At 38.6% G+C, this 41852-nt stretch carries 37 protein-coding genes; 15 read left to right on the top strand and 22 right to left on the bottom strand.

The window, feature by feature from the left end; all coding sequences use genetic code 11:
- The 14 genes from IQ31_RS27765 to IQ31_RS24765 form a co-directional block, all read left to right on the top strand.
- Positions 1–246 (top strand): ATP-binding protein (locus IQ31_RS27765; protein ID WP_208734178.1); only part of this gene is annotated, 246 nt, incomplete at its 5' end.
- A gap of 39 nt (positions 247–285) precedes the next feature.
- Positions 286–1485 (top strand): type IV secretory system conjugative DNA transfer family protein, encoded by a 1200-nt coding sequence (locus IQ31_RS24820; RefSeq protein WP_145330865.1) that lies wholly within the window; start codon positions 286–288, stop codon positions 1483–1485.
- Between the two features lie 153 nt (positions 1486–1638).
- A complete protein-coding gene (locus IQ31_RS24815) occupies positions 1639–2040 on the top strand; it encodes a M23 family metallopeptidase (RefSeq protein WP_158638972.1) in 402 nt (133 codons plus the stop codon).
- Positions 2033–2197: a hypothetical protein gene (locus IQ31_RS27470; RefSeq protein WP_158638971.1), complete on the top strand. Its 165-nt coding sequence runs from the start codon at positions 2033–2035 to the stop codon at positions 2195–2197. Before IQ31_RS24815 ends, IQ31_RS27470 begins: the two co-directional genes overlap by 8 nt.
- The gene (locus IQ31_RS24810; protein ID WP_244294573.1) at positions 2187–3374 is read left to right on the top strand and encodes an ArdC family protein; all 1188 of its coding nucleotides are present in this window, start codon (positions 2187–2189) and stop codon (positions 3372–3374) included. Before IQ31_RS27470 ends, IQ31_RS24810 begins: the two co-directional genes overlap by 11 nt.
- On the top strand, positions 3374–4198 hold the full coding sequence (locus IQ31_RS24805) for a DUF4099 domain-containing protein (protein WP_145330858.1): 825 nt from the start codon (positions 3374–3376) through the stop codon (positions 4196–4198). Before IQ31_RS24810 ends, IQ31_RS24805 begins: the two co-directional genes overlap by 1 nt.
- Before the next feature lie 17 nt (positions 4199–4215).
- On the top strand, positions 4216–4812 hold the full coding sequence (locus IQ31_RS24800; RefSeq protein WP_145330856.1) for a hypothetical protein: 597 nt from the start codon (positions 4216–4218) through the stop codon (positions 4810–4812).
- 164 nt (positions 4813–4976) lie between these two features.
- The gene (locus tag IQ31_RS24795; protein ID WP_145330854.1) at positions 4977–5489 is read left to right on the top strand and encodes an ADP-ribosyltransferase-containing protein; all 513 of its coding nucleotides are present in this window, start codon (positions 4977–4979) and stop codon (positions 5487–5489) included.
- Between the two features lie 32 nt (positions 5490–5521).
- Entirely contained in the window at positions 5522–6136 is a 615-nt protein-coding gene (locus IQ31_RS24790; RefSeq protein WP_145330852.1) for a hypothetical protein, read from the top strand.
- A 235-nt stretch (positions 6137–6371) separates the two neighbouring features.
- Positions 6372–7433: a ComEC/Rec2 family competence protein gene (locus tag IQ31_RS24785; RefSeq protein ID WP_145330850.1), complete on the top strand. Its 1062-nt coding sequence runs from the start codon at positions 6372–6374 to the stop codon at positions 7431–7433.
- Complete coding sequence (locus IQ31_RS24780) at positions 7430–8746, top strand: ABC-three component system protein (RefSeq protein WP_145330848.1); 1317 nt, start codon at positions 7430–7432, stop codon at positions 8744–8746. The genes IQ31_RS24785 and IQ31_RS24780 overlap by 4 nt, the downstream gene beginning before the upstream one ends.
- On the top strand, positions 8724–9281 hold the full coding sequence (locus IQ31_RS24775) for an ABC-three component system middle component 1 (protein ID WP_145330846.1): 558 nt from the start codon (positions 8724–8726) through the stop codon (positions 9279–9281). Before IQ31_RS24780 ends, IQ31_RS24775 begins: the two co-directional genes overlap by 23 nt.
- Entirely contained in the window at positions 9271–12432 is a 3162-nt protein-coding gene (locus tag IQ31_RS24770; RefSeq protein ID WP_145330844.1) for a hypothetical protein, read from the top strand. The genes IQ31_RS24775 and IQ31_RS24770 overlap by 11 nt, the downstream gene beginning before the upstream one ends.
- A gap of 71 nt (positions 12433–12503) precedes the next feature.
- Positions 12504–14399, top strand: a complete 1896-nt coding sequence (locus IQ31_RS24765) for a hypothetical protein (RefSeq protein WP_145330842.1) — start codon at positions 12504–12506, stop codon at positions 14397–14399.
- A 321-nt stretch (positions 14400–14720) separates the two neighbouring features.
- On the opposite strand, the gene IQ31_RS24760 is transcribed toward IQ31_RS24765, so the two are convergent.
- The 8 genes from IQ31_RS24760 to IQ31_RS24725 form a co-directional block, all read right to left on the bottom strand.
- On the bottom strand, positions 14721–20570 hold the full coding sequence (locus tag IQ31_RS24760) for an ATP-binding protein (RefSeq protein WP_158638970.1): 5850 nt from the start codon (positions 20568–20570) through the stop codon (positions 14721–14723).
- A 339-nt stretch (positions 20571–20909) separates the two neighbouring features.
- Positions 20910–22217: a site-specific integrase gene (locus IQ31_RS24755; RefSeq protein WP_145330837.1), complete on the bottom strand. Its 1308-nt coding sequence runs from the start codon at positions 22215–22217 to the stop codon at positions 20910–20912.
- A 546-nt stretch (positions 22218–22763) separates the two neighbouring features.
- Positions 22764–24647 carry an ATP-binding protein gene (locus tag IQ31_RS24750; RefSeq protein WP_145330835.1) on the bottom strand — a complete coding sequence of 628 codons (1884 nt, stop codon included), beginning with the start codon at positions 24645–24647 and terminating at the stop codon, positions 22764–22766.
- Positions 24644–25828, bottom strand: a complete 1185-nt coding sequence (locus IQ31_RS24745; RefSeq protein WP_145330833.1) for an SIR2 family protein — start codon at positions 25826–25828, stop codon at positions 24644–24646. Before IQ31_RS24745 ends, IQ31_RS24750 begins: the two co-directional genes overlap by 4 nt.
- Positions 25829–26026: 198 nt before the next feature.
- A complete protein-coding gene (locus IQ31_RS24740) occupies positions 26027–27103 on the bottom strand; it encodes a DUF3800 domain-containing protein (protein WP_145330832.1) in 1077 nt (358 codons plus the stop codon).
- 31 nt (positions 27104–27134) lie between these two features.
- Complete coding sequence (locus IQ31_RS24735) at positions 27135–28004, bottom strand: S-4TM family putative pore-forming effector (protein ID WP_145330830.1); 870 nt, start codon at positions 28002–28004, stop codon at positions 27135–27137.
- Positions 28005–28015: 11 nt separating this feature from the next.
- Positions 28016–29020, bottom strand: a complete 1005-nt coding sequence (locus IQ31_RS24730; RefSeq protein ID WP_145330827.1) for a nucleotidyltransferase — start codon at positions 29018–29020, stop codon at positions 28016–28018.
- Between the two features lie 74 nt (positions 29021–29094).
- Entirely contained in the window at positions 29095–29373 is a 279-nt protein-coding gene (locus IQ31_RS24725) for a CRISPR-associated protein Cas2 (RefSeq protein ID WP_145330825.1), read from the bottom strand.
- 342 nt (positions 29374–29715) lie between these two features.
- On the opposite strand from IQ31_RS24725, the gene IQ31_RS24720 reads away from it, so the two are divergent.
- Complete coding sequence (locus IQ31_RS24720) at positions 29716–30309, top strand: hypothetical protein (RefSeq protein ID WP_145330823.1); 594 nt, start codon at positions 29716–29718, stop codon at positions 30307–30309.
- A 326-nt stretch (positions 30310–30635) separates the two neighbouring features.
- Here the strand turns inward: IQ31_RS24720 and IQ31_RS24715 are convergent, their stop codons facing one another.
- The 14 genes from IQ31_RS24715 to IQ31_RS24655 form a co-directional block, all read right to left on the bottom strand.
- Complete coding sequence (locus IQ31_RS24715; protein WP_145330821.1) at positions 30636–31259, bottom strand: hypothetical protein; 624 nt, start codon at positions 31257–31259, stop codon at positions 30636–30638.
- Positions 31259–32074 carry a DUF4099 domain-containing protein gene (locus IQ31_RS24710; RefSeq protein ID WP_145330819.1) on the bottom strand — a complete coding sequence of 272 codons (816 nt, stop codon included), beginning with the start codon at positions 32072–32074 and terminating at the stop codon, positions 31259–31261. The genes IQ31_RS24715 and IQ31_RS24710 overlap by 1 nt, the downstream gene beginning before the upstream one ends.
- A 28-nt stretch (positions 32075–32102) precedes the next feature.
- Positions 32103–33329 (bottom strand): ArdC family protein, encoded by a 1227-nt coding sequence (locus tag IQ31_RS24705; protein WP_244294572.1) that lies wholly within the window; start codon positions 33327–33329, stop codon positions 32103–32105.
- Entirely contained in the window at positions 33322–33477 is a 156-nt protein-coding gene (locus IQ31_RS27545; protein ID WP_157739352.1) for a hypothetical protein, read from the bottom strand. The genes IQ31_RS24705 and IQ31_RS27545 overlap by 8 nt, the downstream gene beginning before the upstream one ends.
- A gap of 1 nt (position 33478) precedes the next feature.
- Positions 33479–34003: a M23 family metallopeptidase gene (locus tag IQ31_RS24700; protein WP_145330817.1), complete on the bottom strand. Its 525-nt coding sequence runs from the start codon at positions 34001–34003 to the stop codon at positions 33479–33481.
- 53 nt (positions 34004–34056) lie between these two features.
- Positions 34057–36093: a TraM recognition domain-containing protein gene (locus IQ31_RS24695; RefSeq protein WP_145330815.1), complete on the bottom strand. Its 2037-nt coding sequence runs from the start codon at positions 36091–36093 to the stop codon at positions 34057–34059.
- Positions 36094–36128: 35 nt separating this feature from the next.
- Positions 36129–36977 carry a conjugative transposon protein TraN gene (gene traN, locus IQ31_RS24690; RefSeq protein ID WP_145330813.1) on the bottom strand — a complete coding sequence of 283 codons (849 nt, stop codon included), beginning with the start codon at positions 36975–36977 and terminating at the stop codon, positions 36129–36131.
- Between the two features lie 20 nt (positions 36978–36997).
- On the bottom strand, positions 36998–38161 hold the full coding sequence (gene traM, locus IQ31_RS24685; protein WP_145330811.1) for a conjugative transposon protein TraM: 1164 nt from the start codon (positions 38159–38161) through the stop codon (positions 36998–37000).
- A 15-nt stretch (positions 38162–38176) separates the two neighbouring features.
- Complete coding sequence (locus IQ31_RS24680) at positions 38177–38617, bottom strand: hypothetical protein (protein WP_145330809.1); 441 nt, start codon at positions 38615–38617, stop codon at positions 38177–38179.
- Positions 38595–39215, bottom strand: coding sequence for a conjugative transposon protein TraK (gene traK, locus IQ31_RS24675; RefSeq protein ID WP_145330807.1), 621 nt, complete (start codon positions 39213–39215; stop codon positions 38595–38597). The genes IQ31_RS24680 and traK overlap by 23 nt, the downstream gene beginning before the upstream one ends.
- Positions 39216–39236: 21 nt before the next feature.
- On the bottom strand, positions 39237–40379 hold the full coding sequence (locus IQ31_RS24670; RefSeq protein WP_244294571.1) for a TraJ family protein: 1143 nt from the start codon (positions 40377–40379) through the stop codon (positions 39237–39239).
- A gap of 18 nt (positions 40380–40397) precedes the next feature.
- Positions 40398–41183 carry a hypothetical protein gene (locus IQ31_RS24665; RefSeq protein ID WP_145330805.1) on the bottom strand — a complete coding sequence of 262 codons (786 nt, stop codon included), beginning with the start codon at positions 41181–41183 and terminating at the stop codon, positions 40398–40400.
- 86 nt (positions 41184–41269) lie between these two features.
- Entirely contained in the window at positions 41270–41479 is a 210-nt protein-coding gene (locus tag IQ31_RS24660) for a hypothetical protein (protein WP_208734385.1), read from the bottom strand.
- Positions 41480–41565: 86 nt separating this feature from the next.
- Positions 41566–41852 (bottom strand): integrase core domain-containing protein (locus IQ31_RS24655; RefSeq protein ID WP_145330803.1); only part of this gene is annotated, 287 nt, incomplete at its 5' end.

Genomic DNA, 41852 nt, shown 5'->3' with positions numbered 1-41852 from the left:
ATCATTACCACAAATAGGAACTTTGAAGACTGGGGGACACTTTTCGGGGACAAAGTAATCGCATCGGCGATAATAGACCGCATAGTGCACCATGCCACAATCGTCAAACTAAATGGAAACAGTTACCGTATAAAGAACCTCCTGGAACTGAACGGAATGTTTGAAGACGACCCTAAGGAAAAATCAAAAAGGGGAAGACCCAAAAAGTCAGAAGATCAAGAAAATTATGAAAATAATAATGAATAGAATAATGGTTTTTTTTGTGAAATTAGTGGGGGCATTCTGATGCGAACTAGTGGAGGCATTCTAATGCGAAGTGACACCGACGCCAATGAAACAGCAGAAGCACTTGTGGAAGCCCTAAAAAAAGGTGATAAAAGCGGTGGGAGCGATCAGTTCTTTACTCAGTCTGCTGTTAATTTTTTGACGTCCTGTATCTACTTTTTTAGTAAGTATGAGAATGGCCGTTATTCAACTTTGCCCCATGTTCTGGCATTTCTAAACCTGTCTTACGAAGATATTTTTGACACACTCTTTAGCAATGAAGAGCTTAGTTCACTTCTTTCTCCATTTCAGACAGCTTATAAAGCACGTGCATTTGAACAGCTGGAAGGTCAGGTCGGTACATTAAAAATCTTTATTAGCAGGTTGGCGACAAAAGAAACGTTCTGGGTTTTTGGAGGAAATGACTTTGAACTACAGATAAGTAGCCCCAAGCACCCCGGCATACTGATTTTGGCCAATGACCCCGCTACTCAGAGTATCAATTCCGCATGTTTATCGGTTGTTGTTAACCGAGTAACTAAGTTGGTGAATTCCAAAGGAAATCTTCCGGTAGGGATCGTCGTTGATGAAGCTCCAAGCCTATACCTATATCGTATTGAACAGGTGCTCAGTCAGGCCCGAAGTAATTTGGTCGCCACAGTATTGGGGATTCAGAGCCTACAGCAATTTCAGCAGCAGTATGGCAAAGAAACATCTGCAACAATAACCTCCGTCGTAGGAAATGTGTTATCCGGAAGTGTGCAGAACAAAGATACATTAGAGTGGCTGGAAAGAATTTTTGGAAAGGTCAAACAGCAGAGCGAAAGTCTCAGTATCGATAGAAATAAAACATCAATGTCGCTGTCGGAAAAACTGGAGCCGCTCATTCCTGCCGGTAAAATTGCAGCCCTACCAGCTGGTCAGATGGTAGGGCTGGTAGCTTCTGATGCTGTTGGGATATTTACCGGGAAGTTCAAAACTTCGGCAGTTAATTGTCGGATAAATATTGATGTGGAAGCTATTAAACTTGAAGAACAGAAGTATAGAGAATTACCCGTATTCTATGATTTTGGCGGACAGAAAGAAGAAATTTTGTTGACAAATTTCAAAAAGATCATTGGTGAAGTCAATTCAGTTGTCGATGCAGTGACCGGATTTCGTTCGATCCAGCCTATTAAGACGGAATCCCTGGAAAATAAATACAAAAAATCTGGGGAATAATTTCAGATCATCTTATCTCATTTCATTATGTATACCATTCGTTGTCCTGTATGTTCAGGCTGTCACGGGCCGATAATCTGGATACTTTTATTGTTTTTTATCTCAGTAAAAACAACTGCCCAATCCATTGATTTTAGCCTTCCTCTTGAAGAAATGAAGGTAGCATCACCCTTCGGAATTCGGATACATCCGATAAAATTAAAATCTATTCATCATAACGGCGTAGATCTGGCCGCAAGAGGTTCGCCAGTTTTTAATATACTTTCTGGTACAGTGGTAAAGGCCGGTGAGAGTCCATCTCTTGGAAAGTTTCTTGCAATCGGATCCGGTGAAATCCTTATTACCTATGCACATCTATCACGACTATTGGTTCAAAAAGATCAATATCTGCAGCCCGGTCATCTTATTGGCGTAAGTGGAAGAACGGGGATGGCAACCGGGGAGCATCTCCATCTCTCCGTTAAAATCTGGGGTCAATTTATTGACCCCATTCTTTTTATTAAAAAACTCAATGAATTCAACTTAAATCTTTTAAACCGACAAAAAAATGAATAAATCGTTTGAAAGCCTTAATCAGAAGCTTAAGATACTTAAAGAAGGGGAGGAAATCGGACTGACTCCAGAGGAGGCCGTCATATACGGAATTTCTTATGGTGACGAATTTCCTTTTGACGAGGAAAATAATGAGGAAGGAGAGCAGGATGAACAATAAGGTTAAATCATTGCACGAACAAGTTGCAGCAGCCCTCATCGAAAAACTTGAAAAAGGGACAGCTCCCTGGCAAAAGCCATGGAACTCTTCATCTACCGATTTCAACCTTCCTTATAACGCACTTACAGGTAATAGATATAAAGGGATCAATATCTTTTCACTGCTCAATGCCGGTAGGGAAGATCCGCGTTGGCTTACTTTTAAGCAGGCTGATGCAAAAGGCTGGCAGGTAAATAAGGGCGAAAAGGGCACTCTTGTCCAATTTGTCAAAACCCATGATCTTGTTCCAAAATTAGATGAAAAAGGAAATAAGGTTCTGGATGAAAACGGTAAAACCATAAAAGTTAAGACAGCGCTGGAGCGTGCTATTGTAACGGCAGCTTGGGTATTTAATGCGGAACAGATCAGTGGAATTCCAAAATTGGAAGTACAGCCACAAATAAAATCTGAGTGGGACCCTGTTGTTCGTGCAGAAGATCTAGTTCTTCTTTCGGGTGCGGTAATCAATCACAAAAAGGGTGACGAAGCCTACTATAGTCTTCGTTCTGATAGCATAACGATGCCGCTGAAGGAACAGTTTGCGACGCCTGACCGATATTATGCGACTTTATTGCACGAGCTTGGCCACTGGACTGGTCATGAGGATAGATTGAATAGATCCCTATTTAATAGGTTTGGTAGTGAAAACTATGCGAGAGAAGAACTAAGAGCTGAAATAGCTTCTATGTTAATTGGTGATGAGTTTAAAATTGGTCATGATCCTGGCCAACATGTAGCATATGTGAAAAGCTGGATTGAGATTTTAAAAAATAATCCCTTTGAAATTCATGCCGCTGCTACTGATGCTGAAAAAATATTTAATTATCTTTTGGATTTCGAACGTAAACGTGAGCTCAACCAAAATATTGAAAATAGAAATCAGCAGAAAATTGATTCTAAACTCTTTATAGGTGATATAATTTCATATAAAGACTCAGTATATAAAATAGTTGGGCAGCTAAAAAGAGGCAGATTGCAAGTTGAGGAACAAAATACAGAAACCAAATTTGTCCTATCCAAAAGCGATAAGCTCTATCAATCACTTCTCGAAGCTAAAAATGGTATGGAAGAGAAAATGCCAATTATCTCTACTTTAAAAGAAGAAGTCCAAAAGGCTTCCTATGGTTTAAAACGTTAATGAAACACAATAATCTTATGAATCAGTTTAAAGACAATGAACTCCCGTTGGGTGAACTTGAAAAACTAGGCCTTTATATTCAAGGGCGTATACTGCTATCACGAGACAATATCAATGCTTTACTGACGGGTAGAAGGACAGAAATGACAAACTTTAGGGATTTAAAATTTGATGGGCTTTCTATTCCTGAACTCGATGCTAAATTATCCCTAAAAAAGGATCAGGATGGAACTGTGAGCTTAAATGTGCACCCAATTTATAAAGTAGCAAAATCGCACGAGCTACTTGATGAAAACGAAAGCCAGAAGCTTCAAAATGGAGAGATTGACAATATCGCAAAGGATCAAGAGGTACAAAAGGGTAAGGTGAGAAAAATAATCATTGAATACGATGAACAGACAAAAGAATTTATATCATATGATCCTGAAAAAGTAAGTGTCCCGTTAAAGGTAAATTCTGAGACTCTTAATGAAGAACAAATTGATCAGTTTAAAACTGGACAGATTGTGGAATTATCCGATGGTACAAAGTTCCAGCATACAGCGCTAAATCCACAGGGAATAAGATCTGATAATAAGCGTTTGGCACTTTCCGTTCTCTTTGATGCGGGTATCTCTTATCTCGTTTATAAAGGAATTCAGGCGTTAAAAAACAGGGCTGCAAAATTTCAGAACGAAGGTTTCACAAATGGGTATAATCAGGCAGTTGCTGATATGAAACAAAAGGGAGAGTTAAAAGATTCTAATGTTACTATCCAGCAATTAATAGATAAACATACCCCTAATCAGGAATCTAGAGGCTATGGACGCTCTTCTTCTCGTTAATGAACAACGCTGATAACTTGAATCAGAAAGTAATCCGATTCTTTGAACCATTTTTTGAAAAATCCATTCATGGTATTGAGTTTAGTTATGGATGTAATACTAAGGCAAAGGAAATTTGGAAAAGTTCAGGGTTTGTGGATGAAATTCCCCAAGGTATCTGGACAGCTTACCATCAATTACCGATTTCAATAGCTCATTTATTTATAGCCTCGAATTGTACAGATACCCTATGTTTTGCACATTTTTTTCCACAATATGTGGAAAAAAAGGCGGGCGTTGCTTTCTCGTCATTTGGTTATCTGCCGAATAAAGAGAATTTTAGGGAACTTATTTGCAAGTTCCCTAATGCAAAAATTCATCTTATATTTGAAAATAGCCTGCTAGGACGCATTTTTGACTGTAAGATTGCCCTTTTAAAACATGGTATTGACTCTAAAATTTCGATCAACGGGAATTTTATTCAAATAGAATTTCATGGGCAGACTCTTGAGTTACCGATTGAGAGGTTTTCACTAAACTACTTTGAGGTGATTTCTAGTAAACGGTTTCCCATTCGGACCTATAAACCAGCCAAGGGCTTCTTGAATTTTCATAAATTATTTACGGCCATATAATAACTATGTCTATAAGCCTATAAAATCTTTGTCTGTTCATTTTCAATATCAATTAATATACTTTAAATCGTAATTCGGAGCAATGGGGACATAAGTCTAGGGGAAAATCTTGAATATAACCCACTCCAAATCTAATTACTCTTAAATCCAAAACTTAGTACGGAATGAAATCTCCGATAGAATCTAATACATTATTTTATCATATTACAGATGCTTACTTTGAGACATTCAAAGATCGCTACCGTGGAAGCAATACATTTTGGGACAATACTGTTCACGGCTTTTTCTTTTCTGAAAAAAAGGAGAATGCGCAAATGTTTGGAAATACTATTATTAAAGCAAACCTTGAGATTCTTAAAACACTTGATCTACGTCTTCAGTCAATTTTTAAAGAAGAAAGTCAGGCATCCCTTATTTGGGAGATACTTTCTGGAGAAAAACTGGACAATTGTGAGGCACTTGTGAGCTTGGATGAAGAAATCGGGATCGGTGAATTAGGCGAAATGCGTGATAGTTTAAACAATGAAATTGCTCATAAAATGATGGTTGCGGCCGGTTATGATAGTATAATTTCAGATTTTGGTGATAACCAGCCAGAATACATTGTATTTACGGCTAAGCAAATAAGAATTATTTCTATAGACAGGAGTTTCCAAGAACGGAAAATAGGACGGTAAAAATTTTTAATATTTCACTCTAAAACTATCTAATGAATATAGAACTTAAAAATGTTAAACATTTTCCATCATTAAGTCAAGAAACGGAGGCGTTTACAGCATCTTTATATATTGATGGTAAACATGCCGGATTTGCTGAAAATACGGGGCACGGTGGTTCTACTGATTATTATGGAAAGGATGCAAAAGGAAAAGTGCTTATTAAACAAGCAGAAGATTTCGCCAAATCTTTTAAAAAGCCGGATGATCGCTTTATTAATATGGCATTCGAAGAGAAAATAAATGAGCTTCTTTACGATCATTTACAGAAAAAAGAATTTGAAAAATTTAATAGAAAACTGGCTAAAATAACTGCTTATGGAATAGCGTACGGTATTCCAAATCATTCCTATTCTTATTTAACTTTTAATCATTCGATGGAAAAGTTTCTTAGTAGAAAGGAGGGGATAGAACATATCAAGAATTTGATTAAGGAAAAGATTATTCCTAAACTTGAATCAGATAAAATGATATTAAATACTAATATTCCTGAGGAACTCCTTTTGGAGTCTGGTCTAAAGAAAGGGCAGTATACCAAACCTATGACAAGTTACAAATCTCAACACGGTTTAGCTACTAAAATTGATCAAATTAAAAGTGGAAGATAGCAAGTGAAAATAGGTCGTGATATCGAAAGGGGACATTTTTTTCTATTAAAACCCGTGGTATTTTAATTCCATTTCATCATGGGCAAGGTTACAGGGACGGATTAATTAACACTAATAATCACTATCTTAATAATGCTATTTTAGAATTTTGTAAAAAAACCACTAAAATATTAAACTACATTATGAATTTTAATTAATAAATCTTTACTTAGCAAAAAGTAAATACCTATTTTTAATGAAAATTCATTTTCTTCCAGCTTTTCATGGCGATGCTATTTGGTTAAATTATAATGATAGTAACGGAATCCCTCGAAACATACTTATAGATGGTGGTCCCGCAGAAACATATAGTGAAAAAGATAAAAAAGGTAAAATTGAATTTGGTATCCTATCCGACACAATTAATTCAATCAGAGATAATGAGCAAAGAATAGATCTTTTGATATTAACTCATGTCGATGATGACCATATTAATGGTTTAATGCATTGGATAAATGACGATGTCCACGCAACATCTTTAATTGACCGAATTTGGTTTAATTCTGGTAAGCTAATTTTTGAGCATTTCAATGTTTCCGATATTATAGAAAACCATATTGCTCTATCTGTGGGAGAGTCTACCGACACATCAATTAAAGATGGCGTAACTTTTGAAAACCTTATAAAAAATAAAGGTATTTGGGAGTATAAAATTATTAAACAAGGACAGTCTATAGAGTTGCTTGATTTAAAGTTTAGAATTTTATCGCCTGATGAGGATGGCCTACGTGAATTATTGCATAAATGGGAGAAGAAAGAGCCAGAAAGTTTAACTGCCGCTTCGAAAGACTATAAAAAAACAATCACAGAACTTTTGACTTCAGATGTTTATGCCAAAGATCCATCTATTCATAATGGCAGTTCTATTGCATTTATAATTACATACAATGGCAAAGATATGTTGTTTTTGGCTGACGCGCATCCCGAAAAGATAGTCGAAGGTTTAAAGCATTTCGAATTTACTAAGGATAATCCTCTCGTATGTGAATTCGTTAAGATCAGTCATCATGGTAGTAAATACAATACAAGTTACAAGCTCTTGGAACTGATTGAATCACCAACTTATGTTATAAGTAGTAATGGATCAAAGCGATCCCCATATAAACAATGCCTTGCCAGAATAATCGATTCTAAAAAAGATTTATCTCTTTTTTTTAATTATCCTGAACTTGCTAAGGATATATTTCTTAATGAAGATTTTGAAAATTATCCAGATTTGAAAATACTTCCCGTTGATTACGAATTTAGAATTGCATGAACGATCTCTCCATTTTTACAGTAAAGGTAGAGGGAGGAAGTGGTTGCATTTTTCAACCTATGTCCGAAGACTATTCTTATGTATTGACCGCAAGACATGTTCTACTTGAAGCTGAAATGCCATACTCTATTATCCGACAAACTATTGGAGAGGATGGATCAGTGAACGAAGTAGAGCTAAAGATAATCGGAGAACCTTATTATCATCACGATCCTGACAACTTTGATGCTGCTATTATTAAAGTGGAGGCTATTAAGGATAATCCTATTGAACTTTTAAGACTTGATAATCCACTTGAAAGTTCGGGAATTTTCGTTTTGGCAGGCCATCCTGATGCTAGAGGAAAACAAATTTATTCTTATAGGGATAATAATTTAGTGCTGAAAAACAGGAAGCCGTATAATTATATAGAAGCTGAGTTGGAAAATGTTGCTACACACAAGGAAATTGTTGGGCAGTCCGGTGGCGGCATTTTTAGATATGAAGACGGACATTGGTTTTTAGCAGGTATTCAGAAAAAAATGTCGGTGCCTGATGGGAAAGAAACTTTGGGCAGGATTGATTTTATGCCGCTGTCATTCTTCGACGCTATTGTGAATACAAATAGGGAGGATCTAATTGATCTTTTGCCGTATTACCTAACGTCATTTTCTCTATTGAAAGATCAGGTCATGAAAATAGAGGGATGTTTAGTTCCTAACAATGTTGCTTACACGAGATCATTTTTGCGGGGAATAACAGAAAATATTGTTGCAAATAAGCTCACCCCCTTGTACGTTCGAGAATTCTTTAAAGATCGCTTACTAGTTGGAAAAAGACCCCGAAAAAATATACTTTTAACTAGGGATTTGTGGGTTGCTTGGCTAGAATACCTTATAATATTAAATCTTATCAAAGACAATGGAATTACAGAGGGGAATTTGGAAGAGAATTTTAATTGCTATCGGGTATTGTTTTCCAATACTAATAAAGATTGGTCAACAGAATTCAAAGAGATAACACTATCTAATTTCCATGGCTTGGCAGCAAACGGTTGTATAATCGTTAGCACGAAGACTAAGCCAGAAAAGTATACGATTCCCTCTGGAGCAATCGATGATATTATTAGAGCAAATAATGTTCATAATTCCGAAATGCAGATTGACGACGGGGTTGAACATCCATTTAAGAGCTATAAATTGGTTCATTTATATGCTTTCCAAAAGAAGTGCATTATTGATAAAGAGGACGAATATAGTCAATTTACCAATCTTACAGATGCCGAATTAATTATAAAATTGAAACAGGAATATGAAGAACTGCTCAGACCATAAAGATTTACAATCTATTCGAAATATTTATCAAGATGTTTCGATAGGTCTTTATCAAGAAACAATACCCGGTACTGTTAACGTTTTTACGCTATTTTTTGAAAATAAAGCCATTCTTTATCATGCTTGGAAAGATATCTATAGCTCAGTTGCCGCCTACTTTCAAACAGGCCTCCCAGTCGATGCTGAATTCGAACGGTGGAATATCTACCTGTTATATATATGTCGTGAAAGTGTTGATAAAGAGCTTCAATATAAGATCGAAAATGACAGGTTTGCATGCAGAAAAATTGTTTTAGGCGATTTCGCTGATGAGTTAGATGATAATTTAGTCAATAATCTTATAAGCGAGCATATTACAAATTCAGATCTTCAAATTACTGGTAATTTAGGGCTACAACCAAAGATTTTTAATAAGGACACACAATTGTCTCAATTGATGAATCGTCATAGGTTCAAAACTGCTAAAAACGTTGAGGATTTTGATATAGGAGGAATATTATCTGATCTTGAAAGGAGGTTCAAAAATGAAATTTAAAAAAGTTGAAATACAAGCTTTTAGAGCATATGATAAGGTCGAAAATGGAACATTTGATTTCACGACGAATGATACAGGTGAGATTGCAGATTTCATCTCGATTTATGCTCCAAATGGATTTGGAAAGACTTCCTTTTATGATGCTGTAGAATGGGGTTTCACAAATAATATTAATAGGTTTCTTAGGAAACATGGAAAAAATGCAGATGCTGCAAAAGCCGAAAGAACGTATAAAGCAAATTTTGGAAACAAAGATAAACAGCATATAATTCGTAATAAATACTCTAACCCGGACTTACAGGGGTTCGTTAGACTAACCACAACAATTTCTAACGATGTTATTGTTAACAACATACCAGATGTAAGATCAGGGCAGCCTGATTTTAAGTTTAAAGCTACTGACACAAAGAAAGGTACTGAGTTCTTTCAGGATGTTTTGCTATCTCAAGAATGGATTGATGCATTTTTGAAGGAGGATGACGCGGGAATTCGTTATGACAAGTTTATAACTTATTTCGGTGATAAAAAACTCGATGGATATTATAAAAACGTTGTCAATCTAATTAAAACCAACGATACAAATATCGTGGATTTAAAGGGGAAGTTGGAAGATTGTCAGCTTCAATTGAATTTGGATGTTGATATCGAAATCCTTTCCAAGATTAACTCCCACATCGATTTTTTAAAACAACATGGGTTAGATTTTCAAAATATAGGATCTGAATTTTCTGATATGGATTTCTTAGCTTTGTCAGACCTTATTTCAACAAAACTTCTTAATCTTGAATTCGAGCTGGAAAAACTGTTGCTGAATGAGAGATCTCTTGAGGATTTACTTGTAGGAACATTCGAAGAGTCTGGGGCTACCATCTATATCGAATCTATTGGAAAACTTAAACAAAGCGCTGAAGAGTTACAAAAGTTTCAGGCAACATATTTAGAATTAAAAACCGAGCAGCAGAGACAAAGCGACCTAATACAGGTTAATAAGAAATTGGATTTACTTGCCGAAACTTTAAAAGAAGCTGAAAATGTAAAAAATAATTTCACTACCTACTCCGAGATCTTAGGACAATATAATACCATAACATTAAATCTTAATTCAGAAAATGAGAAACTGATTGCAGCTGAAAATAATCGTGAAAACTCTGATCTTAAATTAAAACAATTAGATAATCGTATTAATACTATTCTAGCAGAGATTGAAAAAATGCGTCAAGTATTTGTTGATGTAACTCAAGAAGAATCTGTCAGGTTAAAACTTACTACTCTGCAATCAGAGACAAATAAAGAGTTCCAAGAAATTGAAGAAACGAACAACGGTAAAAAGACAGAAAGATCTTTATTATTGGAAGGTTTGATTGAACAAGAATTAACACAAGAGTACATAAAGGATAATAAATTTAACCTATTGCCGGATTTCCTAAAAATAAAATTTCAATCCGAAATACAACTTGCTGAATCACTTATTGTTGAGAGGGGGGAAGTTTCAAAAGATTTAGAAAAATTGAACTCGACCATAGAACAACAAAAGCAATTCAGTGAAGAGTTGCAACAGTTTATTCTGAGAGGCTCGGAACTGGTTAATAAATCACAAAGCTCGCGTTGTCCATTATGTGATACTGCTTTCGAGTCATTTGATCAACTCTCTTCGGAGATAAATAATAATAATTCGCTCAATAATGTTATGCAGCTGCTTATTGAACGACGATTAAATTCAACAAAAGAGCTGGATAAGATAAGCGGCTCTATCGTGAATGCATTACAACCACTTGTTGCAGAAGTGGAAAGACAAGTTGATGCCACTAAAAGTCAAATCAAGCTTCAAGATGAATTAATCGAAGGTTTAGAGAATAAATTAAATGAGTTAAAGGACAAATCAAAAGACAACGAAGCAAAACTTCTCGCATGGTCAGCGAAATTAAGTGGGTTGACTCCAGAAAAGTTTAATTCAAATAATCAGGCTGCAATTGATTTATTAATAAACGAATTAGCAAACCTTCATCATTTGCAAAAAGATTTTATAAAAAGTGGTATAGATGGTGATTCTGAGATTAATGATTTGAAAAATAACGTTGCGGAAAAACGGAAGTTATTGAAACAAGCCAGGGAAAATCCAAGTTACGAGATAGTTCTTTCATTTTATAAAAGGCTGTTTCCAGAAGTCGATGTTGAAGTTCAACACTTAGACGATTTCATATCTAAAATCTCTAAAGAAATAAATGATCTTTCAGGGGTAAAATCGATCATCATTAAAGCTTCTGATGAGTTCAAAAAATTAGGAATTATAAATGGTATTGATGAAGTAATTGCTGATCTAACGATCTCGGAGCATATTAATGATTCCCATCTCCGTCTTATTAAAAGATTTGAGCAGAGCGCAGAAGGATATGGGTTAAAAATTGATAGAGATATTTCTTTAGCAGATTTAGAGAAAACAATAAAAGACGAGATTTTAAAAGTCAATATGCTAGCAACTAAAAACATCGAAACTACTCAACATCTGAGACTTTTAGAGAAACTAAAAGAGAATGTCATGCCGTTTCTGACTCATCAAAGAATTCGTCATGCGGCAGATGACCTCACCAAACGAATTAAGCTTTTAAAAGATAAAGTTGGCAAAAGTCTTACAGCTGAACGTGATCGAATATCAAAATTCATACATGAACAGGTAGAGTCATTCTTTTTTGAAGATTTAATCAATGTACTTTACCGTAAGATTGATCCACATCCAGAATGTAAAAAGATCAAATTCCAATGTGATTTTTCCAATGATAAACCAAAACTTAATGTGTTTGTTACCGGAGAAAATGGTGATAATCCATTGGTTCCTAACCTATACTTTAGCACGGCACAGATGAATATATTAAGCTTAAGTATTTTTTTAGCTAAAGCCCTAAATGCTGAAAATAAAGGGCAACCTGTCAATTGCATTTTTATTGATGATCCAATCCAATCTATGGATAGTATTAACATACTTTCTGCAATCGATTTATTTAGGAGTATTGTCGTGAAATTCAAAAAACAAATTATTCTTTCTACCCATGACGAAAACTTCCATAATTTATTAAGGAAAAAAATACCAGTTGGCTTATTTAATGCTAAATATATTGAATTGGAAACTTTCGGTACTGTTAAAGCAAATACTTAAAAAATTTCTAATCGTCGTTCTGGATGATAATAACGGTGGGTCTTTTGAGCACATATTAGGTGAACTAGATTATGAAAAAGCAGTGGAATCGGGTTAAGCCGCACAATAAAAACAAATCTAAGAAAAATTCGTATTCTGAAAATTTAATGACTAAACTTAGAAATAAAGCTATAAGGCAAAATGGTAGTATGTTTTTTGACTATTATTCTATACCTTTTGCCTACTATATGTCATTGTTAAGTGAAAGAATTAAGGAAATTCAAGATTACAGGAAAGAGTTTTGGCAGGATATAGATGCCCGCATCTATAATGAAGAGCTTAGTATTGAGTATCTCAATAAATATCAATTTTTTCTTGAGAAGAAAATTGAAGGTATAATTTCGAAATACACTATTGGCTATTGGTTACATCTTTCAAGAAGGGTAGCTCCTTCATCTGGAGGGGATGATAAGAGAGCCGAAACGGTATTATATTGTTTTAATATCCTTAACGCGGCGATACAAAAATATGCTGTAAAGCAGAATAGCTACGAATTAATTATTCTTTGTGAGGAAAATATCCCTAAAATGCTTAAAGGTTTATATCTGACATCTGGATTTACTGAATATCTTCCGTTAATAAAGGGGGCGATAGGACAATTTGTACTTGCGGATTTCGACGAGGAGAATCTTTTGGAATTCATTAATTTGAAAATGTTGGTTTATGAGATTTGGTTCTCTGGGGCAAAAAAGAGAATAATATCTAAAGGAGCTAATTTAGTAGTAAACCCTAAAAATGAAGATATTATAGATGATAATCGTAGTGCAGAATTAAACTCTTTAGTTACGAATTTTGATAGGAGGCTTAGCCGTATGCAGTCTTCCGCGACTGGTACTGTATTTCAAGGTGATAGTCGGGGTACTGGAACTTTAATTATGTGTCAGGTTTTTAGCACAATGAATCCGAAATATTTCAAAGATTCGATAGCAGACTATTTAGGACTAAAAATAGTCGGAAATTTACCACCTAACTTTACCTTAGAAACATTTCCTATTCGTGCTTTTGTGAAAGCCCATCTACCTTTGAATAGCTCTTTCATAAAGCAGAATAATGTTAGCTTTGAGTATGTTGTGGGTGTTATAGCTGACTTATGTCTTTCCTATATTTCAAAGATTTTTGTCGATAAAAATCACCTAACTTATATCAATATCGTAAAGAGAGGTTATCAACTTTACAAGAAGGATGAGTATGTGTCCATGATAAAACAAAATTGGGGGCAAGTTATGGAGTATACAGGAATCGAGGCTCATTATGACAAAGATGAAATAGACAAAGCCATTTGTTTTTTAACTCTTACCGAAAATAATGCTAATGAAATTCGCCTACCCACCGCTGGTCCCTTTAAAATTATTATTCCCTGGGATAATAATGGGGCGATTTTGATAGATCATTCTATTTCAATTCAATTGCTTTACAATATTTTTCACAATATTCCCATGGCTGGTCATAACTTTAGAGGCGATACATTAGAAGAAGCACTTAAGGTTAGAAAGAGCTATTTGCCTACAAATCCCTGCAAAGGATTTGATAATTCATCTAAACAAATTGACTTTTCTATTTTGGTAGGTGATGTACTTGTAATAGCAGAATGTAAAGTGGTTGCACGTTCATTTGGAATTTTGGGAGGTGATGCTAGGGCAATTGCACATAGGACAAAAAGTGTTGTAGAAAAAGGTTTAACTGAGGTCGATGACAAAGCCGAATGGTTGATCTTACATCCAAAAGGTACAAATTATGATCTTGGAGAAACCAAATTTATTTTACCTTTGGTTGTTTCTCCATTTACTGAATTTATACACTCATTTGAGCCAAGATATTGGTTATCAGGAGACCTTCCAAGAGTTCTAAATATTACAGAATTCGAAGAGTTAATAAGCTCTGGCTTGAAAGAAGTCGGACGGGACAAAATGTTATCCATCTCAAATTAGTGCAATTTTTTGCAAATGTGATTTATGTGTTGAATTTTTTTTGGAAACAGAAGCTGGTAATAGTCCTATTTCCTATTGCTGCTTTCTTGTATGGGGGAATATATAGTTCATACAATTGTATTCTTTTGAGTAATTATATAGTTTCACTATGCCATTAAACTTGAGTTACACTGCGTAGGGTTTAAAATGTCAGTTTCCTGAATTTCTACCACACTTCAATTATATTTTAGATGGAGCAAAGTTGCTTTACGGATCGAAAAGCAAAATTACAGAAAATGACCGAACAAAGATATTTATCAAATATGTATTTGCTAATAGCATTTACGTATTTGAGATTATTCTATGAGTCACGTATGGCTTTGGCCATTCATCCGTATAAGAATCAGCTTTATAATAGAATTCTTCCCTTACTATATATGCGAATTTCATATTATTTTTCTGCAAAATATCCCTAAAAAAGGCAGTATCGATAACCAGATAGTTTGAATGGGGGATCAAATGTAAGTGATGGTTATATGTTTCCCGTAATCCTGACATAAAATCCGCAGCTTTCGCAATAGGCCGTTCCTTAGAAAAATAGAATATACCATCGGTTTTGGCTTCCAATCTTAATTCGGAACCCAATAGAGGATGTAATAACACAAAAGGGTTGAAGATGCGATAGTATTCCCATATATGATGAGTCGGAATATTAAGTTGAGCTGTCAAGGGTTGTAAACCTGAGATTACAAGGTTCTGATTCCTTGCAAAATATCCTAAATCATTATCCAAAGAACCAAATTCGTTGAGGTTTCGAATTTTTGGATACAAAAATCCATTGGCATGAATTTGATCATAGATTTGGTCCGCATTTCCAATTAATGTCTGGTTTGATGGGTACGCAAATGCTATTGTTTTTTGTACGTAATAGGTCTCAGCCGAATAAAAGTCTTCACCATGATGAAATACAGCGTTCATCGATAAAATAGTGTTATCTCCAGACGCAATAAATGCTTGGTTTAATTCTTCGGATAAATCCGGATGCGCATCTCCTGATTTTATTAAAGACACATGATACTCGGGCCACCATTCCGGTTTAGGTTGTGGGGAAACCTCCCATATTGAATAGTCTATCGGCAAAATTTTTAATGTCAGACGGAAAAACGTCCCTATGTCAAGTAACCCCATATCATAAAGGCTATCGATAATTTTAAAGAATGTCGATTTTAAGATTTCAGCAAAAATAGTATTCCTACCAATCATTACTGTAGTTCCCCTATTTTCATATTCTTCATCATCAGACCGGTATACCAATCCCATTTCCTCACAACGCTCTTTATACATACACAGCCACGCTCTCCATACTGAAAATGGACTACGGTCTTCAATATCATCCAAAAAATCGAGATAAGAAAGTGTCAGGTTTCTGCCAATCAAATTTCTGAAATGATCGATATCAATTTCGGGAGGTGTGGAATTAATTGCGACAATAAGCGGCCTATCGATATATAATGGAACTTTCAATATCTCGGCAATACGTTTAAGTAATAAATCGGTCGCTATACATCGAATTTTTAGTAATGTACCCAATCGTAATTGCCCCAGATGTTTAAACGTTAATGACTGCTGATTCTGTAGTGAGCGTATAATTACAAACAGCCCATAACATGCAGTAGATTCCAGTTTACAGGATTCTAGCCAAGAATAGAACATTGAGTGAATCTCTCCCGATTTATCATTACGCAGAAGTTCAGATATTTTTTCTGCAGCAGTAGATTTTACTAATGGGCTCATCCATTCCAAACGACGCAAGAGTAAATCAAACGGTTTAATTTCTTTTGGCTTAGTCCAAAATTCAGGAACCGGTAGATTCACATTAGGAAAAATGCTTGCGAGAGTATCTAAATAGAATTTTACATACTCTTCAGCACGTTGTACCTGCCCTGCATCAACAAAGAACTGGATACTTTTGGGAATTGGAATTGAATAATTCTTTTGGTCACCATATCGTAATCCTGAGTTACTCACAGTCCATTGATAAAACTCTTCTCTCCTGTGTGGAAAACTTTGATTAACCTCCAGCCAAACAGCACGAGCGTTTTCCATACGAACAATATAATTGCTGTTCCAGCCCCCAATAGCGATCATTTGCCAGCACAAACAATCAAAGGCGAGTGCCTTGTCAACTTTCAATGCGTAGGGATATAATATATTTAACGTTTCTTTTCCTATATCCCAAGGTTTATCACCAAACACACTTTTAATTTCTTTTAAAATTTCTAAAGTTGAATTCGGCAACTTTCGTAACCAGAATTTTGCCCAAAGATTAATAAAACGTCCTTCGTCAAACGTTGTAAAGTCTTCTTTTTCCTTTCTGTCTGACAGGATCTTAGCTAAACTACCTGGTATTACGGAGGCGTAAGATTTGTCATTTGAATTCTCGGGTTTATACGATGGGGAATTACTTTCTTTCTTCGAATAATTGAGCCCCCCGAATTTTGAGTGAATGTTTGCAATAACTTCGGTCATCTTGGGGTTAACTTTTTCACTTGAAATAGTAGAGAACCCAGAATGGTCTATTGCGGTACATGCTAAAGCAAATGAGACAGGATCATTTAAGTTCAGCGTTTTAAGAACACTAGTCCAGAGAATGTCACTATCAAGGTACTCTCTGGTATCTAATCGATGAAAATAAAAATTATACAACAACTGAATATCATAACGAGCCACTAGTAAGTAAAAAGCAGAGATAAAATGCCTTGTTTCATCACCATCTGTGAGCTCTTCTATATAATAAACAAATGGCATTAACCTATTCAAATATTCACCTGTTTCGGTTGACCCAGAATCAATAAGAACCTCTATGCTCTCTATTATATCATGCATGAACATATCTTTATGATAACCATAGGCCAATATATTTTCTGCGGCCAGATAGAGAAGTCTAGGTAAGTGCAAGCCATTTTGGAAGTCTTTATATAGCAAGGTTAGGCCTAATAGGCTTTGCGCTTTGTCTTTGAATGGTATTAGCTCTTGTTGAAGCTTGTCTAGTTGTTGTTCCAGAAAAAAATCCAAAGCTTCGTCGGAAATTGACACCAGCTTGCTTTGTACCAGATCAAATAGCCTATTTTGGTAATACCATTTATGGTGAAATAAGAAATCGAGCTCCGCTTTGGTCAGCTCAGGTTGATTTCCGTTTCGGATGTTTGTAATCTGTATTAACCATACTGCTTCTTCTATAATATAGGGAACAACGGCTCTTCTAAGTTCATAGATTTTAAAATCATATGAGAAGTCCAATTTTGGAAGTTCCTCAAGATGCTGGAGTACATCATGAAGTTTTATTCTTTTTTTCTCTGAGAATGATCTTCCCAAAGTTGAAGCGATTCTAACCACAATTTTCGCCAGTTTTAAGGGCCAACGTTCCGAAGCGTTATTTAAGAATTTATTGATTGTTGTTTTATTATCAGCTAAAGTGTTAAAAAAGGCCGCGTCGAAAGTGCGTTCAAACAGTTTTATTATTTCTATACTTTGTGAGGAACTATAGTATTCATATTCGTCAGGGAATTCCTCTTGACTAGGAAAATCACATAATTTCGCTGGTCGAAGTCCTGAATAAACAGAATAAAAGTTCATCATTCGATGAGCTTTTAGGTTTGTTCTGGTTATGATTTCTATCCATTGATAAGAGTCACTCAACATATCTCGTCGCATGAATACCTCCAAAAGTGCTACACGCTCTGATGGTTTTAGTCTCAGTCTTAGTAATGCATCTATACGTTCTCTATTATTAGCTTCGTCTGCCAGTAGGCAATTTAGGTAAGCTGAAAAGTATGTGGAGGCTTCGCCTGATTTACGGAATTGTTTGAGAAAATTGAAGACCTTGGTTGTAGGAATATCCGGAAAAGCGACCAATACTTCTATCCAGTTTAGAGTTAGTTCTCTTTGATCAGAATTTCGGTCTTTGTAAAGTTCGTTCATCCTCTCTATTACCTCCAAAGGAATATCGTTTACAATCCCTCTGTTTTTAAGACTTATCAATATCTCTTTAACTTGGTAATGGGTCAACTTTGAGAAGTCCGGATATGTTATGGCAAGATCGGGCTTAGACCGAAAAGATGTAATCCAAAGCGTATTAAGACACTCGGCCATGTTAAATGTACGATTTGCAAAGTAACTGGAGACAACTGAAAAGTAAATTACCTTGTCGATACGTTTATTTTCGAAAGCTGCTTTAGCTGCAAGATCCAATAACTTTTGAATCTGAACCTCATCCCGACAATCAAGATAACTGTTTATGATCCAATCGTGGCTTAATGATAAAAGAGGCGCAGGATTATTCAAATAATATTCAATTTTTGCTGATTCTGCCCATCTCAGAGATTCTTGCTCTGGATTTTGTAACCATTCTCTGATGATCCTGTAAAGTGCTGTCTGTTGCTCTTTTAATTCTGGTTGACCATTCATGAAGACGTGAAAACTGTTGTGATAAACTGAGATTCCAGACAACTCTATACGTAACAGATGAGATACATCCTTAAATGCTATACTTACATCGGCTGGATATTTGGTCAAGTAGGCAGCGAGGGAAAAAAGTTGCTCCTTGTGCAACTTAAAATCCAATGTTGTTATTGCATAGCAAAGACTCTGTGCAAGCTCGGATAGCGAACTCCACAAAGCAACATAATAGTTTGAAATATCATTACCAAATGGCTTTATTCCCCTAAGATCATAGCTCGAGAGATTTCTGTCATTATTGCTAATCTCCGTAATTACGTATCTTAGGTGCAATGGGTTTCCTGCAGTTAACTCATAAAGTGCGTCCGTACTCTCTCGAAAGTACTCCTTATGTTTTTTTGCAACATCAGGAAATGCCTTTCTCGCAATCTTTGCAACCTGTGTCCTGTTGAGACCTTTAATTTCGGTCCAATCAGACTTGGGAGCATATTGTTCAACAATTCTTGGAAAACATGGAGTTGCCATCTCCTGTGTTCCGAATATTACCCAAAAGCCTTCCTGCGGAAATATAATATCATTTAAGAATGATACTAAAGCGTCCCGGTTTTTACCTTCCCTAATAACATGATCAAGTCCATCTATGATAAGAACAAATGTAGTTCCTTGAAGACGGTGATACTCCGCAATTCGATCTATAAATTCCTTAATAGCGGTATACTCTGTATTTATTTCACCGAGTTCCCTAATCACTGCGTTCTTTTGTTTTTTAAATTCAGCTTTAAGGGCTTCTTTGACCCGATCCGAGTTAAGTCGCTCTGCAAAGGAGGAGTCCTTAGGGTTTAGGTGGTAATGGTGCCTAAAGACCATGATCCCGTTTTTCTTCAACGTGGAAAATAACTTTGACAAATAAGTACTCTTACCGCAACCTGGTTTTCCAGTAAAGACCTTTATACCTCCTTTGACATCTTTAAGCTCCAACAGCAATTTCTCATGAAATCCCCTGTCAAAGAATTCGAAATCGTCAGGTATTTCAAAATTTTGATTTAATGGCCTTGGATTATCCCATGAAAGACAACTACGTATTTCTTCAAGCGTGAAGATTTTAGGAAACATGGCGCGTCCCTGGGAGGTAATATAGAGTAATAGGCTATCGACACCAGCTTTAGTCACTTTTAGCTCTTTATACAAAATTTCTCTTAGCGTTGATTCAAGTTCTTGAATGCCTGGCTGATTGAACTTAAAGTCAAAGTTCGTGAAGAAACTTTCCAAATCTTCTTCAGAAAACTTATCTGTCAGCTCTTTATAAAAATCAGGATCGACGTTTGCCACCTTTCTTTTGTCCAATTTAAAGCCAGATAGGCATTTGGCTACATCTGCTGCGATATTTCCATTGCTTTCCAGTGAAGATTTTATTGGCTCAAATTGGAGAAGTGCTAAATATGAGCTAATCCATTTGAAGAGTCCCTTCGCTTTAAGTTCTCGAAAATCCCATAGATCCCTATCGGGATGTTGGCGATGCTTGAGCTGAAAATACTCGGTCGTGCCTTGAGTTCTGGTAACGGTAACGTCATCGATTGCGAAATGTTTTTCCTTTACCAGATCTGGTTTAAATTGGATTCGTATTTGAGTGTATGCCCTAGGATTAAGAAGCCATTCCACACAATATTTTAGTACGTGAAGGTCCTCATAGGTATAGCCGGATCTAATTGAACTGTTAGGATTAATTTTGCTCATATCTATTGACCAAAATAGTGAATTTTTGCGATACATTGTTAAGAACGAAAGTTTAGATTAATCAAATCAGCCTTAGCCAGGTAACGTTGTATTTTTATTGAGTTCTTATAGTATCTGCAGTCGTCAGTATTTATTTTTATTCGTTGTACCCCAAATAAAAGCTATCCATGCACAAAAAGCTACCGAAAATCCAATCCAGGGCGTCGTCATGCTGAGCGCTCCGAAAAAACCGATTGTAGATAAGATACAAATGATAAAGAATAACAGTATTGTTTTCATAATAGCAGATTATAATTAAAAAAAAGTATACTGCAACGAATAATTTCGTTGCAGTATGACTTAAGCAGCTTGTTTGTTTATCTTCTTCTTTTTTTTAGATTTCTTAGGTTTATCTTTCTTGGACTCGATTTTTCTAAGAATTCTCATAACTTTCTTTTGAACATCGTCAACAATTTTCCAGTCTTTTTCAATATATATATCAGTAACTCTATTTCCTTCATCTACATGATTTAAAGCGAGAGAGACATCATCTTTATTTAATCGACATCTATTCCTGGCCGTATTAGCAAAAGTGTGTCTTGCCCAATATAGGGTTAGATTTTTAATTCCGGTTAAGTTTCGTAGATGAGCCATTCCTTTAGAAAGTGCATAATTCAGATAATTTGGACTTTTATATCTGCATTTTAGTTTTTCAACGTATTTTTCAAGAAGAGGTCTTGCCTCTTGTATTATTCTAATGCTAATAAATGCGTTATCTTTTCGTAAGTCCTTGGTTTTTTTTCGATTATAATCAATTCGACCGTTTCTAATATTTTGTAAGCTAAGATAGTAGAGATCAACAGCATTGATTCCACAGAGATAAAATGATAGCATATAAAGTTCTTTGGCTAATTCAGCTCTGCTATTTGGAACTGTAGGACAATCTCTTAATTTTAAAACATCATCGATTTCATTGTTTCTTTTTTTTGTTATCGGAGGGGACCCGACTTTATATCGTTGAAAAGGGTAGTGCTTAATTCTATAAATACCTAAATCTTCATTGTTATATTTTCTTCTAGCCTCGTTAAATAGTGTTCTGAGGTCACGCATGTGATTATGTAACCCGCTATCAGATAAACCTTTTTCTGTAGTTACAACAGGCTTGCCGAATTGATTTAACCTCGTCATAATCCGATCTGATTTTAAAAATCTCTCATATGATAATAACATGTTTGAGTTTATTTCCTTTATAGATACCTTCTGCCGTTTGAAATAATCTACTAAACTGTTGCAGATCGCTGAATGATTTTTAGCGGTTCCAGTCCTGCCGTCTGTCTTTAGGCTATTGATATGTTCCTTGCAAAATTGAATGAATTCTACATCTTCATCCCTGTCTTTTAAGTAGTCCCTTAAAGATTCAGCCGTAAAATTTTCCAGCATGGCGTCAAGGTCACTGATTGCTTTGCGATATTCCTTGAGTTGTTCATTTAGTTTATCAAGAATAAATGTGTCCTTGATCTTTTTGGTTTTGGTCAGCTGCTTTTGAACGACATAATGGTTAGTGTCCAAAAACCTTCTTTCTCCTTTGTGATAGACACAGATTTTTACATTGTAGGTGCCATCAGATTTTTTGTGGTGTTCATAAACTTTTGCGCTTACGGTTGCCATAATTTTTTTTCTTTAGCACGTAAAAAGTACCGTTACATATTTGTTACATTTTTACGTGAAGTTCAACAAAAAACTATGCAAAACCGGCCGAATAGGGTACTTTACCCATGGCCATCACATCAATGGAAATTGATGCGAAGAAACAAAAAAAGCGGCTTTTTCGCATAGAAAAGCCGCTTTTTTGCTTTGTGCTCCCACCTGGGCTCGAACCAGGGACCAAAAGATTATGAGTCTGATGGTCATATATCTTGGAAATGGTTGAAAAACGCCATTTCTGCTTTACAGAGGCAATATATGTACAATTTTTGAAATCGCAAAATTTTCTTCCGTTACGTATTTGTTACGGTCTTTTGTGGATTCGATTATGGTGGTACGGGCTGTAACGTAGAGAGGTTTTTGTTTAGACTGTGGGATTCGTTTGTAAATTACTTTTTATATCGTTTCGATACACTTGCTTATTCTATTTATGAGCAAGTCAAATTCGGGGTGCCCGTTATAATATAGTGCGATATAAATTGCATACAAAATATTTACTATCGCTTTTCTCTAAGCATCTGACAAATAAGGTTCTCCCCTCCAATGTTTTGTTAGTATCATTGTTTCGTTATGCGGCCTGTTTTTGTCAGGAATAGGGCCAACTTCAATGACTACAGGTAATTGAGCTGAAATACCTGCTAAGATACAACTGCCTTGCGGTAGTATAGGTAAAGAGTCGAATGAAACTTTGTCTAAATAAGAAATCGTCTTCTCAACAGCTTCGATATCTTTATTGTTTATAAGGCGATGAAGCATATAATTATGTAGCTGCGAAATAATTGTGCCAGAAATATCGGACGGTCGCTGGCTTGCTATAGTGAGAAAGACCCCGAATTTACGACCTTCTTTTATAATTTCCTCAAACGTTTCTAATCGATAATCCTTCCAACTTTCGCTCTCACGTTCCGAATTGTAGGAAAGAATGTTATGAGCCTCATCTATAATTATATTTAGATACTTATCGCGGTCAATTTTTGCTTTCTTTTGTTCATATATCTGCTTACAGATAACCATAGGCAAGATTTTCCTCATCTGTATATTTACGTCTTTCAAAGAAATAATTGACAAAATAGCATTATCATCTCTTTCATCAGTTATATCGACTACTTTTTCCAAATCACTAATACGATCATCCAACCTACCCATTACAGGCCCTATATGTTCTTTGTTAGAGAAACCGTTTTGAATCTCGTAATAGAATTGAAATATTATTTTTAATCTTATACAATGTATAATAGAGAATTTCGTAATATCTGGTTCCAGTACCTTTACTTTTTCTTGGATAATTTTAGGAACGAAATCAGTTGTATTCGAATAGATTGTGTTATAATAGAAAACTTTATTGTTGCTATTAAATTGTAAATTATCGCGGTAATCCTTATAAAATGCCCTGAAATTATTCACCTTATCAGCTAAGCCGAATTGAGCAAGTTCTTCGAGAAATGTAAAGACTAAATTTTTTTCTTGATTTTGGCTTACCTTAGTAGTAATATGTTCAATTGTGACCGCGATCAGTTTTAAGAAGCCCTCATTGGTTTTCATATTGGCATCCAGAAAGTCATTTTTCAACGCTCGAGAGATAAAAGGCGCCTGTGTTTTTTCCGTACAATGCAAGATCAAGGACCAGAACTGGCTATCGTTTATGACTGCATTAGATAGCCGATATTTATTTTTACTGCCATCTCTGCCGGTTGAAAGGCGATAGACTTGTTTGTATTCTGACGATATTATTACTTCATCAACCTTGTCCTCCTCTGGACACATATATTCCCCATTAAAATCAATCAGCAGGAAGCGTGCATTTTTTTGGAATGCGGGTTCGGATTTATATTTGTTAAGTATTTCGTGGTATAGCTTAGCCAGCGTGTATGATTTCCCACTTCCAGTGTTCCCAAATATTCCTATATGACTTGCCAATAATCTATCGATGCTTAATTCTATAGATTTGCCTTTCTCTTGAGCTAACGCGCCGAGTATAAAGGTTTCTTCTTCGTCTTTTACAAATTTGTGAACAAGATTAAACTCATGTTGGGTGAGTAAATACGCCTCATTGTCAACAAGTGGTAATTCTTTAATTCCCTGTTTAAAAATCCCTCCCTCCAAAAAACCTATAAGACTAATCTGTAGCAAACGTTTAATTTTTCCCTGCTCACTATAGTAGGTGTTCGAACTTTCAAATTTATTTTCGTTAATGTATTCCCCCTCGATTTTTCCTACCAAATGGGTAAATCCTTTGGCAATCTTGATATAACTTCCTACGGAAACATTTTTCAATAACTCGCCTTTGTATAATAAATGAGATGCATTTTTTACAGTATCGACTTTTATCTCAACGCTTCGGCCTTTGACAGATACTACCCCTCCGATTTTTAAAATACTATCTAATGTATTCATACCTTATCTGCTTGTTGTGGTAAAGAAACGTTGACAGTAATATCACTTTTTTTAACGGCATATTGGTCAGCGTCAAGCTCGACTGCCAAATTTTTAAACCAGTCGTTATTAAGGTCAGATAGCGTCCCCCCTATGACAATCTCTATATTTTTGAATTTTATGTCTTCAAAGTGAAGTTTTTCTTCAATATCTTTTTTTGCTTGGTCATCATAGGCGAACACACAAATCAACAACGTTGGATTAGAATTTGCCACTCTTTTTGTGATTTCTCTGATATGCTCGTCCGCAAATGAAAAACCAAATACAAATAAAACGGAATTTTCTTTTTCAAGTTCATTGGAATACATACGTAACAATTCATAAAAGTTGTATTGAATCGTTGTTGTATTAAACTTTTCTTTAGTCGGATTAATAATCTCAAGTTTATTATATGCATTCAGAAACTCCGTAAAACTTTTATCTTCCTCCAATTTTCCAGCTTCCGTCAACAAAACTGATATAGATTTTAATTGATCGCCGTTCCAAAACTCTTCGATCAGCTTTTTTTTAATATCGATTTTATTTATTTCCCGTATCAACTGCAATTGACTGTCAAACGCAATCTGATTGGTATCACTTTTCCAAGTAACCGACCCGTGCATTTTATACAAGTTAAAAAGGGGTAGTTCCGCCTTGTTGTCATAATGAGGACTCTTTTGAAAAATACTCTTATGATAGTTACTTGTTGAAAATACAGGATTAATTTTACCTGAGAAACCGTCATTATATTCCAAATTGACAGATTCAAGAGTACAATCAAGAAAAATATCCATATTGGTGGTAAATAAATTGACTTGTCGGCTAATTATATTACTACGTCTTCGAAGTAAGATGATATTTAATGCTATTAAAAAATCCCTATAATTCGTTTTAGTTTTCTCCAAATCGTCAATCCTATCTGGGTCTGTCAAACCACCACTATTATGAATAAACAGATTTCCAGAGATAGCTTTATCGAAATAGTCCTTTTTTATTGAAACCTCGACAATATCTCTTTCTTTAGACGCAGGCTGCTCCGACAACTCCGTCAAAAGTTCTTCTACATTTCCTAATGTTGCAAAGTAATTTCGTGAAGCACCCGAACCAATTAAAAAGTTCAAGTGACAACTTTCAATAATTTTCTTAAATTTATCGTGATCCATATAAAATTGGATTGAGTTAAAGAAATAAAGATAAGCTACTTCTCCATCATATCCAATTTATAAGAAATAGGGATATTTCTTGGAGAACAACAGGCTTAAGAGATATAATTAGATTTGTTTCGCAAAAAAAAGTATTTATATTTTTAATCGTTAACAACAAAAATCCCTGACCACAACATGTGCTTACCTCCCTTTCTTCTACTTAGACTTGAAATTGTATTTTATCGATTGATAGACAAAAAAATCTAGCGGATTGATTCCAATATTTGCTCCATCCATATCTATTGATTCAGGCGTGACATTTTTAGTCGGCCACATTGAGTTCCTGGAACTTAGGTTGTAAAGTTTGGAATGTGAAATCATTTCGCTCAGTTCATCATTTTTTCCTTCTATAACATATTTAATATGATGATTAACTCCCGAAACTAGAATGTCCGCTAATTGGATTGGTAAATGTTCTTTGCTGTTAACAGGAATGATCTCACCAATTTTTATTTTGAAGCTATATTGATTTCTACCATATCCTACTATGACGTCATCGGCGTTTTTCTGAAATTCCAGCAGATCCTCGAAATAGGCTAAGGGTTTGGATGTATCCACGTATACCCGGTCTATTTCTTGATGTAGCTTCGACCAATGGACGCACGAGGCCTTAAACATTGATAACGTAGGATCTAATGTGTATTTTTCGCTAAACCCTACTGTTATATCATTTATATATCCCTTTGTGGATAAGATTAAGTCAAACAGGGTTCTCATCTCGTGAGGGCAAGTTTGTGCTACTTTATGCCATTGACTGTAAAATTCATTTGCCGTAATAATGGTTCTTTCCTTGACCCACCTCAAAAACAACAAACATGCTTTTCTATATTCTTTCTCATCGCACACCTGAGTTCCTAAAAAATGTAACATATTTGCTGATGTAATATTTTCTCCATTCTGATAGAGGTCATATCCCATTTCATCCATCAAATACTCCAGAAGTCTATCTATTAAATGAATGGTCGTAACGAAGAATTTATCAGCAGTATAGTAGTAAACTCGATCTTTCATCATCAAATCGTGATTAAAGATACTTTCGAGAGGTTTAAGATAACTTCGCCTCTTTCTAAGTTTAGCAAAATGCAATTCGTCGGCCTTAACTTGTCCTAGCAATGGTGCTAATATATCTGATGATTCGGTTAATGAAAAATCATGTGATAATAATGTAAAAGCTGGTTGATTAGGATCTAGCAGATAATCGCCTGTGTTCCCTGCCTCGTCAAAATAAATCATTCTTCTTGATTAAAATAGCATAAGTTTGTAACTAAGAACCCACGTTGATTTTTGTGGATCTTTCAAGTTTAGATCTCCGATAGTGATAGTAATTTTCAGGAATTAAAGTGCTATCTTTTCTACTACAGTAAAGTTTATCCTGTACCTGGCGCAACTGTGCCATTGTAGGGACCGCATCGGCCGATCGTAGCTTTCTTGCAGCCTTCCTGACCTCTTCCAAAGATTTGGCAGCCTTCTGATTATCCAGTATCAATCTGATCAGAACTACAATAAGTGGCAAAGTCGGTGTAACGAAGTTGAGTAAGTATCCTTGAATGGATGCATCGATTACAGTCGCGATTGTGAATGAACCAATAACAACCAATAAACAGATAATCATGCAATCGTTCTTAAAATGATATCTTAATTTCCGATCATATTCCAAATTTGTTTCCTGACAGCGAAGCACAGCCTGTTCATGGTTTAACCCTTCTAATTCAATATGGTACCAGTTGTTCAGAGGCGCTCTAGGATTATAGACATATTTTTGTTCCGCTTCATCAATGACTGAATTTTCAGGCTTTTCGCCACTATTTGTTTCATTCCACTCCATGGCATACACACTACAATCAAAAAGTTCCTGTACTTTCGCGCCATTTGTTTTGAATTTAGAAAGGTAGCCGGATAAAAACAGAACGTCGAATAAGGTAATACCTACCGATATCAAACCAACGTAGACCGTAACATCGACTTGCCAAAGATCTTTGGCAACGAGTTTTGTAAAGTTCAAGAATACGACAATAATTATGGTGATGGTTAGTTGCCACCTGTAGATTCTTTTTGCATCTGCATAGATTACTCTTTGGGCTTTTAGCAAGCCCATGTTCTCGGGCAGTTCCTGCCTTGTTTTTATATCATTCATATTGCTAAAATTCAAATCGTATAGTAAGGAAATTCTAGACCAAATATTTCTCGCCATTTTGTAATGGATTCCTTTTGCTTTCCATCGGTCTCTAACTGTCTAGCTTCAACTGCACGATTGTAGTCCAATTGCGCTCTGGTTTTTATTGAATTGCGTTCTTCCCAAGTGAGTGTATTAAGATTTCCCTGAAAGCCTTTTGGATCAGCTAGTGGATTATGAATCTGGTTATAAATGTATGCAAACAAACTCGGCAGCTCTATGTCAATATAATTGCTACTGGTTATACCATATGAATCATAATACTGCAAGATAAGACATTCAAGGAAATATGATCCCATTGTTGCGGCCGTTCGGCGTTTCGTCCAGTACTTCATAATTCTGATCATATCCAGTACGGAAATCTGGTGCTTGCCGTTAATGCCGGTAGTTCTTCGTTTGTCTATCCTAGGATCGGTAGGTTTCCAATTGCCGCTACCATCTGGTATAAGGAAAAAATCTCTTCCGGTATTATCCGGAGCAGTAATGAAACATGGAACGATATCATAAACCCATTCATAACCCAGTTCTAAAGTCACCGCTTCCTGATTACGTTTTATTTCGGCTTTTTTATAAGAAGGCACTTTGCCTAGATAATCCTTGAACTTATTAATTACTTTGATAGAATTAAGTATGTTAGTCCCGACATTGCATAGTGCCAATTGTTTATCGGCATCTTGCGGTACCCGAATTATATATCCTCCTGCATAATTTGATTCACGCCAATTTCCCTGGGCATGCAGGACAATCATTAAATCGATGTCGTCCAACGGACGTATTTTGGTTTTACGAGAGAAAGACCCATAATCGATGCTGGGTAAATCTGAATGTAAGGTCAAGAACTTTCCGTCATTAGGGAACTTCTTGATTTCAGTAACAAGATTTGCTTTACTTTTTTTGGCTATATCATTCCTGTCAGGATGTATCCTGATCACGTTAGACATAAACTCATGGAAAGCGCTGTTTACGGTTGAGGCCATAATTAGTTTGTTTTGTAAAAAAATAAGTTAAAAATAAGCAACTGTTTCTGTATTTAACAGAAGTAGTAAAGACTTTAGGCCATCTGTGATTGTAAATTCTCTTTCAACCATTTATTTGCGCATTCGACTTTGCGCCACGCAGCCGCCCCATGAGCACGTACAACGAAAATCCCATCATCGCCATCCATTAGTGATAATAATCGATATCTAATGGCTTTTGCTGAAAAGGAAGACATAATCAACCAACAAGATTTTAAGACGCGTTTACCGCCGAGCGTATGTATCTCCGCAAACAATGTATCATAATCCTTCGTGTTGTTTAGATCATAGTTTATTACGTAAGCTTTTTTCATATCAAAAATTTAAGTTCCGCTTTGAGCTATTCCACAAGGTCTTGACAATAGATGATTGATAATAGTTGTCTCGCCGAATAAAATCGGCAATAATCCTCTATGCCTTAATACTTTTCCTCTTTAGCAGTAAGGTATGGATGATCATCAATTGCAGTACCAATTTAATATTGTCATGCTTTTGTCAGCTTGGTATATACGTTGACTGAAAATCTGTCAGTTAGGATTAGTTTTGCGTGTCAAAAGGATATTTTTCTTGTTGCTATCGAAATCGGGATTCTTACATCTTTCCATGATCTATAAATTCAAATGATACATTATATTTGTACATCAAATATTTAAACCATGTTTGGGAAAAACCAAAACGATATTGTCCGAATAGTCAAAGCAAATAGTGAATCTGTTTCTTCGGAAATCAAAGCAAATGTTGATTCGAAAAACAATACGATACTTATATATTCAGAACACCTTCCGGCTGGTTGGTACATTGAAGACGGTGACAGCCTAGTAAGGGATTTACCCGGTGACAGAATAGAAAATTTTACTGTTTTGGACAGCGGGTACAAACCTCGTGGAAGAATCGCACCGGAGCGGTATGAATGCCAAGTCAGCAAAGGTAATGCCGTTAAAAAAGAGCAGTATTCCTCGGTCACTTACCATCTTAGCGGAAATAATACACGGATCTATCACGATTCCATTGATAATTCCAATAATGTTGTTTCAGGTGGAATTGAGGGGATATTATTTTCCTCGTTGGTCAAAGTGATCGAGGAGCAGTTGTCGGGTAACCGGACATTAATAAATCTGGTGAGAGAAATGGAAAGTAACCAAGGTAAAAAAGACTTCACAAGTGCCTATCAAAATTTTATAGCAGCAGCAGCAAACCATATGACGGTGTTTGCTCCTTTTTTACCGGCACTTTCCCAAATTCTAAAATAATTCGAGCACATGGTTTGGTCAAATTAAAAAGTTCTTAATATCATATTGTTGAGTATTTATTAACATGGAAATCAACACTAAACAATGACTTTCAACAACGTTGGGAACAGTATTTTTCGTAAATCAGCAATTGCAGTTGTCTTTATTCAATAATCTAAAAGGATTGATATTGCAGTATAACTATATTTTATGCTCTTAAATAATTTCGATCGACCTATTGTTCAGGTTACCATCTTAATACTCTCAACATAGATAAGCATTTTTTGAGTTGATATACGACAAAAACCCCTGATCCAATAAAGGATCAGGGGTATAGGTGGGCTGGTTCAGATTAACCCGTTTCTAAAGGATTGATAGAACGTTTCAAATGGCGCTTTTGGTTTATGCGTTCGGATACCCGAACGCATACCGGATATTTTTTCAAAGCGGCTCAATGAAAAGATATTGACCGGAATACGGTACCTCTTTTTGTTGTAATAAAACTCTCCGTTGTCATCGGCCAGACGAAACCTTGCATTTTTACCGAGTTGCCAAGTTGCCACTTTGCAATCAGCTACACGACCACTTATTCCCGCATCTAATACGGTATGTATTTTAGCGTTCGGGAATAGGATTTTAAGCCAAGTAAACTGTTCTTTAGTTGGTAGTAAACCCAAAGAAGCAAATGCACTCAAACAGGGCGGATTAACCCAATTGGGGTGATAATGGCAAAAGCACAACAGATCGCTTGCGGAATGACCGATAAAAAGATGGGTGACGGATACAGGCAAGCCGTCCGTCACCAACCACATACCTTTACAGACAGGAATACGGACACCATTTTCATGCCAATGTTCTTGGGCTAATACCTGATTTTCCAATGTATAAGGAAACTGAATGTTGCCCTCGACTATATTGATATGTGGTGCAAAGAAGTTCCGTACTTCGGACTTTAATCGAAGAAATACCATTACCTTGCAACGCCACGTCCGTAGCTTCTGCTTTCCTGTTTATCACTGAGATTTAGCATGAGGTCTTGAACGGTTTTCTCATTGCCTCTGTCTTCCTGTTTTTTATCGGCCATCATTATATCCGCCAATGCGCGGTTATATCCCTCACTATATCCCTCGCTCTGCGGTTCAAACCTACCTTTTAGGTTATTGATACCTCGGAAAACCAAGTAAGATATACCGCCGTCCAAAAGCACCGATAGGATGAGCCGTTTTCGGTCTGAACGGATACCCTTGTTGTCAGTCGCCGAATGCTGGATTTTGGTTCCATCTGTGAGTTCTACCACTTCACCGTTGCGGAAAGCCTCCTGTTGCTTCTCCGAAAGTTCTTCGCCGTTTACTCGGATTGGGGCCTGTACTTCTTCGGGTTCATACGCTATAAACTCCCTCGTCAAGTCGTCATATTCAATGATGACTTTCTTCTTTTTATTACCGTCAATGTCCTGTTCCTTGCTGACTACGTGCTGTTCTCCTGCGATCAGGGCTTTTTCCTCGTCATCGCTCAATAAGGGATGCCATTGTGGTTCTCGGTAAATGGGATGTATGTTGAGTTGGATGTCGCCGAGCTCATTCCGGCTAAGGGATAACTTGGCATCGAGTTGACGGATGGCAAGCCCGTCGATGTTCAGACCTGCCATGCTCAACATATCGGTTCTTCTCCCTGCAAGCAGGGCATCGATATTCTCCGGACTGATGCTGAACCCTCCGTCTTTGTAAAGCCCCAATTTTTCAAGTTCATTTAGGGGCATTTCATTTTCGTTGATTGGATATTTCATGATGTAATTGTTTGTTAAGTTTTAGATTTTATCTTCTGATACCATAGGCGGCAACAGCTTCCTTTTCGGCATGTACCGGGCGGTGCAGGTCTTCACTTACCTTAACAGCATCGGGATGCTGTTTGGCATGGAGCAGTGAACCGTATAACCGATCAGTTTTCGACAGGGGGAAAATATTTCCTGTAGTTAGGTCTTCCACACGCATACGGCCACGTTTCAGATGACCTTGCACTTTGTAGACGGTATTGTTATAGGCAATTTCATCACCTATGGACAGGCTGCTTTCTTTTGTCCTTTGTGATTTTGCGTCGGCCTGTACCTCGGTCTGAACATTAGCGGTAGCTTTGATCTCCCTTTTTTGCTCAAATGCCAAAAGGTAATTAAGGATTTTTTCGGCATCGGCAGCGGCGGCATGTATTTCAAAAGGTGTGTCACGCAATATCTGTATCCAACTTTCCACGTAGGCAACGTGCTGGCCTGGATCATGGCCTATGTTGAGTTCCTGACCGATAAGCATCGAAGCGATTTCGGCGCGGAGTTCCTCGCGGGCATAACCCTCTGTGCCAAAACTGTCAACCATACTTCTGTCCAGACGGTCTTTGTGTCCCGTCCAATGGCCGAGCTCATGGAGCAGCGTGGCATAATACTTATCCGATGCGTCGAATTGTTCCCGCATGGGCATGGTGATACTATCGAGTGCCGGACTGTAATAGGCCCGATCTCCTGATTTGTGGGTTATGTCTGCTCCCGAAGCCTGAATGATATTCTCTGCCCGTTGGATAGCGTCCCATTGGAATTGCTTTACGTCGGGTTTTACCAAAGGTTCGATACCGTCGATCTGCAGCGCATTGAATACCCATGCGCTGGTAATTATGGCTCTGTTCAGACCTACTTTGGCTTTTACGGGTTTACCCTTTTCATCCAAGATTGGCTTGCCCTGTTCGTCTCTTTTGGTAACAAGCTCATGGGTCTTGACAAATTGGATCAGGGATGCTTTTTCTCCCTTTCGCACTTTCCAACCTTTTGCGGAAGCCTGATTGAACGTCATCCAACGCGGGTCTTCTCGGTCTGACGATAACAGCGACAGGCTGTTAATCCCTTTGTAACGGTTACCCGTAATCGCATTATAGGGCAGTTCAAAAGCTGGAGTATTGCTGTTCCACGGCTTCTGCCACGGTGCCGTACCTTGTTCAAGTTTCTTGATGATGTTCGCTGCAACTATTTCATGCAGGGATTTTGAATTTTTGCTACTCATCTTCGTCCACCTCCGGGGATTCGTCGTCCGGCCATTCATCGGCGTATTCCACGCCATAAATGGCTGCTTCCGCTGGTGTTAGTCCAATGTCCTCACCACTGGCCAGAACACTTAGTTTTTGTTGCAGTGATCTTAAATGATAGTCCATATTATTCGATGTTTAAGGGTTGATCTGATTTTTCTTTTATCCTGCGCAGGAATTTCAAAGGGTCAAGGAATTTACCGTTGAATTTCACCGAAAAATGCAGGTGTTCTCCTGTCGCTCTGCCTGTGCTTCCGGTGATGGCTATAGGCTGTCCCGCTATAACCGTGTCACGCGGTGAAACGAGTATATGGGAAAGATGCCCGTAAATGGTTTCTATTTCGCCATGTGCTATGCGTATGTACTTGCCGAGCAACTTATGTTTTCCTGTTTCTTTAACCCGGCCGTCAAGTACATTGAAAACGGGATCGGAACGGGCGGCAAAGTCAACACCGTTATGGTGTGAAGCCTTACCGCTGATCGGGTGGATACGGTATCCGAATGGCGATGTAACCTTTAACTTGTCCAACGGTGGGCTATAGTCGATAACCTGTCCACAAAGCATAAAGGGAACAAGCATCAACCAACCCCAAAAAAGGCTTGGTACGGCAATTCTGTTCCGTAGGTATGCGGAACGTTCGGATTTCTTCATGATGTTTTGGATTTTGGTTTAACGGCTTATATTCCGTTAAAAAAGTCGGGTGACTATTTTCTTTTGTTGTACTCCGTTATTTCACTTGGTGTGGGGAATTGTATGTTGTCCTGAACGGGAATAAACTGTTCGATAATTTCTTCAACCTCCCTGTTGATACGGAAAAAATTGTCCAATAGGATTTCTTCTTTTCGATCACCAAAGTCGTAATAGGTCGGCAGTTCCCGATAATTTGCTTCTTCTTTTTTGATGGCTTCCATGTCCAGATTGACACGGCAGTTAACCGCCGTGGTCTCGTATTTGCCCGTGTAGGTTTCCATTGTATCACGGGCAACGATGCCGACAATTTCACCCGCTTTTAATGATGCTATCTTTCCGGCGGGTATCAGCGGTTCAAGTTTTTCATTCAGGGATAGCGAGGTTTTCGTACGGTCGATGCTTAGGCTTTCTCCCGTCTGCTTGACCTTGCCAAACAGACGTTCCAGCCATTCTAACGTTTCTTTGCTCCTGACCGCACCGGACAGTACATTACCCATGATGGACGTGATCGTTTCGGCCGTTTCCTTACCGTATTGTTGGCGTAACATAGGCAACTCCTGAAGCCCCAAGACCACCCCAGAAAAATTGGATCTGCTCTGTGCCACCAATAAGTCAACACGGTGAATATAGAGGCTTGTGGCCTCATCCACCACTAAACCGATGGGTAAATTGCCTTTCGTATTGATAAGTTTGGTTACCCGATTAAGTACCACCGACAGACAAGCGGAGTTGATGCTCTGGGTTCGCGGGTCATTGGCAAGCACCAGAACACCGGGGTGTTTGGGGTTGCTGACCTGTAGTTCAAAATCATCCGCACCGAAAACCCAGAACGTTTCTTTGGTGGCCATTCTGCTGATAAAGATTTTTAGCGTTCCAACTTGCCCCTCCAACTGATCGTACGATTTCGCCTTGTAGGCAGACATGAACGGCGACAAAAGGGAAGCAAGCTCCCCGTTACTGAACAGCACCGTAAAAATCTGTTCATAAGACAGATTAAGAAACGCAAGTATATGGGGCAGACTGGAATAGCGTCCATCTTGATAGCTACTGAAAAAGTAAATACAGGCGGCAAGGAAGTTGATCGCAGACTGTGTAAAGAATTGGTCGCTACCACCGCTTTTGTCTCCCTTTTTCAATGCTTCAACGAGCGCTTCGGCCGTTTCCGAAGCATCTGCAAGGGTATTAAGATACTCCCGTTTCAAAGGGTTTACCCGTCTGCTCTTTTCGGGTTCATTGAGGTTGATAACATGGAAGCGGTAATTCTTGCACCGACCGTTCTGCTTGGCAAGCAGGTAATGATAATAGGCAATTTTGCCGAGATCGGGGTATTTCAGATCGTATAGGCACATGGTAAACGAATTGGCCAGCATTTGGCGGATGATCGGCATGATGATCCCAAACGATTTTCCACTGCCCGGAACCCCGCAAAGAAGCAGGCCCCTAAAAATATTTTCAATTAAGATATACCCTCTACGGACTTTTCCTTTGTAATAGAACAAGGTCGGAATATTGATTGCATACGGGCTTACGACGGGCTGGGTCGGCTGCATAAAGGATTCTTCTTCGACGTTCCAGCGATCCTTTCCCAGATTGGATCTTATGATCTTGGATACATTGTCCATTGCCATGTGTACCAAAATCGCTCCCGCAAAAGCACTCGTGACATAGGCGAGGTCATACCAATTGACCGATTGCCATATCGGGGTTGCTTCACGCCCCTGCAACCATAGTCCCGAAAAAAGGATAAGCATCCCCAATGCCAAAGGATATACGATCTGGGTCTTGGGATTGAGGTCTTTTTTCTTTCGGCTCAGTGTTCCGACGGAGACCAGACAGATCAGCACGAGTGTAAAGAGTTTGCTGTTTATCAGTTCGGCATAGAACGGCACCCTCGAAAGTTTCTCCGCAAACAGGAACAACCCGTTATTGGTTGTTCCTGTGAAGAGGAAGCTATCTACATAGAAAAAAAGAAATACTTCGAGGACAACGGATAGGTATATGCCAAATTGCAGGGAACGGTAAAGCCCCTGTTGCTCTTTGGTTTCCTCCATAATAATTTGATTTTTAATGGTTGGATACAGCCGACCTACAAGGTGTCGGCTTTCAGAATATCGCCGTACTTTATTTTTAGGTTGACCGTACGTCCTGAAATCTGTTTTTCGGTGAGCGTTACCCGAAGAACCTTACTGCCGGGAAAGGTTGCCTTTTTTAGTACGAACACATTGCGGTGTTTCTTCTTAAATTCCGTCAGTGGTTGGTATTGCCACAAGGGTTTAATCTCGACGGTCTGCACGTTGGTTGCTTTGGTGATTTTCTTGTCCTCAATGAAAAACCGGAGTTCATCCACATTGTAAGAAAGGTTTGAGGTATTGGTAAATGATACGTCAAGAAAGATATAATCGCCCAATGTGCTGATACCGTTAAGTACAATGCCTACACCGTATTCCTTTGTGCTTCGTACAGGATCGTGAACACTTTTTGTAAGCAGGCCGAGCGCAAGGTTTTTCATATTGCTACGGCTTAATCCGATTTCCGAAAGTTCCAAAGGCCGGGTGTGTTCCGGTTTGATTTCCAGCATGGCCGGAATGCTCTCGTCATTAATCCATAATGGGGCCGTAAGACGGTATTGCGCCACGAAATTATCGCCCATAATGGTAACTGTTCCAAGTTCATAATCGAGGTGTTCTGTCTGCGTGGTATCCTCATTCAATTTGATCCGCAATACGTTTTCAAGGGGCAGGTCGCCCGTTACATGGTGCGAAGCGATGTCAACGTATTGGATGGGTTCGGGTGAAAGGATATGCACCGTATGGCCACGGTGCAGGCTTAGTTCGGGAAGTGTTCCTAATCGGGTATCCGTAGCCTGTTGACTGTGGGCGGAATATCCGATACAACATAAAAGGAAAAGGATAAGAAAATGATGTCTCTTTTTCATGGTGAATTCTTAAAATGGTTTTACTGTTTGTAGTTCTGTTGGTTTTGGCGGAGTGCCTGGGGATCGATGAGGTACACCATCGTATTGAATTTCAGTTTGGCCCTGTTCTTCCGAATATGCTTTGATACGGCGGTCGTTGTGGATTGGAACATCCGCTGAATGGCACTCATGACCAACTGGCTGTTGTTTTCGGCCTGTTGTTGCAGGGTAATTCCCTGCGTGGTGTTACCGCCAAGCTCGCGGCTAAACTCCCTGAATGCCGAAGCGGGCACGTACAGTCCGGGGGAACCGTCATTATCGTAGATTTCGAGCCTCACGGGCAATATGTTGTTTTCGTGCATAATGGACGTGATGGTAAGCAGCACCCGTTGTCCTGAAAAACCGGAAATCCTTGCAAATACGTGCGTACCTTTCTTAACGACATGCTGGCCGACCAATAGGTCATCCATAAGCCGTATCCGTAGACGGGAATCGGCATAACCCGTTATGTTTTCGTCAATGATGGCCTGTATGAAAGTATTGTCGCTTTCGGGGCGGATGGTGTTGAATACTCCCTGACCTGTACCGTATTTGGAAACGGTAAGACGGGGCTGGTTTTCGAGTTCTTTTTTCGCTTCCTCCATGCGTTCACGTTCCCTGCGGGCAGCCTGTTCGTCGGGGTCATTCGCTCTTGCCATACTGTCCGCATAGGCCATCTGTTTGCGGAAAAGTTCCATCGGATCGGTCTTGTCCGGTTCAGCTTTGGTCGGTTCGGGTTTTCGCTGTAATGAGGAAAGGGCCTGTTGCAATGCCCGGTCTTGGTCGTCATTTTCCGAATCTCCGTTAGTGGAAACAGGTCGCTGATTTTTTAGCGCCCGCTCGATGGAATCAAGCCTGCGCTTTTCTTCCTCGTTGTAGAGTTCATCGAACCGGAATTGCTCGGCTCTTTCCTCCTGTAACTGACCTATGGCCGTATAGCCATCACCACGGCGGTACTGCTCACGGTAGGCGGCAAGTTTGTCGGACAGCGCACGGTTCTTGACGTCTTCCGATACTTCGGCAATCTGCCCCTGCAAGGGATCGCCCTCTTGCTGGGGTGCTTCTTCCTTTGCAAAACCTGTTTGGTAGACGTAAAAAAACAGGCATAGAAAAGGCAGCACTATGAGGGGTAACACATAGCGCGGTTGTCTGAAATTGATTTTCATGTTTGTTGGATTGTATTAGGGTGAATTTGGGTGTTTGTTTGCTTCGGCCAGTCGTTTTTCGAGTATTTGCATCCTGTCGATGGCACTTTCCATCAGCAGGCTGTCGGCACTGTCCAAACTGTCCTTTTGCATAAGCGTGTCAAGGACGGTACGGATTTCAAGCAGTTCCTTTAAAGCTGAAACGGTGGTGACAATACCGCCCATACCGTCCATTAGGGGCTGTTGCACGGACAGTTGTAAGGGTTCTTTCTTCGGCATTTCCTTTGGGAGAAAAAGAAAGCATCCAACGGAAACGAGGATACTTAGGACCATTGCCGAAAATACAGCACGTGGCCGGGCTTCAAGAAACCGTTTGGTACGTATGATGCTCCCATCGATGTACTTGCCAAACTCCTTATAAAAAGCTGTCCACAACGTGGTGTCAGGTGGTCGGTTAGAAGTTATTTTTTTGAACATAGCTGATGTCTTTGTTTTCGAGTGTTTTCCATCGGGTTATCAGTACACCGTGACCATTGTTCTCCGTTCGCATTTCAAGATCCCGTAAATAGCCCTCTGTTACCAGCGAGCGTATTACGGTAGAGCTGCGCCGATCTATGGTCTGTTTGCCATAAAACTTAAAGTATTTCTTTACCGGATCGACGTGGATAGAGTCCGTTTGAATGGTGAGCACGGAGCTGGACGATAGCACGGAGTTAAAAAAGCCTTTTTCCCGCAGGTTGTTGTACTGCAATGCACCGGATTCATCGATCAGGTACATAGCTTTTTTCATCTGGTATTCGATAAACTTTTCGTCGGGCGCGAGCGTAAAGAACAGTGAATGGAAAAGGTTGATATGTGTACGGTATTCCACGGGCCTGTTTACCTCTACGTCGGTTTGGCTTGCGGAGATGGGTACATTATTGGCATCAAGTATATACACGGATTTCCGTGCATTGCCCACCTGTTTGTAGGCAAAAAAAGATACCGCCACCACCATGAGCAGGGCGGCGATCAGGCTTGCCCCTGCAATAAAAGTGGCAAGCCTGATCTTGGCTTCGATATTTTTTATTATCATGAAATGAAGTGTTTAAAAGGGTTAAAACTTGGCGATGATCTTTCTTGCGGCACGGCCCATATTGGATGCTCCGCGTCCCATTGTGCTTGCGGCAGAGGTGATGCCGGATGTCGATACGATCCATGTGCTGATACTCGGCACGGTGAGCATGGTCAGTCCTCCGATCAGAAACGTCACGATGACGATGCCGAAACTCAAAAGTCCATTGCCCGCAAACCAGCCCATCTTCTCCAATGTGTCGCCCGTACTTTCAAGGAGCTGCTGATACCTTGTGATCTCGGCTTCCATTGCATACTGTTGGAATAAACTGGCTACGTGCATGACCAGATAGGCAATGCCCGAATAGAGATTAACGGCGATAAACCGGGCTATCCACGTACCAAAGGAATCCCTAAAGGCAGGCAGGATACTTACGGCAACACTAAACGGGCCTAAAATGATAAGGATGGTCGAATAGATGATCTGTATAATGAATATGATATAAACGCAGATGCGCAATACCCAGACGGCCAACGTTTCTAAGGTATAGGTCGCCAGTAGCTGTAATCCCACTTGCATACGGTTTTTAAGTTCAACGATTGGGTTCCATACCGAAGCAAAACCCTCTTTTACCGTTGAGGTGACCGCATCCCATGCCTGACCGTACCACGTATCGGCTTCTTTTTCGGCGATCTCTGTTTCGGCCTGTATGGTGGTCAGTTGGTCGGCAACGTCCACCATGAGTTTTGCACGTTGCAGGCGTAGGTTGTTAACCTCGATCTGTCCGCTGTCAAACAGGCTTTCCGTCTTGGCGGCCACGATGTCGGTGGGGTATGCCAGTACGCGGGTAAACGTACCCCACCAGATAATGACCATGACCAGCCCGAACGGGCGTAATAAAGGCATGATTTCCATTTTTTTGTCGCCCGCCATCATTTCGTATGATTTGATGGCAAAGAATATGAGCATAAAAATAGCGGCAAGGGCCTGTGCATCGGTGATGAACGTATCGAAGTGCGTCCATATCGTGTTTTTCATGCCTTTGAGAAAGTGCATAACACCCTCCTCATAGACACCGTTCCCCTGTAAAAAATTGAACGTGTCTTTAAATGAGTCCGGCACATTTACAGGATTTCCCTGCAATAAAAAACGGGGCATTAGCCCCGTTATGTTGATAAAGTCCATAAAGTAATCTGATTTTGGTTAATGGGTTCTTTTTAGGATGTCCTCCGCAATCTGGACGTCGGAACGATCCGTTGCAAACTCCGGCAGATCGGGGTTATCGCTTTGCAGGCGGTCACGGTTCTTGGCCAATGAAAGGAATTTGGCGGCATAGTTCTTTTTGGCTTCCCATGCGGACAGTAGTTTTCTATGCTCCCCAAGCAAACGGTGATAGGCCATGATACGGCTACCTCGGTCAAGCGTGGTTGTTCGGGCTGCTTCCAACCGTTCTTTAAGTTCTGCACGTTCTTCGCTGTACCATTCCAATAGACCTTTATTTCTCAAATACTCCCCGACGTCCGGTGAAAGTCCGGCGAGCGGATCGGCCTCTGTTCCGTCGATAAGGTTTCCAAATTCCTTGCGGTAATATAGGAGCCATAAGGGATCGGCATCTGTGACCACACCGGAATAATTGAGGGCTTCGGTCACCGCCACATTTCGGATCGTGTCGGCGTGTTTTTTATAGGCTTCGTCCGTCTGTTGCATGGCCAGTACCATACCCATCCGCAAGGTCTGCGGGCCTGTACCGCTCAACGGTCGGCGGTCGGTCTTGGGGTAGTTGGGATGCCACGCCCAGGTGAGCCAATATTGATAGTTGAGACCGAGAAAGCCACTTGTCGGCGTAAACTTCTTGCGATCCCATTGCTTATGAACCATGCGTTCCTGTTGGTTCACGATATGTTTATCGGTCTGTCGCTTCACGTTCTGGGCCATCGTTCCTGTGAAAAATAGGAACAGCAGTAGCCAAATGATATTTATCTTTTTCATCGGGATAATTGTTTTTAAATAGTGATGAAGCTATCAGATTTATTCATCCCATTAGGTGGTTTGAATAAATCATGATGGTTTCATGTTTAGTCCTTTAGTAGATAATAGTTCCGTATGATCTCGTCCGCTTTGCGTTTGTCCATGTTGATAAAGTTTCGGTATGGGTTCGCCATTTTCAATACGCCGTTGATCTTTGCATAATACATTGACCTCTCCATGCTGAACACCAATGCCCGGATTACTTTCAGTTCCAAAATAATCTTCCGCATGAGGTGGTCTCTTTTTTCGTAATCCATCAGTACGTTTTTTTCCTCTTGTAGAACAAACTCGGAGACTTCGGCGGCAAGGTTTATTGGAATTGCAACTTAAAAGTGGAGACTTTTTATGCTGCTAATTTCTGTTTTGATCGGTAGAACATTTCCATTTCATTTGGCGTTCTATATCCAATTGCAGAATGTATCCTTTTGGCGTGGTAAAATCCTTCAATGTACCTGAAGACCTCTAGCTTTGCAAGCTCCCTATTAGGAAATTTATGCTGGTATATGCATTCTGTTTTCAGTGTTTTGAAAAAGCTTTCAGCTACAGCGTTATCCCAGCAGTTACCTTTACGGCTCATGCTCTGTTTTATACCGTTTTTATTTAGCATAAGCTTAAACTCATCACATGCAT

Origin of the sequence: Sphingobacterium siyangense, assembly GCF_007830445.1 — a bacterium.
Classification (GTDB): Bacteria; Bacteroidota; Bacteroidia; order Sphingobacteriales; family Sphingobacteriaceae; genus Sphingobacterium; species Sphingobacterium siyangense.
The sequence above is the reverse complement of the archived record's forward strand: the minus strand, read 5'-3'. Positions and strand labels throughout refer to the sequence as shown.

Coding starts and splice junctions, on each gene's coding strand:
- IQ31_RS24785 (WP_145330850.1), top strand. CDS start 6,372: ATGAAAATTCATTTTCTTCCAGCTTTTCATGGCGATGCTATTTGGTTA.
- IQ31_RS24770 (WP_145330844.1), top strand. CDS start 9,271: ATGAAATTTAAAAAAGTTGAAATACAAGCTTTTAGAGCATATGATAAG.
- IQ31_RS24740 (WP_145330832.1), bottom strand. CDS start 27,103: ATGATTTATTTTGACGAGGCAGGGAACACAGGCGATTATCTGCTAGAT.
- IQ31_RS24745 (WP_145330833.1), bottom strand. CDS start 25,828: ATGGATCACGATAAATTTAAGAAAATTATTGAAAGTTGTCACTTGAAC.
- IQ31_RS24700 (WP_145330817.1), bottom strand. CDS start 34,003: ATGAAGAAATCCGAACGTTCCGCATACCTACGGAACAGAATTGCCGTA.
- IQ31_RS24750 (WP_145330835.1), bottom strand. CDS start 24,647: ATGAATACATTAGATAGTATTTTAAAAATCGGAGGGGTAGTATCTGTC.
- IQ31_RS24680 (WP_145330809.1), bottom strand. CDS start 38,617: ATGTTCAAAAAAATAACTTCTAACCGACCACCTGACACCACGTTGTGG.
- IQ31_RS24780 (WP_145330848.1), top strand. CDS start 7,430: ATGAACGATCTCTCCATTTTTACAGTAAAGGTAGAGGGAGGAAGTGGT.
- traK (WP_145330807.1), bottom strand. CDS start 39,215: ATGATAATAAAAAATATCGAAGCCAAGATCAGGCTTGCCACTTTTATT.
- IQ31_RS24755 (WP_145330837.1), bottom strand. CDS start 22,217: ATGGCAACCGTAAGCGCAAAAGTTTATGAACACCACAAAAAATCTGAT.
- IQ31_RS27545 (WP_157739352.1), bottom strand. CDS start 33,477: ATGGACTATCATTTAAGATCACTGCAACAAAAACTAAGTGTTCTGGCC.
- IQ31_RS24765 (WP_145330842.1), top strand. CDS start 12,504: ATGAAAAAGCAGTGGAATCGGGTTAAGCCGCACAATAAAAACAAATCT.
- IQ31_RS27470 (WP_158638971.1), top strand. CDS start 2,033: ATGAATAAATCGTTTGAAAGCCTTAATCAGAAGCTTAAGATACTTAAA.
- IQ31_RS24790 (WP_145330852.1), top strand. CDS start 5,522: ATGAATATAGAACTTAAAAATGTTAAACATTTTCCATCATTAAGTCAA.
- traM (WP_145330811.1), bottom strand. CDS start 38,161: ATGAAAATCAATTTCAGACAACCGCGCTATGTGTTACCCCTCATAGTG.
- IQ31_RS24805 (WP_145330858.1), top strand. CDS start 3,374: ATGAAACACAATAATCTTATGAATCAGTTTAAAGACAATGAACTCCCG.
- IQ31_RS24815 (WP_158638972.1), top strand. CDS start 1,639: ATGAAGGTAGCATCACCCTTCGGAATTCGGATACATCCGATAAAATTA.
- IQ31_RS24715 (WP_145330821.1), bottom strand. CDS start 31,259: ATGGTATTTCTTCGATTAAAGTCCGAAGTACGGAACTTCTTTGCACCA.
- IQ31_RS24735 (WP_145330830.1), bottom strand. CDS start 28,004: ATGAATGATATAAAAACAAGGCAGGAACTGCCCGAGAACATGGGCTTG.
- IQ31_RS24660 (WP_208734385.1), bottom strand. CDS start 41,479: ATGGATTACGAAAAAAGAGACCACCTCATGCGGAAGATTATTTTGGAA.
- IQ31_RS24695 (WP_145330815.1), bottom strand. CDS start 36,093: ATGGAGGAAACCAAAGAGCAACAGGGGCTTTACCGTTCCCTGCAATTT.
- IQ31_RS24705 (WP_244294572.1), bottom strand. CDS start 33,329: ATGAGTAGCAAAAATTCAAAATCCCTGCATGAAATAGTTGCAGCGAAC.
- IQ31_RS24775 (WP_145330846.1), top strand. CDS start 8,724: ATGAAGAACTGCTCAGACCATAAAGATTTACAATCTATTCGAAATATT.
- IQ31_RS24670 (WP_244294571.1), bottom strand. CDS start 40,379: ATGGACTTTATCAACATAACGGGGCTAATGCCCCGTTTTTTATTGCAG.
- IQ31_RS24665 (WP_145330805.1), bottom strand. CDS start 41,183: ATGAAAAAGATAAATATCATTTGGCTACTGCTGTTCCTATTTTTCACA.
- IQ31_RS24795 (WP_145330854.1), top strand. CDS start 4,977: ATGAAATCTCCGATAGAATCTAATACATTATTTTATCATATTACAGAT.
- IQ31_RS24760 (WP_158638970.1), bottom strand. CDS start 20,570: ATGAGCAAAATTAATCCTAACAGTTCAATTAGATCCGGCTATACCTAT.
- IQ31_RS24730 (WP_145330827.1), bottom strand. CDS start 29,020: ATGGCCTCAACCGTAAACAGCGCTTTCCATGAGTTTATGTCTAACGTG.
- IQ31_RS24720 (WP_145330823.1), top strand. CDS start 29,716: ATGTTTGGGAAAAACCAAAACGATATTGTCCGAATAGTCAAAGCAAAT.
- IQ31_RS24820 (WP_145330865.1), top strand. CDS start 286: ATGCGAACTAGTGGAGGCATTCTAATGCGAAGTGACACCGACGCCAAT.
- traN (WP_145330813.1), bottom strand. CDS start 36,977: ATGAAAAAGAGACATCATTTTCTTATCCTTTTCCTTTTATGTTGTATC.
- IQ31_RS24725 (WP_145330825.1), bottom strand. CDS start 29,373: ATGAAAAAAGCTTACGTAATAAACTATGATCTAAACAACACGAAGGAT.
- IQ31_RS24710 (WP_145330819.1), bottom strand. CDS start 32,074: ATGAAATATCCAATCAACGAAAATGAAATGCCCCTAAATGAACTTGAA.
- IQ31_RS24810 (WP_244294573.1), top strand. CDS start 2,187: ATGAACAATAAGGTTAAATCATTGCACGAACAAGTTGCAGCAGCCCTC.